The 57,529-nt window shown below is 61.4% G+C and carries 50 protein-coding genes and 2 pseudogenes (2 of these 52 only partly in view); 31 read left to right on the forward strand and 21 right to left on the reverse strand.

Features of this window, described 5'->3' with window-relative positions; genetic code table 11:
• Positions 1–638, forward strand: the 3' end of a protein-coding gene (locus FX984_RS13085; protein ID WP_027605533.1) for an OprD family porin. It extends 655 nt beyond the left edge of the window; only the last 638 of its 1,293 coding nucleotides appear in the window; its start codon lies off the left edge, out of view; the stop codon is at positions 636–638.
• A gap of 190 nt (positions 639–828) precedes the next feature.
• Here the strand turns inward: FX984_RS13085 and FX984_RS13090 are convergent, their stop codons facing one another.
• Entirely contained in the window at positions 829–1,671 is an 843-nt protein-coding gene (locus FX984_RS13090; protein ID WP_027605532.1) for a mechanosensitive ion channel family protein, read from the reverse strand.
• Between the two features lie 135 nt (positions 1,672–1,806).
• Complete coding sequence (locus tag FX984_RS13095; RefSeq protein WP_003175814.1) at positions 1,807–2,292, reverse strand: YajQ family cyclic di-GMP-binding protein; 486 nt, start codon at positions 2,290–2,292, stop codon at positions 1,807–1,809.
• Positions 2,293–2,415: 123 nt separating this feature from the next.
• Here FX984_RS13095 and FX984_RS13100 point away from each other — a divergent pair, with 123 nt between their 5' ends.
• From FX984_RS13100 to FX984_RS13110, 3 genes are read left to right on the forward strand one after another with little or no spacing between them, the layout of a single operon-like run.
• On the forward strand, positions 2,416–3,333 hold the full coding sequence (locus FX984_RS13100; protein ID WP_108574755.1) for a putative 2-dehydropantoate 2-reductase: 918 nt from the start codon (positions 2,416–2,418) through the stop codon (positions 3,331–3,333).
• Positions 3,334–3,379: 46 nt separating this feature from the next.
• Positions 3,380–5,413 carry a sensor histidine kinase gene (locus FX984_RS13105; protein WP_027605530.1) on the forward strand — a complete coding sequence of 678 codons (2,034 nt, stop codon included), beginning with the start codon at positions 3,380–3,382 and terminating at the stop codon, positions 5,411–5,413.
• Positions 5,414–5,415: 2 nt separating this feature from the next.
• Positions 5,416–5,994: a cob(I)yrinic acid a,c-diamide adenosyltransferase gene (locus FX984_RS13110; RefSeq protein WP_027605529.1), complete on the forward strand. Its 579-nt coding sequence runs from the start codon at positions 5,416–5,418 to the stop codon at positions 5,992–5,994.
• A gap of 129 nt (positions 5,995–6,123) precedes the next feature.
• Here FX984_RS13110 and FX984_RS13115 read toward each other — a convergent pair whose 3' ends face one another.
• The 3 genes from FX984_RS13115 to secA all read right to left on the reverse strand — a co-directional run bounded on the left by FX984_RS13115 (position 6,124) and on the right by secA (position 11,163).
• Positions 6,124–7,068, reverse strand: a complete 945-nt coding sequence (locus tag FX984_RS13115) for a Nudix family hydrolase (protein WP_027605528.1) — start codon at positions 7,066–7,068, stop codon at positions 6,124–6,126.
• Positions 7,069–7,086: 18 nt separating this feature from the next.
• Complete coding sequence (gene argJ / locus FX984_RS13120; protein ID WP_027605527.1) at positions 7,087–8,304, reverse strand: bifunctional glutamate N-acetyltransferase/amino-acid acetyltransferase ArgJ; 1,218 nt, start codon at positions 8,302–8,304, stop codon at positions 7,087–7,089.
• A gap of 123 nt (positions 8,305–8,427) precedes the next feature.
• A complete protein-coding gene (gene secA, locus FX984_RS13125; RefSeq protein ID WP_027605526.1) occupies positions 8,428–11,163 on the reverse strand; it encodes a preprotein translocase subunit SecA in 2,736 nt (911 codons plus the stop codon).
• A gap of 294 nt (positions 11,164–11,457) precedes the next feature.
• Between secA and FX984_RS13130 the strand changes: the two genes are divergently transcribed.
• Positions 11,458–11,913, forward strand: coding sequence for a DUF721 domain-containing protein (locus FX984_RS13130; protein ID WP_027605525.1), 456 nt, complete (start codon positions 11,458–11,460; stop codon positions 11,911–11,913).
• 4 nt (positions 11,914–11,917) lie between these two features.
• Here the strand turns inward: FX984_RS13130 and FX984_RS13135 are convergent, their stop codons facing one another.
• Positions 11,918–13,396: a helicase HerA-like domain-containing protein gene (locus FX984_RS13135; protein WP_051429346.1), complete on the reverse strand. Its 1,479-nt coding sequence runs from the start codon at positions 13,394–13,396 to the stop codon at positions 11,918–11,920.
• A gap of 191 nt (positions 13,397–13,587) precedes the next feature.
• On the opposite strand from FX984_RS13135, the pseudogene FX984_RS33180 reads away from it, so the two are divergent.
• The 4 genes and pseudogenes from FX984_RS33180 to gpgD form a co-directional block, all read left to right on the forward strand.
• A pseudogene (locus tag FX984_RS33180) lies at positions 13,588–14,619 on the forward strand (HAMP domain-containing protein); the annotation flags it as partial.
• A gap of 93 nt (positions 14,620–14,712) precedes the next feature.
• On the forward strand, positions 14,713–15,477 hold the full coding sequence (locus FX984_RS33185) for a methyl-accepting chemotaxis protein (RefSeq protein WP_370671262.1): 765 nt from the start codon (positions 14,713–14,715) through the stop codon (positions 15,475–15,477).
• Between the two features lie 106 nt (positions 15,478–15,583).
• Positions 15,584–16,705: an N-acetylglucosaminyl phosphatidylglycerol synthase gene (gene gpgS, locus FX984_RS13145; protein WP_146477303.1), complete on the forward strand. Its 1,122-nt coding sequence runs from the start codon at positions 15,584–15,586 to the stop codon at positions 16,703–16,705.
• Positions 16,698–17,435: pseudogene (gene gpgD, locus FX984_RS13150) on the forward strand (N-acetylglucosaminyl phosphatidylglycerol deacetylase); the annotation flags it as partial. The gene gpgS and the pseudogene gpgD, both read left to right, overlap by 8 nt.
• 8 nt (positions 17,436–17,443) lie before the next feature.
• On the opposite strand, the gene FX984_RS32730 reads toward gpgD, so the two are convergent.
• Both FX984_RS32730 and purU read right to left on the reverse strand, forming a co-directional pair.
• The gene (locus tag FX984_RS32730; protein WP_081744424.1) at positions 17,444–17,629 is read right to left on the reverse strand and encodes a hypothetical protein; all 186 of its coding nucleotides are present in this window, start codon (positions 17,627–17,629) and stop codon (positions 17,444–17,446) included.
• An 88-nt stretch (positions 17,630–17,717) separates the two neighbouring features.
• Positions 17,718–18,566, reverse strand: a complete 849-nt coding sequence (gene purU, locus FX984_RS13160) for a formyltetrahydrofolate deformylase (protein ID WP_027605521.1) — start codon at positions 18,564–18,566, stop codon at positions 17,718–17,720.
• Positions 18,567–18,914: 348 nt separating this feature from the next.
• Here purU and mvaT point away from each other — a divergent pair, with 348 nt between their 5' ends.
• Positions 18,915–19,289 (forward strand): histone-like nucleoid-structuring protein MvaT, encoded by a 375-nt coding sequence (mvaT, locus tag FX984_RS13165; protein WP_003175830.1) that lies wholly within the window; start codon positions 18,915–18,917, stop codon positions 19,287–19,289.
• 89 nt (positions 19,290–19,378) lie between these two features.
• Here the strand turns inward: mvaT and sbcB are convergent, their stop codons facing one another.
• On the reverse strand, positions 19,379–20,806 hold the full coding sequence (sbcB, locus tag FX984_RS13170) for an exodeoxyribonuclease I (protein ID WP_146477301.1): 1,428 nt from the start codon (positions 20,804–20,806) through the stop codon (positions 19,379–19,381).
• A gap of 166 nt (positions 20,807–20,972) precedes the next feature.
• Between sbcB and FX984_RS13175 the strand changes: the two genes are divergently transcribed.
• From FX984_RS13175 to FX984_RS13200, 6 genes are read left to right on the forward strand one after another with little or no spacing between them, the layout of a single operon-like run.
• On the forward strand, positions 20,973–21,665 hold the full coding sequence (locus FX984_RS13175) for an RDD family protein (RefSeq protein WP_027605519.1): 693 nt from the start codon (positions 20,973–20,975) through the stop codon (positions 21,663–21,665).
• On the forward strand, positions 21,662–22,642 hold the full coding sequence (locus tag FX984_RS13180) for a stage II sporulation protein M (protein WP_027605518.1): 981 nt from the start codon (positions 21,662–21,664) through the stop codon (positions 22,640–22,642). Before FX984_RS13175 ends, FX984_RS13180 begins: the two co-directional genes overlap by 4 nt.
• Complete coding sequence (locus tag FX984_RS13185; protein ID WP_146477299.1) at positions 22,629–24,149, forward strand: DUF4129 domain-containing protein; 1,521 nt, start codon at positions 22,629–22,631, stop codon at positions 24,147–24,149. The genes FX984_RS13180 and FX984_RS13185 overlap by 14 nt, the downstream gene beginning before the upstream one ends.
• Positions 24,146–25,303, forward strand: a complete 1,158-nt coding sequence (locus FX984_RS13190) for a DUF4350 domain-containing protein (protein WP_027605516.1) — start codon at positions 24,146–24,148, stop codon at positions 25,301–25,303. The genes FX984_RS13185 and FX984_RS13190 overlap by 4 nt, the downstream gene beginning before the upstream one ends.
• Positions 25,300–26,295 carry an AAA family ATPase gene (locus FX984_RS13195; RefSeq protein ID WP_027605515.1) on the forward strand — a complete coding sequence of 332 codons (996 nt, stop codon included), beginning with the start codon at positions 25,300–25,302 and terminating at the stop codon, positions 26,293–26,295. The genes FX984_RS13190 and FX984_RS13195 overlap by 4 nt, the downstream gene beginning before the upstream one ends.
• 7 nt (positions 26,296–26,302) lie before the next feature.
• On the forward strand, positions 26,303–27,634 hold the full coding sequence (locus FX984_RS13200; protein ID WP_027605514.1) for a DUF58 domain-containing protein: 1,332 nt from the start codon (positions 26,303–26,305) through the stop codon (positions 27,632–27,634).
• Positions 27,635–27,694: 60 nt separating this feature from the next.
• Here the strand turns inward: FX984_RS13200 and FX984_RS13205 are convergent, their stop codons facing one another.
• Positions 27,695–28,054, reverse strand: coding sequence for a PilZ domain-containing protein (locus tag FX984_RS13205; protein ID WP_098478843.1), 360 nt, complete (start codon positions 28,052–28,054; stop codon positions 27,695–27,697).
• A gap of 225 nt (positions 28,055–28,279) precedes the next feature.
• Positions 28,280–28,654: a tol-pal system YbgF family protein gene (locus tag FX984_RS13210; RefSeq protein WP_146477297.1), complete on the reverse strand. Its 375-nt coding sequence runs from the start codon at positions 28,652–28,654 to the stop codon at positions 28,280–28,282.
• 175 nt (positions 28,655–28,829) lie between these two features.
• On the opposite strand from FX984_RS13210, the gene pyk reads away from it, so the two are divergent.
• A complete protein-coding gene (gene pyk / locus FX984_RS13215) occupies positions 28,830–30,281 on the forward strand; it encodes a pyruvate kinase (protein ID WP_027605512.1) in 1,452 nt (483 codons plus the stop codon).
• A 98-nt stretch (positions 30,282–30,379) separates the two neighbouring features.
• On the opposite strand, the gene FX984_RS13220 is transcribed toward pyk, so the two are convergent.
• Complete coding sequence (locus FX984_RS13220; RefSeq protein WP_092358372.1) at positions 30,380–31,129, reverse strand: enoyl-CoA hydratase-related protein; 750 nt, start codon at positions 31,127–31,129, stop codon at positions 30,380–30,382.
• 30 nt (positions 31,130–31,159) lie between these two features.
• Complete coding sequence (locus FX984_RS13225) at positions 31,160–32,092, reverse strand: iron-sulfur-binding ferredoxin reductase (RefSeq protein ID WP_146477295.1); 933 nt, start codon at positions 32,090–32,092, stop codon at positions 31,160–31,162.
• A gap of 217 nt (positions 32,093–32,309) precedes the next feature.
• Here FX984_RS13225 and FX984_RS13230 point away from each other — a divergent pair, with 217 nt between their 5' ends.
• The 4 genes from FX984_RS13230 (at position 32,310) to FX984_RS13245 (ending at position 38,634) form a co-directional block, all read left to right on the forward strand.
• On the forward strand, positions 32,310–33,833 hold the full coding sequence (locus tag FX984_RS13230; RefSeq protein WP_027605509.1) for a fumarate hydratase: 1,524 nt from the start codon (positions 32,310–32,312) through the stop codon (positions 33,831–33,833).
• Between the two features lie 219 nt (positions 33,834–34,052).
• A complete protein-coding gene (locus FX984_RS13235; RefSeq protein WP_027605508.1) occupies positions 34,053–35,819 on the forward strand; it encodes an ATP-binding protein in 1,767 nt (588 codons plus the stop codon).
• A complete protein-coding gene (locus FX984_RS13240; protein ID WP_027605507.1) occupies positions 35,813–37,147 on the forward strand; it encodes a sigma-54-dependent transcriptional regulator in 1,335 nt (444 codons plus the stop codon). Before FX984_RS13235 ends, FX984_RS13240 begins: the two co-directional genes overlap by 7 nt.
• A gap of 167 nt (positions 37,148–37,314) precedes the next feature.
• A complete protein-coding gene (locus FX984_RS13245) occupies positions 37,315–38,634 on the forward strand; it encodes an MFS transporter (RefSeq protein ID WP_065939189.1) in 1,320 nt (439 codons plus the stop codon).
• A gap of 55 nt (positions 38,635–38,689) precedes the next feature.
• Here the strand turns inward: FX984_RS13245 and FX984_RS13250 are convergent, their stop codons facing one another.
• Positions 38,690–39,445, reverse strand: coding sequence for a COG4705 family protein (locus tag FX984_RS13250; RefSeq protein ID WP_065939190.1), 756 nt, complete (start codon positions 39,443–39,445; stop codon positions 38,690–38,692).
• A 177-nt stretch (positions 39,446–39,622) separates the two neighbouring features.
• On the opposite strand from FX984_RS13250, the gene FX984_RS13255 reads away from it, so the two are divergent.
• On the forward strand, positions 39,623–40,255 hold the full coding sequence (locus tag FX984_RS13255; protein ID WP_092358366.1) for a flavin reductase family protein: 633 nt from the start codon (positions 39,623–39,625) through the stop codon (positions 40,253–40,255).
• A gap of 125 nt (positions 40,256–40,380) precedes the next feature.
• On the opposite strand, the gene FX984_RS13260 is transcribed toward FX984_RS13255, so the two are convergent.
• Positions 40,381–40,626: a hypothetical protein gene (locus FX984_RS13260; RefSeq protein WP_027605503.1), complete on the reverse strand. Its 246-nt coding sequence runs from the start codon at positions 40,624–40,626 to the stop codon at positions 40,381–40,383.
• 42 nt (positions 40,627–40,668) lie between these two features.
• The gene (locus FX984_RS13265; RefSeq protein WP_065925866.1) at positions 40,669–41,010 is read right to left on the reverse strand and encodes an antibiotic biosynthesis monooxygenase family protein; all 342 of its coding nucleotides are present in this window, start codon (positions 41,008–41,010) and stop codon (positions 40,669–40,671) included.
• Positions 41,011–41,338: 328 nt separating this feature from the next.
• On the opposite strand from FX984_RS13265, the gene FX984_RS13270 reads away from it, so the two are divergent.
• Positions 41,339–42,268, forward strand: a complete 930-nt coding sequence (locus tag FX984_RS13270) for an AraC family transcriptional regulator (RefSeq protein WP_027605501.1) — start codon at positions 41,339–41,341, stop codon at positions 42,266–42,268.
• Positions 42,269–42,330: 62 nt separating this feature from the next.
• Here FX984_RS13270 and FX984_RS13275 read toward each other — a convergent pair whose 3' ends face one another.
• The 4 genes from FX984_RS13275 to edd are packed head-to-tail and all read right to left on the reverse strand — an operon-like array spanning position 42,331 to position 47,337.
• Positions 42,331–43,800: an ATP-binding protein gene (locus FX984_RS13275; protein WP_027605500.1), complete on the reverse strand. Its 1,470-nt coding sequence runs from the start codon at positions 43,798–43,800 to the stop codon at positions 42,331–42,333.
• A complete protein-coding gene (locus tag FX984_RS13280) occupies positions 43,790–44,524 on the reverse strand; it encodes a response regulator (RefSeq protein WP_024077192.1) in 735 nt (244 codons plus the stop codon). The genes FX984_RS13275 and FX984_RS13280 overlap by 11 nt, the downstream gene beginning before the upstream one ends.
• A 33-nt stretch (positions 44,525–44,557) precedes the next feature.
• Positions 44,558–45,514, reverse strand: a complete 957-nt coding sequence (locus FX984_RS13285) for a glucokinase (RefSeq protein WP_027605499.1) — start codon at positions 45,512–45,514, stop codon at positions 44,558–44,560.
• The gene (gene edd, locus FX984_RS13290) at positions 45,511–47,337 is read right to left on the reverse strand and encodes a phosphogluconate dehydratase (RefSeq protein ID WP_027605498.1); all 1,827 of its coding nucleotides are present in this window, start codon (positions 47,335–47,337) and stop codon (positions 45,511–45,513) included. The genes FX984_RS13285 and edd overlap by 4 nt, the downstream gene beginning before the upstream one ends.
• Positions 47,338–47,558: 221 nt before the next feature.
• Between edd and gap the strand changes: the two genes are divergently transcribed.
• The 7 genes from gap (at position 47,559) to FX984_RS13325 (ending at position 56,536) form a co-directional block, all read left to right on the forward strand.
• On the forward strand, positions 47,559–48,560 hold the full coding sequence (gene gap / locus FX984_RS13295; RefSeq protein WP_065925864.1) for a type I glyceraldehyde-3-phosphate dehydrogenase: 1,002 nt from the start codon (positions 47,559–47,561) through the stop codon (positions 48,558–48,560).
• Between the two features lie 139 nt (positions 48,561–48,699).
• Complete coding sequence (locus FX984_RS13300) at positions 48,700–49,218, forward strand: RNA polymerase sigma factor (RefSeq protein WP_098478838.1); 519 nt, start codon at positions 48,700–48,702, stop codon at positions 49,216–49,218.
• A gap of 74 nt (positions 49,219–49,292) precedes the next feature.
• A complete protein-coding gene (locus tag FX984_RS13305; RefSeq protein WP_098478837.1) occupies positions 49,293–50,261 on the forward strand; it encodes a FecR family protein in 969 nt (322 codons plus the stop codon).
• 117 nt (positions 50,262–50,378) lie between these two features.
• Positions 50,379–52,943: a TonB-dependent receptor gene (locus FX984_RS13310; protein WP_146477293.1), complete on the forward strand. Its 2,565-nt coding sequence runs from the start codon at positions 50,379–50,381 to the stop codon at positions 52,941–52,943.
• A 136-nt stretch (positions 52,944–53,079) separates the two neighbouring features.
• Entirely contained in the window at positions 53,080–53,688 is a 609-nt protein-coding gene (locus FX984_RS13315; protein WP_146477291.1) for a biliverdin-producing heme oxygenase, read from the forward strand.
• A 168-nt stretch (positions 53,689–53,856) separates the two neighbouring features.
• Positions 53,857–54,258 (forward strand): YbaN family protein, encoded by a 402-nt coding sequence (locus tag FX984_RS13320; RefSeq protein WP_027605492.1) that lies wholly within the window; start codon positions 53,857–53,859, stop codon positions 54,256–54,258.
• A gap of 139 nt (positions 54,259–54,397) precedes the next feature.
• The gene (locus FX984_RS13325; RefSeq protein WP_146477288.1) at positions 54,398–56,536 is read left to right on the forward strand and encodes a methyl-accepting chemotaxis protein; all 2,139 of its coding nucleotides are present in this window, start codon (positions 54,398–54,400) and stop codon (positions 56,534–56,536) included.
• Positions 56,537–56,599: 63 nt separating this feature from the next.
• Here the strand turns inward: FX984_RS13325 and FX984_RS13330 are convergent, their stop codons facing one another.
• On the reverse strand, positions 56,600–57,163 hold the full coding sequence (locus tag FX984_RS13330; protein WP_146477286.1) for an NAD(P)H nitroreductase: 564 nt from the start codon (positions 57,161–57,163) through the stop codon (positions 56,600–56,602).
• A gap of 140 nt (positions 57,164–57,303) precedes the next feature.
• Between FX984_RS13330 and FX984_RS13335 the strand changes: the two genes are divergently transcribed.
• Positions 57,304–57,529, forward strand: the beginning of a protein-coding gene (locus FX984_RS13335; protein ID WP_146477284.1) for a di-heme oxidoreductase family protein. The gene runs 1,214 nt beyond the window's last position; 226 of the gene's 1,440 nt are visible here — the first part of the coding sequence; its start codon is at positions 57,304–57,306; its stop codon lies off the right edge, out of view.

The raw sequence follows: 57,529 nt of genomic DNA on the forward strand, positions 1-57,529 counted from the left end.
AGTTCACCACCAGCCTCTACTACTCGAAAGTGGAAGACTACTGGAAGAAGATCTACGCCAACGTCAACTGGACCCACGCGCTCAGCGATGACCAGTCCGTGGCTGTCGACTTCAACATCTACGACACCAAGAGCGACGGCGCCGGCCTGGTACGTGCTGACAAAGACAGCACCACCAAGCTCGACAACCGTGCGTTCAGCCTGCAAGGCGCGTACACCATTGGCGCTCACACCTTCACCCTGGCAGCACAGAAGGTCAGCGGCGACGGCCAGTACGGCTACGGCGTAGACGGTGGCGGCACGATTTTCCTGGCCAACTCCATCGCCCGTTCCGACTTCAACGCTGAAGACGAGAAGTCCTACCAGGCTCGCTATGACCTGAACATGGCGACCTTTGGTATCCCAGGCCTGAGCTTCATGACTCGTTATGTGAAAGGTACTGGCGCCAACACCTCGACCACTAACAATGGTAAAGAGTGGGAACGCGATATCGAAGCCAAATACGTGATCCAGAGCGGTCCAGCCAAAGACCTGAGCCTGCGCGTACGTCAAGCGACCTATCGCTCGTCTGATCAGGTTTACTCGGGTTCCCTCGACGAACTGCGTCTGATCGCGCAATACCCGCTGAACATCTTGTAATTGCCGGTTCAATTACAACGATGACTTAAGGCCCCGGCCTTAAACAAAAAAGCCGCTCCCCTGTTTACAAGGGAGCGGCTTTTTTATTGCAGTTTTATTTCAGCGAATAAATAACTAGCAAGCTAACTAACGAGATTCAGATGACACGTTTAACCTGACCTTTCGGCCAAGTTAAACGCGCTTCTTTCACTTACTTCGGAGCTGCTTCCTGCATCACTCGAATAACGCGCTGCGGAAATGGAATATCAATCCCCGCTGCCTTTAAACGATCACGCGCCAGTTCATTCAGCATGAACACTACATCCCAATAATCCGGGGTATTGGTCCAGCAGCGCAGGGAAACCGTGATCGAGCTATCGCCCAAGGTCGACACCACGGCCACCGCAGCAGGATCCGTCAGTACGCGCGGATCTTTTGCCAGGTCCAGCAGTACTTCACGGGCCTTTTGCAGATCCGCCTCGTAGTCCACACCCACGTCAAACACCACCTTGCGGGTCGGCTGACGGTTGGTGTTGGTGATGATGCCGTTGGACAGGATGCCGTTGGGTACGATGACAGTCTTGTTGTCGCCGGTGCGCAGCACGGTGTGGAAGATCTGGATACTGTCGACGGTCCCGGAAGTGCCCTGGGCTTCGATCCAGTCACCAATGCGGAACGGGCGGAACAACAGGATCAGCACCCCACCGGCAAAGTTGGCCAGGCTGCCTTGCAACGCCAGGCCGATGGCCAGGGTAGCGGCACCGATGGCGGCGACGAACGAGGTGGTCGCCACGCCGATCATCGAGGCCACGCTGACAATCAGCATGACTTTCAGCGCAATGTTCGCCAGGCTGGTGATGAAGTGCTGCAGCGCCAGGTCCGCGTTACGCATGGCCAGCAGACGGCCCACACGATGGGTCAATACGTTGATCAGCCACCAGCCAATGGCCAGGGTGATTACCGCCAGCAACACCCGGCTGCCGTATTCCATGATCATCGGGATCCATGACTGCGAGGTCTTGATCAAGTGATCCATTTCAGCGTTTAAATCCATGTAGCTTCTCCTGTGTGGCAGATGTGCGGCTTACTGACTGCCTGAAAACGCAAATGAGCCCCGTAGGGCTCAAGTGCAGGCGCTGGCTCTGGGGCGTGGGACGCCGAAAACGTCCACAGGTTCCCCACTGTGCCATCAGTCGCGGAAGTTATTGAACTGCAGCGGCATGTCGAAAGTCTTGGCGCGCAGGGCGGCAATGGCCTCCTGCAGGTCATCACGCTTCTTGCCGGTGACACGAACCTGCTCACCCTGGATGGCAGCCTGGACTTTCAGCTTGGCATCCTTGATATGGGCGACGATCTTCTTCGCCAGCTCCTTGTCGATACCTTCCTTGAGTACGGCTTCCTGCTTCATCAGCTTGCCGGAGGCGTAGGCGTCCTTGATTTCAAGGCACTGCGCGTCGATCTTGCGCTTGACCAGCGACAACTTGAGTATCTCGATCATCGCTTCCAGCTGGAAATCGGCTTCAGCGGTCAGGTTGACGGTCAGTTCCTTTTCCTTGAATTCGAAGCTGCCCTTGCCTTTCAAGTCATAGCGGCGGTCCAGCTCCTTGACGGCGTTCTCGACGGCGTTGGTGACTTCGTGTTTGTCCAGTTCAGATACCACGTCGAACGAAGGCATGTGATTTCTCCAATATAAGGGGCGGGTTCAGTAGAGATGGAGCGCGCCCGAGCTAAAATGCCGGGGCATTATAGCGGTTCTTTCGTCCCGTTCACTGTGAGCGACCCTACGGAGCAAAAACTGATGTCGACCACCTGGCATATTCTCGGCGCGGGCAGCCTGGGCACACTGTGGGCCACCCGCCTGGCTCGTGCCGGCTTGCCCGTCAGGTTGATCCTGCGCGATGCCAGGCGCCTGGCCAGCTACCGGGCTTCACCCGGCTTGACCCTCGTGGAACACGGCGTCGCCCATACCCACCCGGTGTTCGCTGAAACGCCCGACAGCCCCGAGCCGATTCATCGCCTGCTGGTAGCGTGCAAGGCCTACGACGCCCAGGGCGCTGTCGCACAGCTGCAACACCGCCTGGCATCGGACGCCGAGCTGATCCTGCTGCAGAACGGCCTCGGCAGCCAAGACGCGGTGGCCGCGCAACTGCCCCAGGCGCGCTGCATTTTTGCCTCCAGCACCGAAGGCGCGTTTCGCGACGGTGACTGGCGCGTGGTGTTCGCCGGCCATGGCTACACCTGGCTGGGGGACGCGAGCCACCCTACTCCGCCGCTGTGGCTGGATGACTTGCACGCTGCGGGCATCCCCCACGAATGGAGTACCGACATCCTGACGCGCCTGTGGCGCAAACTGGCGCTCAATTGCGCGATCAACCCGCTGACGGTGCTTTACCAGTGCCGCAACGGCGAACTGCAGAACCATCAATGTGAAGTCGCGACCCTGTGTGCCGAGCTTGGCGAACTGCTGGAATGCTGCGGCCAACCCACCGCCGCGCTGGATCTGCACCAGGAAGTGGAACGGGTCATCCAGGCCACGGCCGCCAATTATTCCTCCATGTACCAGGACGTGGCCAACGCCCGCCGCACCGAGATCAGCTACTTGTTGGGCTATGCTTGCCAGGCGGCCGCCCGTCACCAATTGAGCCTGCCCCATGTGCAACAGCTGCAAGTGCGCCTGGTCGAGCAGTTACTTGCACGCGGATTGCCCCGCGACTGAACCACGCGCTACCCTGCCCGCCTGTCTATCACCTGGGAAAACCCTGATGCCGCTGCGCCAGCGTCTAGAAAACCTACCGGTCGGGCAGAAACTGCTGGCCGCCCTGCTGGTGCTGCTGACCACCGTCCTGCTGGTGGCTAACCTGACCTTTATCAGCGCCGCCTACTGGATCTCCCAGGAAAGCATGGCGCCCCAGGCCTTGCAGGCCATCGGCCGGCTGGTGTCCAACCCGGCCCTGGCCGCCGAAGCCCTTGAATCCCCAGCCAAGGCCGATGCGCTGCTCAATGAACTGACCAGCTATTCTCCCCTGCGCGCCGCCGCCCTGTACGACGGCGAAGGCAATCGCCTGGCGCAGATGCAACACGGCGATCGCCTGCACCTCCCGGACAACTACCGGCATATCGAAGCCTGGCGAGTGACCGAATTTCGCAGTAACCAGGTCATCACCCTGCCCCGCCCCGGCCAACCGTCCGGCCACCTGCTGCTGGTGGCCAGCAGTGAGCTGCCGGTGGCCTTCTATACCGGCACATTGACGGCGAGCCTGGGCATCCTGATTTTCAGTGTGCTGCTGTGGTTGATCATCGCCCGGCAAATCAAACGCCTGATCACCCGGCCGATCCATGAGCTCGAAGAGCTGTCACGCCAGGTCACCCGCGAAGAGAACTACGCCCTGCGCGCCGGCCCAGGCAACCACGACGAAATCGGCAGCCTGGCCGAAGCCTTCAACACCATGCTGTCGCGCATCGAAGCCCGGGAGCAGCAGCTCAAGCGCGCGCGGGACGACTCCCAGGCGGCCTACGACCAGGCACAAGGCCTGGCCGAAGAGACGCGCCACACCAACCGCAAGCTGGAGCTGGAAGTCCAGGTACGCAGCAAGATCGAGAAAAAGCTCACCGGTTTCCAGAACTACCTGAACAGCATCATCGACTCGATGCCTTCGGCACTGATCGCCCTGGACGAACAGCTCTACGTCACCCAATGGAATCAGGAAGCCACGGCTCTGTCCGGCACGCGCCTGGATGAAGCGCTGAATCAACCGATCTACCTCGCCTTCCAGCCGCTCAAGCCGTACCTGCCGCAGATCAAGGCCACGGTGGAGCAACACACGGTGGAACGCATCGAGCGCGTCACCTGGGTCAAGGACGACGAACCCAAGCATTACGCCCTGACCTTCTACCCGCTGATGGGCGGTGCCGGGCGCGGCGTAGTGATCCGTATCGACGACATCACCCAGCGCCTGTCACTGGAAGAGATGATGGTGCAGTCGGAAAAAATGCTTTCCGTCGGCGGACTTGCCGCCGGCATGGCCCACGAGATCAACAACCCGCTGGGGGCGATCCTGCATAACGTGCAGAACATTCGCCGGCGCCTGTCCCCTGACCTGCCCAAGAACCTGGAACACGCCGAGCAGGTGGGGGTTGAGCTGGACACCGTCAACCGCTACCTGCAAAGCCGCGAAGTGCCGCAACTGCTCGACGGTATCCAGCAGGCGGGGGCACGGGCGGCGAAAATCGTCACCCATATGCTCAGCTTCAGCCGCCGCAGCAACCGGCAGATGGCGCCTTGCGACCTGCCGGCGCTGATCGACCAGGCGGTAGAAATCGCCGGTAACGACTTTGACCTGGCCATTGGCTTCGACTTCAAGGGCCAGGCGATCATCCGCCAGTTCGACCCGCAACTGGGCCCCGTGCCCGGCACGGCCAACGAACTGGAACAGGTGCTGCTCAACCTGCTGAAAAACGCCGCCCAGGCCATTCATCTGCGCGAAGACGACAGCGAACCGGGGCGCATCATCCTGCGCACGCGCCTTAACCCGCCGTGGGCGGAAATCCAGGTGGAAGACAATGGCATCGGCATGAGCGAAAACGTGCGCAAACGCACCTTCGAGCCGTTCTTTACCACCAAGGAAATCGGCCAGGGCACCGGGCTTGGGCTGTCGGTGTCGTACTTCATCATCACCAACAACCACAAGGGCCAGATGGAGGTGCATTCCACCCTCGGCCAAGGCACCTGCTTCACCTTGCGCCTGCCCCTCGCGGGCCAACTGCCACCTTACGAACTCACCCAACTGGAGCACTGACCATGGGCTTTCGCCTGTCGAAGATTTACACCCGCACTGGCGATAAAGGCGAAACAGGCCTCGGCGACGGCCGCCGCGTGCCCAAGGACCATCCCCGGGTGGAGGCCATCGGCGAGGTCGATACGCTCAATAGCCAGTTGGGGTTACTGCTGGCGTATCTCGAAGCCCTCGGCGGACAGCATCCAGGCTTACAGGACGTGATCGAGGTGCTTACGCCTTGCCAGCATCGATTGTTCGATCTGGGTGGGGAGTTGGCAATGCCGGAGTACAAGGCATTGAACGCGGCGGAAGTGGATCGGCTGGAAGCGGCGATCGATCGCTGGAACGAAGAGCTCGGGCCCCTGGAGAATTTCATCTTGCCCGGTGGTTCAGCGCTGATTGCCCAGGCCCATGTGTGCCGCAGCCTGGCGCGCAGTGCCGAACGGCGCTGTCAGCATTTGAATGCTGTCGAGCCGTTGGAAGGGGTGGGGTTGGCGTATATCAATCGGCTGTCGGATTTGCTGTTTGTGGCGGCAAGGGTGATTGCCAGGCGCCAGGGTGTTGCAGAAGTGTTGTGGCAGGCGGCGGCGAAGCCGCACTGATGATGATTCGGTGACTGATAGGGCCTCATCGGGGGCAAGCCCCCTCCCACACTTTGATCACATTCCAAAGTTGGAACCCGGTCGAATGTGGGAGGGGGCTTGCTCCCGATAGGGCCCTTCAGAACAGCATCAAACCTCAGGCCAGAACGCCCGAATCCCTGCGATACCTTGAGCGCCGGCTTCCCAAGCCTGTTCCCGCTCAGCAGGCCCTACCCCACCCAATAGAAACACCGGTTTGCTGAACCCACGGATCAACTCTGCCGCCTGCTCCCAGCCCAACGGCTGCGCATCGGGATGGGTCTGGGTCGGCTGCACCGGCGACAGCGTGACAAAATCCACGTCCATCAACTCCGCCAACGCCAGTTCTTCCGCGTTATGGCATGACGCCGCCAACCAGCGGTCCTTCGGCAACGGCCGGCCCTTGCTCGCATACTTGCGCAGTTGGGCCGAAGTCATATGCCAGCCGGCCGCCGGGAAGTCCCCGAGCCATTCAAACGGACCCTTGAGCATCAACTGCGCCTTACCGGCGCACAGGCCCACCGCATCTACCGCAAGATCGCGGTATTTGGGGTCGTAACCGTTGGGCGCCCGCAACTGAATCAGCTTGATGCCACCGGCGATAGCCTTCTGGATCCCGCGCAGGAGCGTGGGCGTTTCCAGCTCGCCCGGCGTGATCAAGTAGTCGGCCGGCAAGCGCGCAGCCGCCACGATTGGCGCATTGGCGGCCGGGAACTCATAGTGGGGCAGATCGCGCGGGGTCACCCATTCCAGCGGTTGTCCCTCGGCGCCGTGGGGCTCGCCGGTAAAGGCCGAGACTTCCCAGACATCCAGCAACACCTGCTTGTCCGGGTAGTCATGTTGCACCTTGATCAGCGGTCGCGCCGTGGAGACCTGAATACCCAGCTCTTCCTGCAACTCACGGGACAGGGCCGTGGCGACCGACTCATCGGCCTCCACCTTGCCACCGGGAAACTCCCACAGGCCGCCCTGATGCTGGGTATCGGCACGGCGCGCCAGCAGGATCCTGCCGTCGACACCGCGGATCACCGCTGCTGCTACATGCACTCGTTTCACCGCGCTTATCCTCTTCTATCAGGTGCGGTATTCCGCATTGATCTTCACGTACTCGTGGGACAGGTCGGTGGTCCAGATGGTTTCGCTGCACTCACCGCGACCGAGCTCGATGCGGATAGTGATTTCTTCCTGCTGCATCACCGCCGAACCCTGGGCTTCGGTGTAGGTCTCGGCACGGGCGCCACGGCTGGCGATGCATACGTCACCCAGGAACACGTCGATCTTGCTCACGTCCAGGTCCGGCACGCCGGCACGGCCGACGGCAGCCAGAATGCGGCCCCAGTTCGGGTCGGAGGCGAACAGCGCGGTCTTGATCAGCGGCGAGTGGGCCACGGTGTAGCCGACATCCAGGCATTCCTGGTGGTTGCCGCCGCCGTTGACTTCAACGGTCACGAACTTGGTCGCGCCTTCACCGTCACGCACGATGGCCTGGGCCACGTCCATGCACACCTCGAACACCGCCTGCTTCAACGCCGCGAACAGCGGGCCGCTGGCTTCGGTGATTTCCGGCAGGTTGGCCTGGCCGGTGGCGATCAGCATGCAGCAGTCATTGGTGGACGTATCGCCATCAATGGTGATGCGGTTGAACGACTTGTTGGCGCCGTCCAGGATCAGGCTGTGCAACACATCGCGGGAAACCTTGGCGTCGGTGGCGATATAGCCAAGCATGGTGGCCATGTTCGGGCGAATCATGCCCGCGCCCTTGCTGATGCCAGTCACGGTAACCGTCACACCGTCGTGCACGAACTGGCGGCTCGCGCCTTTTGGCAGGGTGTCGGTGGTCATGATGCCGGTGGCGGCTGCCGCCCAGTTATCCACAGACAGGTCGTCCAGCGCGGCTTGCAGGGCGCCTTCGATTTTTTCGACCGGCAGCGGCTCACCGATGACGCCGGTGGAGTATGGCAGCACTTGGCTGGCGTCCACGCCGGCCAGTTGGGCCAGCTTGGCACAGGTACGTGCGGCGGCGACCAGCCCAGGCTCACCGGTACCGGCGTTGGCATTGCCGGTGTTGGTCAGCAGGTAACGAATCGAGCCGGCAACACGCTGCTTGGCCAGGATCACCGGCGCGGCGCAGAAGGCGTTGAGGGTGAACACGCCCGCAACGGTCGAGCCTTCGGCACAGCGCATCACCACCACATCCTTGCGCCCTGGACGCTTGATGCCGGCCGAAGCGATACCGAGCTCAAAACCGGCAACCGGGTGCAATGTGGGCAAAGGACCAAGACCAACAGCCATGAATGCGCTCCTTAAAAATAGGTGATGTCTGTGCCGTCGTGATCGACGGTGAAGTTAATGGCAAAACGCCGCGACGGCAGGGGCCGGTCGCGGCGCGGGGTGTAGCAGCGTCAGGCAAAAATCTTAGTTGATTTCGCCGTGGCAGTGTTTGTACTTCTTGCCCGAACCGCACCAGCACAGTTCGTTGCGGCCCAGCTTCTGCTCGTTGCGAACCGGGGTCTGGGCCAGGGCCACATCGACCTCTTCACCCAATACTTCAGGCGCTTCCAGACCGGGTGCCTCGTCGTGCTGGAACTGCATGCGCGCAGCCAGTGCCTCGGCCTCCTGGCGCAGGCGCGCTTCTTCCTCGATCGGGTCTTCGCGACGCACCTGAACGTGGGACAGCACGCGAATCGAATCGCGCTTGATCGAATCCAGCAACTCGGAGAACAGCGTGAACGACTCGCGCTTGTACTCCTGCTTCGGGTTCTTCTGGGCATAGCCACGCAGGTGGATGCCGTGACGCAGGTGGTCCATGGTCGACAGGTGGTCTTTCCACAGGTCGTCCAGCACACGCAGTACGATTTGCTTCTCGAAGGTGCGCAGTGCTTCGGCACTCGCCTGCTCTTCTTTCTCGTTGTACGCGGCCAGCAGCTCGGTCATGAGCTTCTCGCGCAGGGTTTCTTCGTACAGGTGGTCGTCTTCGTCGAGCCATTGCTGGACCGGCAAGTCGACACCGAAGTCGCTCTTCAACGCCGCTTCCAGGCCAGCGACATCCCACTGCTCAGGCAGCGATTGTGGCGGGATATGTGCGCTGACAGTGGCGTTGAGCACGTCCTGACGGAAATCGGCGATGGTTTCGCCAATGTTGTCGGCGGCCAGCAACGTGTTACGCATGTGATAAATCACTTTACGCTGTTCGTTGTTGACGTCATCGAACTCGAGCAGTTGCTTACGAATGTCGAAGTTACGGCCTTCTACCTTGCGCTGGGCCTTCTCGATGGCGTTGGTCACCATGCGGTGCTCGATCGCTTCACCGGACTGCATGCCCAGGGCCTTCATGAAGTTCTTCACCCGATCCGAGGCGAAGATACGCATCAGGCTGTCTTCCAGGGACAGGTAGAAACGGCTGGAACCGGCGTCACCCTGGCGGCCGGCACGACCGCGCAGCTGGTTGTCGATACGACGGGATTCGTGGCGCTCGGATGCGATCACCTGCAAGCCACCGGATTCCAGCACGGCCTGGTGGCGTTTCTGCCAGTCTGCCTTGATCTGGGCGATCTGCTCAGGGGTCGGATCGTCCAGCGAAGCCACTTCCACTTCCCAGTTGCCGCCCAGCAGGATGTCGGTACCACGACCGGCCATGTTGGTGGCGATGGTCAGCGCACCCGGGCGACCGGCCTGGGCGATGATCTCGGCTTCTTTTTCGTGGAACTTGGCGTTGAGGACCTTGTGCTCGATGCCTTCCTTGTTGAGCAGGTTGGACACGTGCTCGGAAGTCTCGATGGTGGCGGTACCTACCAGGATCGGACGGCCCTGGGCCATGCCGTCCTTGATGTCGTTGATGATCGCCGCGTATTTCTCTTCGGCGGTCAGGAACACCAGGTCGTTGAAGTCTTTACGGGCCAGCGGCTTGTTCGGCGGGATGACCACCACCGACAGGCCATAGATCTGGTGGAATTCGAACGCTTCGGTGTCGGCGGTACCGGTCATGCCGGACAGCTTGTTGTACAGGCGGAAGTAGTTCTGGAAGGTGGTGGACGCCAACGTCTGGCTTTCGGCCTGGATGTTGAGCATTTCCTTGGCTTCGATGGCCTGGTGCAGGCCTTCGGACAGACGACGGCCCGGCATGGTACGCCCGGTGTGTTCGTCGACCAGTACGACCTGGCCATCCTGCACAATGTATTCGACATTGCGATGGAACAGCTTGTGGGCACGCAGGCCGGCATACACGTGGGTCAGCAGGCCCAGGTTGTGGGCCGAGTACAGGCTCTCGCCTTCGGCCAGCAGGCCGATCTGGGTCAGCATGTCTTCGACGAACTGGTGACCGGCTTCGTTGAGTTCGACCTGGCGGGTCTTCTCGTCGATGGTGAAGTGACCTTCTTTGGTCACCACGCCTTCCACTTCCTCGATGTGCTGCTCAAGGCGCGGGATCAACTTGTTGATCTCGGTGTACAGGCGCGAGCTGTCTTCGGCCTGGCCGGAGATGATCAGCGGGGTACGGGCTTCGTCGATGAGGATGGAGTCGACTTCGTCGATCACGGCAAAGTTGAGTTCGCGCTGGAATTTTTCTTCCATGCTGAACGCCATGTTGTCGCGCAGGTAGTCGAAACCGAATTCGTTGTTGGTACCGTAGGTGATGTCGGCGGCGTAGGCGGCGCGCTTCTCTTCCGGCGGCTGGAACGGCGTTACCACGCCGACGGTCAGGCCGAGGAATTCATACAGCGGGCGCATCCAGTTGGCGTCCCGACGAGCCAGGTAGTCGTTCACCGTCACAACGTGCACGCCCTTGCCGGACAGTGCGTTGAGGTAAACACCCAGGGTTGCTACCAGGGTCTTGCCTTCACCGGTACGCATTTCGGCAATCATGCCTTCATGCAAGGTCATGCCGCCGATCAACTGCACGTCGAAGTGGCGCATGCCCATGACACGCTTACCGGCTTCACGGGCAACCGCAAAGGCTTCGGGAAGCAGCTTGTCGAGGGTTTCACCTTTGGCTATGCGGGCCTTGAACTCTTCGGTCTTGGCGCGCAATTGCTCGTCCGAAAGGGCAACCATCTGCTCTTCGAAGGCATTGACCAGCTGCACCGTCTTGAGCATGCGTTTGACTTCGCGCTCATTCTTGCTTCCAAAAAGTTTCTTTAACAAAGGCGCAAACATATCGGCAGGTTCTTCCACACATAGGGATGGAGGGCGCACCGTGAGTGGCCCGAGCAGCCCTCACGGCCGCATGCGAACGCGCATTCTACCCGGAATCGTGGGTGAGGAAAGTGGCGTTGTTCCCCGAGGCGGGCAAGGGGCTGTGAGAGGGCTTGTTTAAAATAAGGGCTTTTGCGCGAACTTCAACCCGTGGAGCTCATTGATTTTGTGGATAAAGCCCCGGCAATGCATTGCCCGGGGCCGCGTAGACGCTTTCTGCTAAGATGGCCGCTCTGTTACTTAAGGTGTCCAATCATGGCATTTCGCCCTCTTACAGCCCGCGCGCCCAGCGTGTTGCTTCGCGAAGCCAAGCCGTTGAAAGCCATCTTTGGCCATGCGCAACGCTTGGGCCATTTGCAACGCCTGCTCGAAAGCCAACTGCAACCGGCGGCCCGTGAGCACTGCCACGTGGCGTCCTGGCGTGAAGGCAACCTGCTGCTGATTGTCACAGATGGCCACTGGGCGACCCGCCTGCGCTATCAGCAAAAACGCCTGCAGCGTCAATTGATGGCGTTCGATGAGTTCGCCAGCTTGACGCGCATCCAGTTCAAGGTGCAGCCGCCGACCGTGCAGCAAGGCGCGGCGGGCCACACGATGGACTTGTCGGAGACGGCGGCCGAGACGATTCAGGCCACGGCCGACGGGATCAGCGATCCGGGCCTGCGCGCGGCACTTGAGCGGCTGGCCGCCCATGGCAAGCCCAAGCCCTGAACCGCTACTTGCGCTTACTGCCGCCCAGCAAAGACCCCAGCAAACCACGCACGAGTTGGCGCCCCATCTGATTGGCGGCCTGCTGCATCGCGGACTTCAGCGCCTTGCCTGCGGTGGTTCCCAGAAACGCCCCGGCCTTGTCGGTGAAGCTGGGCTCCTCGTCGGCCTGCCTGGCCTCTTCGGTCGGTCCAAGCGCCTTGCGCGCCATCAATACTTCATAGGCCGACTCGCGATCAATCGGCTTGTCATAGCGCCCCTGCAAGGGCGAACCGGCCACCAATGCAGCGCGTTCAGCGACGCTGAGCGGCCCGATTCGCGATTGCGGCGGCGCGACCAGTACGCGCTGGACCACTTCAGGCGTACCTTTTTCCTGCAAGGTGCCCACCAATGCCTCACCCGTGCCCAACTCGGTCAACACCGATAACGCATCAAACGCCGGGTTCGGCCGGAACCCGTCTGCGACCGCCCGCAAGGATTTCTGTTCTTTCGTGGTGAACGCCCGCAGGCCATGCTGGATGCGCAAACCCAGTTGCGCCAGCACGGAGTCCGGCAGGTCGCCCGGCGATTGGGTGACGAAATACACCCCCACGCCCTTGGAACGGATCAGCCGCACCACTTGCTCCAAGCGCTCCTGCAAAGCCTTGGGCGTGTCGGCAAACAACAAATGCGCCTCGTCGAAAAACAGCGCCAGCAACGGTTTGTCGGCATCGCCGCGCTCGGGCAGCTGCTCGAACAATTCCGCCAACAGCCACAACAGGAAGGTCGCGTACACCTTCGGCGCTTCATGCACCAGGCGGCTGGCATCCAGCAGATGGATACGCCCGCGTCCCTCGCGGGTGGGCTGCAAGATGTCTTCAAGCTGCAGGGCCGGCTCGCCAAACAACGCCTCGGCGCCCTGCTGCTCCAATACTGCCAGACGCCGCAACAGCGCCTGGCTGGAGCCGGTGGTCATCAGCGCCGCATCCTCGCCGAGCAACTCCGGGTGATAACGCAGGTGGTTGAGCAGGGCCTTGAGGTCCTTGAGGTCCAGCAGCAACAGGCCTTCGCGATCCGCCACCTTGAACGCCGCGTAAAGGGCCGACTGCTGGCTGTCCGTGAGTTCCAGCAAACTGCCGAGCAACAAAGGCCCCATTTCGCTGATGGTGGTGCGCAATGGATGACCGGACTGCCCGTGGATGTCCCATAGCGTGACCGGATACGCCTTGGCCGTGTAATTAAGGAACGGCATGCCGGCGATGCGCTCTGCGACTTTGCCCTGAGGGTTGGCGGCGGCACCCAGGCCACAGAGGTCACCTTTGATATCCGCGGCAAATACCGCGACGCCCGCATCACTGAACGCTTCTGCCAGACGTTGCAACGTGACCGTCTTGCCTGTGCCCGTGGCGCCGGCGATCAAGCCGTGACGGTTGGCCAGGCGCATGGCCTGGGCAATGGGCTGGCCGTCAAGACCGGCACCGATAAGGAGTTGCGTGGAGTCAGGCATTTCGTCACCCATGGTTAATCTTTAATGTCGCCAGGTCGATAAGACAGATGTGAGACCCACAAAGTCTAAAAAACGCTCAGATAGTTCCTACAGGGACCAACGGAAATATCAAACTTTTTTTGACGCTACCCTCCCGCGTGTTCCACAAGGACGCGCTTCGGATATTAAGACCTTAGCGGACCCTTCAAGCTATGAATAAAAATCTGCGTTTCAGCCATAAAATCCTGCTTGCAGCCTCCCTTATCGTCATCGCGGCATTTACGCTGTTCACCCTTTATAACGACTATTTGCAACGTAACGCGATACGCGAAGACCTCAATAGCTACCTGCACGAGATGGGCGACGTCACCGCCAACAGTATCCAGACCTGGCTGACCGGACGTATCGCATTGGTGGAAAACGCCGCACAGAACATCGCCATCAACCCTGAACCCGCTGCGGTTGCAAGCCTGCTGGAGCAGAAAACCCTGACGTCATCGTTCATGGCCACCTACGTGGGTGACAGTCAGGGCGCCTTCACCATCCGTCCCGACACCAAGATGCCGGACGGCTTCGATCCACGCGTTCGCCCCTGGTACAAAGGTGCCCAGAGCAGCAACGGTTCGACCCTGACCGAGCCCTACATCGACGCAGCCACCGGGCAATTGATCATCTCCATCGCCACCCCCAGCGCCAAGGGCAGCCAGAGCATCAGCGTGGTCGGCGGCGACCTGAGCCTGCAGACCCTGGTGGACAACATCGGTGCACTGAACTTCGGTGGCATGGGCTATGCGTTCCTGGTCAGTGCCGACGGCAAGGTGCTGGTACACCCGGACAAAAGCCTGGTGATGAAGTCCCTCTCCGATGTCTACCCAAAACACACGCCCACCATCAGCGGCGACTTCAGCGAAGTCGAAGCCAACGGCAAGGACAACATCGTTACTTTCACACGGATCAAGGGGCTGCCCTCGGTGAACTGGTACCTCGGGGTATCGGTGGACAAGGACGAAGCCTACGCAATGCTCAGCAAATTCCGCACCTCCGCCGTAATCGCCACCGTGATTGCCGTGGTGATCATCATCGCCCTGCTCGGCATGCTGATACGCGTGCTGCTGCAGCCGCTGCACGTGATGACTCGCGCGATGCAGGACATCGCCGACGGCGAAGGTGACCTGACTCGCCGCCTGGCCATCCAGAATCACGATGAGTTCGGCACCCTGGGTAACGCATTCAACAGCTTCGTAGAGCGCATTCATACATCGATCCGCGAAGTGTCCTCAGCCACCCAACAGGTGAATGAAGTCGCACTGCGGGTTGTCAGTGCGTCCAACTCGTCGATGGTCAATTCCGACGAACAGGCCAACCGCACCAACAGCGTTGCCGCCGCGATCAACGAACTGGGCGCCGCCGCACAGGAAATCGCGCGTAACGCCGCACAGGCCTCCAACCAGGCCAGTGATGCACGGCAATTGGCCGAAGACGGTCAACAGGTGGTCGAACGCAATATCAAGGCGATGACTCAGCTGTCTGCAATGATCAGTGCCTCAAGCAGCAATATCGAAGCACTTAACAGCAAGACGGTGAATATCGGCCAGATTCTTGAGGTAATCACCAGTATTTCCCAGCAAACCAACCTGCTGGCACTGAATGCCGCTATCGAAGCCGCACGCGCCGGGGAAGCCGGGCGCGGGTTTGCGGTGGTCGCCGATGAAGTGCGCAACCTGGCCCATCGCACCCAGGAGTCGGCACAGCAGGTACAAAAGATGATCGAGGAACTGCAAATCGGTGCCCGTGACTCGGTCAGCACCATGAGCGACAGCCAGCGCCACAGTCATGACAGCGTGGAAATCGCCAACCTGGCCGGCGAACGCTTGAACAGCGTGACCCAGCGCATTGGCGAGATCGACGGTATGAACCAGTCGGTGGCCACCGCCACTGAAGAGCAGACCTCGGTCGTGGAGTCGATCAACATGGACATCACCGAGATCAACACCCTCAATCAGGAAGGCGTGGAAAACCTGCAATCGACGCTGCGCGCCTGCGCCGACCTGGAACAGCAGGCGGCACGGTTGAAACAGCTGGTGGGCAGCTTCCGGATCTGAACTACCGCAGGAGCCGGTCAGGCTCCTGCACTGTTTTCACGATGAACGCCAACCGAACATCTATCCTTAGCTCAGGTCCACGTTAGGAGAGCAATGGATCGGAGGGATGTTCATCGTGCATATCGCTGACATAACCATGTTCTACGCCCCGACAAGCGGCGGCGTGCGCACTTACCTGGACGCCAAGCACCGACGCCTGAGGCTTAAGCCCGGCATTCGCCATAGCCTGTTGATTCCTGGCGCGCAATGGAGCAACCAGGATGGCATCTTCAAGGTACCGGCTCCCGCGCTGCCCTTCGGCAAAGGCTACCGCTTCCCCCTTCGCCTCGCCCCTTGGCGAAATGTCCTGCACGATTTACAGCCCGATCTGATCGAGGTAGGTGATCCCTATCTCACCGCCTGGGCCGCGCTGGATGCCCGGCGCCAGCTGGATGTGCCGGTGATCGGCTTTTACCACTCCGACTTACCGCTACTGGTGAGCAACCGCATGGGGTCTTGGCTTGCCCCGAACGTTGAAGCCTATGTCAGCAAACTCTATGGAAGTTTCGACCGAGTACTGGCGCCCAGCCAGGTAATGGCCGACAAGCTCATGGGGCTCGGCGTGAAGAATGTGTTCGTCCAACCACTGGGCGTGGACCTGCAAACCTTTACCCCTGACGCCCGCGACCCAGGCCTGCGCGCCGAGTTGGGGATCGGCGAAGACACCCGCCTGCTGATCTTTGCCGGGCGCGGCTCCAAGGAAAAAAACCTGCCGATCCTGCTTCGCTGCATGAAACGCCTGGGGGACGGCTATCACTTGGTGCTGGTGGGCTCCGGCATGCCGACCAGCGTGCCGGCCAATGTCACCGTCATCGAGGGGTTTCGCCCGGCACAGCATGTCGCCCGGCTGATGGCCAGTGCCGATGCCTTGCTGCATGGCGGCGACCAGGAAACCTTTGGCCTGGTCATCCTCGAAGCCATGGCTTGCGGCATACCGGTAATCGCGGTGGCGGCTGGCGCGTTCACGGAGATAGTCGACGAACGCTGCGGCCTGCTGTGCGCACCGAACAACCCAAGGGCGATGGCCGATACGGTGCGCGAGCTGTTCAACCTCGGCAGCAGGCGCCTGGGCGCGCAGGCTCGGCGTCATGTAGAACAACATTACGCCTGGTATACGGTGGTCGACAGCCTGCTCGGCCACTACCACGCGGTACTGGGCAGTCACAAGCCGATGCCTTCCCATGCATGAGCGCTCGGTATTACTGGTGCTGCACGATGTGGCGCCGCACAACTGGGCCGATTATCGGCCCTTTGTCGAAGCCGTCGATGCCCTGGGCGCCGTGCCAATCACATGGTTGGTGGTGCCGGACTTCCATCATCGCGACGCCTTGACTGCCCACGGCGATTTTCAACGCCTGCTGGATCGCCGCGTGACCAAGGGCGATGAACTTGCCTTGCACGGTTACTACCATTGCGATGACCAACCGGCACCGCGCACACCCAAAGACTGGTTCATGCGCCGCCTCTACACCCATGAGGCTGAGTTCTATCAACTGTCTCAAGCCCAGGCCCTTGATCGTCTTCAGGATGGCATTGAAGTATTCCGGCGTCATGACTGGCCGTTGCACGGCTTCGTCGCACCCGCCTGGTTAATGAGCCAAGGCACTCGCGAGGCCCTGCGCCAACTACCGCTGAGCTACACCAGCAGCCCGCAGCATCTGTATCGACTGCCCGATTTCACGCCGATCGAAGCCCCGGGCCTGACCTGGAGTGCGCGCAGTGCATGGCGCCGAGGGGTGTCCAGAGTCATCAGCGATCGTCGCGAACAGCGCTGGCACGCCGCCCCGGTGATTCGCCTGGGCGTGCACCCGGTAGACATGCGCCACGCATTCTCTCGCGGCTATTGGCTTGAAACCGTACAACGCCTACTCGACGCAGGGCGAACACCGCAGACCAAGGCTGCCTGGCTGGCTGAACAGGTGGTCGCTCAAGCACCTCGGCCAGGGGCTCCGGGCAATTCATCGGCCTCCTGCAATTGCTCCCACAGCTCGGCGGCTCCCGGAAAGTCCGTACCGTCTTCCGGCTCCAGCGCATCCGGGTCGTAACGACTCAGGCAGCCCTCACCCAACGTCGCAGGCGCCTTGGACGTGGCTTTATCAAGTGGGTCGGTCATGGCCTGGTCCTGAAAAGTACGGGGAATGAAAAAGGGCCTGCAGCGATTTAACGCCCAGGCCCTTCTTTGTTCAACCAAGACGCTTGAATCAGAATACGACCGTCTTGTTGCCGTGCACCAGCACGCGGTCTTCCAGGTGATAGCGCAGGCCACGGGCCAGCACCATCTTCTCGACATCACGGCCAAACCGCACCATGTCCTCAATGCTGTCACTGTGGCTGACACGCACCACGTCCTGCTCGATGATCGGACCGGCATCCAGCTCTTCGGTGACGTAATGGCAGGTTGCGCCAATCAACTTCACGCCACGCAGGGAAGCCTGGTGGTAAGGCTTGGCCCCCACGAACGACGGCAGGAAGCTGTGGTGAATGTTGATCACCTTGCCTGCGTATTCGCGGCACAGCTCAGGCGGCAGGATCTGCATGTAGCGCGCCAGCACGACCACATCGGCCTCATGCTGCTTGACCAGGCGAGAGACCTCGGCGAACGCCGGCTCCTTGTCCTGCGGGTTGACCGGCACGTGGTAGTAAGGGATGCCATGCCACTCGACCATGCTGCGCAGGTCGTCATGGTTGGAGATCACGCACGCAATCTCGCAGTCCAGCTCGTCGCTGTGCCAGCGGTGCAACAAATCGGCCAGGCAGTGGGATTCGCGGCTGGCCATCAACACCACGCGCTTTTTCTGCTCGGTGTCGGTGATGTGCCAGGTCATCGAAAACTCTTCCGCGATGGGCGAAAATGCCTCGCGGAACGCTTCAAGACCAAAGGGCAGCGTGTCGGCACGGATTTCGTGACGCATGAAGAACCAACCGCTGAGGTTGTCCGAGTGATGGCTCGCCTCGGTGATCCAGCCGTTGTGGGAGGCCAGAAAGTTACTGACTTTGGCAACGATGCCGACCCGGTCCGGGCAAGCAATCACCAGCCGAAAAGTGCGCATTAGGGGGGAACTCCAGAACTTCACAAAGGCCGCCATTCTAGCGATTGTGCAGAAAAACTGCAGTATTCGATGAGCCTTATTCTGATCCGTTGCCCTGGCCACATCCCTTAATAGCGCATGGTTTTACCATTACTATATGAATGAACAGCGCACGCCGCAGCAATTATGCGAATTTCAAGGAGATTATTTTCGGGGTAGCCCCTACTAATTAACTCGATTGCATAGCGTCTTCACAAACATTCAAAGTAATTCACCTGAATACGCGCTTAAATGTTTACTTGGGGAAACCGCCTGACTATTATTGGGCCACTATCCCTGTCAATCAGCGTTCTACATAAGGTAGTCCACATGTCTCTGATCAACGAATACCGTGCCACCGAAGAAGCTATCAAAGAGCTGCAAGCTCGTTTGAAGAACCTGTCCCAAGATGACAAACTGAAAACCGAGCTGGAATTCGAAGGCAAACTGCGCACCCTCATGGGTGAATACTCCAAATCCCTGCGTGACATCATCGCGCTGCTGGATCCAGAGTCGAAAGTTAAAGCACCCCGTGGCGCCGTGAAAACTACCGGTACCAAGCGTGCGCGCAAGGTCAAGCAATACAAAAACCCGCACAACGGTGAAGTGATTGAAACCAAAGGCGGCAACCACAAGACCCTGAAAGAGTGGAAAGCCAAGTGGGGCGGTGACGTGGTTGAAGGCTGGGCTACCCTGCTGGGCTAAGCCTCACCCGGTCTGCGCTTGATACGCAACCCATTAAAAACGCCAGCTTGCTGGCGTTTTTTATTGACCGTCTTTTCTACAAACCGCTATTACCGATTCACACGAGCGGCTAAAGAGTCGGCATATCTCTGCCATTGCTCCAGCACCTGCTGCTGAAACGGCGTCGCACTAACGGCCAACTCCTGCCGAGCGTGATTAAATGCCTCCAGGGTATTCGGCGCGCCGAATTCAGGATTTGCCAAACGTTGCTGACAGAAAAGTTTCCAACGTTGTAGCTCCTCGCCGTTCAGCGTATCGGGGAAGTTACGCGCCCGGTAACGAAACAATAATTCAGGCAAACGGTGATCATCAAAAGGCCACTGCTGGCTGGCTAACTGCGCAGGTTCCGCCGCCCGGACTTGCTCGCATAACCGTCGATCACGATCCCCGATAAAACCTTCGTAAAGCTGCTGTTCCGGGTCTGCGCTCGGGGCAAAATCTTCCTCGGCGTAAATAACCGCCAACTTATCGCGCCAAAGTGCCTGTGCGTCAGTTAGCCGCAGGGCTCGCGCCTGGCAAATATCCATATCCAATTGCAGGCGTTCACGATCCTCGGCCCGCAGTACGTTCAAGGGCGCGACCACGGGGCAACGGTTGATATGCACCAACTTGAGCGGCACCGGCAGTTCACCTTCGGCAAGGTCCTCGCGACGGGTATACAGGCGTTGGCGCAAGGCAGCGGCATCCAGGTCCAGCAGCCCCTGGGGATCGAGCCCAAGGTCGCAGACAATCAGTGCATTGCGGTTGCGCGGGTGCCAGGCCAGGGGCAGCACGACCCCCAGGTAATGACGCTCGGCGGAAAAACGTCCGGAGATATGCACCATGGGTTGCAGCAGGCGCACCTGGTCCATCACCCGTTGCTTGCTGCGCAGTTGAAACAGCCAGTCGTACAGCTTGGGCTGCTTCTCGCGCACCAGGCGCGCCAGGGCGATGGTGGCACGCACGTCGGATAACGCATCGTGGGCCTGGCCATGGTCAATCCCGTTGGCGGCGGTCAGGCGCTCGAGCTTGAGGGTCACGCGCCCATCCTGCTGCGGCCACTCGATGCCTTCCGGGCGCAGGGCGTAGGCAGTGCGAACCACGTCGATCAGGTCCCAGCGGCTGTTACCGCCCTGCCACTCCCGCGCGTAGGGGTCGAAAAAGTTGCGATACAGGCTGTAGCGCGTCATTTCGTCGTCAAACCGCAAGGTGTTGTAACCTGCGCCGCACGTCCCCGGGGCCGCCAGTTCGGCATGTACACGGGTCATGAAATCGGCCTCGGCCAGGCCTTTTTCCGCCAGTATTCCAGGGGTTATACCGGTAATGGCACAGGCGGCGGGATGGGGCAGGATGTCGTCGCTGGGCAGGCAGTAAAGATTGACCGGCGGGCCGACCTCGTTGAGATCGAGGTCCGTACGAATGCCGGCAACCTGCAGTGGGCGATCGCTGCGCGGGTTGATGCCGGTGGTTTCATAGTCGTACCAGAAAATGGTGGTCACGGGCTATTCCTGTGCTGAAGATCGACAAAGTCTAGGCGTTCAGCCGTGTTCGGGGCCAGCACCAATTCCACTGTACAAACATCCAGCAAAACCTTGAGTAGTTGCTTCCATCACGGACACTGTTAGCATCCGTGTCTCCAGCCGCTCTGCACTGCCAAGGATCGCGATGCCATCAGCCCCATTGGACACCCTCTACCAGATCGAGACCCCGGAGGGCATCGACCTGCCGCTGCGCCCAGCCGGCCTGGTGCCACGGGCGCTGGCATTTGCCTTCGACCTCGGCGCACGCGCAGTGATCATGGGCGTGCTGCTGGTGCCATTGGCGTTGCTCGGCAATATCGGTATCGGCCTGGGATCGCTTCTGCTGTTCCTGGTCAGTTGGTGGTACATGGTGCTGTTCGAGGTGCTCAACCAGGGCTGCTCACCGGGCAAACAGGTCATGGGCTTGCGGGTCGTGCAGGACGACGGCACCCCCATAGGCTGGTCGGCGTCGCTGATCCGCAACCTCCTGCGGTTTGTCGACATGCTGCCTTTCGGCTACTTTCTCGGCGCCATCAGTTGCCTGCAGCATCCTCACTTCAAACGCCTTGGCGACCTGGCCGCTGGCGCCCTGGTGGTTTACCGCGAACAGCCGCTGGCACGTCCCCAGGTGCCCCACGCTGCAGCCCTGCGCTTGCCGTTTGCCCTGGACCTGAGTGAACAGCGAGCGATTCTTGGCTTCGCCGAACGCCAGGGCGAACTGTCCCCTGAACGGGTACACGAACTCGCCTCGATCCTTGCGACGCCGCTGCAGGTGTCCCCGGCCCGCGCCGTGGAGCAACTCAACGGTGTGGCCCGCGGCCTGCTGGGGCCGACATGAAGCAGAGTCTTTTCGAAAGCCGTTACCAACACCAATGGCAAGCGTTTGCCGAACAACTGAAGCAGTTGGAACACGGCAAGGCCAAGGCCAGTGATATGGCCGATTTCCCTCATCAATACCGGCGTCTATGCCAGCTCCTGGCCCTCGCCCAGGAGCGCGGCTACAGCAGTTACCTGGTGGATCCCCTGCAACAACTGGCATTGCGCGGCCATCAACAACTGTATCGCCACCGCAGCCAATTGGCCGCGAACGTGCTGAGTTTCGTCCTGGCCGATTTTCCGCGTCTGGTGCGAGAACAGTGGCGTTTCGTGTTGATTGCCAGCCTGCTGTTCTTTGGCAGCCTGCTGGGCATTGCCCTGCTGGTCTACCTGTTTCCCGACCTGATCTACAGCATTGTCAGCCCCCAGCAGGTGGCAGAGATGCAGGGCATGTATGACCCCGAGGCCAGCCGGCTGGGGCGCGCTGCCGAACGTGCTTCGAGCGAAGACTGGATGATGTTTGGCTACTACGTGATGCACAACATCGGTATCGCCTTTCAGACATTTGCCGCCGGCTTGCTGTTCGGCCTGGGCAGTGTGTTTTTCCTGATATTCAATGGGCTGATCATCGGCGCGATTTCCGGGCACCTGACCGAAATCGGCTATGGGCAGACCTTCTGGTCATTTGTCATCGGCCATGGGGCCTTTGAGTTGACGGCCATTGCACTCGCCGGTGCCGCGGGCCTGCAACTGGGCTGGGCGTTGATCGCCCCGGGGCAACTGACCCGTGGCGAATCCCTGCGGCTCGCCGCTCGCAAGAGTGTGCAACTGCTGTGCGGTGTCATGGTGTTCCTGCTGATCGCAGCATTTATCGAGGCCTACTGGTCTTCCACCACCCAGATCGCCCCTTGGATCAAATACCTGGTGGGTGCTGCACTTTGGCTACTGGTGGCGGCTTACCTGACCCTTGCCGGACGGACTCGCCATGCGCCTGAGTAATGCCAGCGTGGCGATTCGCCCGCGTACCGCATGGGAGGCCATGGACCTTGGGGTATTAATGGCCCGGGAGCATCGCCTGCTGTTGATGAGCAGTTGGGCGCTGGTGACCCTGCCGGTTTTTGCCCTGCTTACCGCGTTGCTATGGAAATACCCGTCCACAGCCGTGTTCCTGTTCTGGTGGCTCAAACCGGCGTTCGACCGCTTGCCTTTATATATCCTCTCCAAAGCCCTGTTCGGCGAAACACCCAGCCTTAAGCAGGCCGTGCGCCAATGGCCAAGACTGCTTAACCACCAACTGCTGGCCAGCCTGACCTGGCGCCGACTTAGCCTCAGCCGCAGTTTTATAATGCCGGTCAGCCAGCTCGAAGGCCTGGACGGCCAGGCGCGCCAGAAACGCCTGGGCGTGCTGCAGCAGCGCAATGCCGGTGCAGCGCGCTGGTTGACCACCGTTGGGGTGCACCTGGAAATCGGCTTGTGGTTCGGCTGCATGGCGCTGTTCTATCTATTCATTCCGCAACAGCTTGAACTGGATTGGGATTGGCAACGGTTGGCGCTGGCGACGGGCTCCGAGGGGGTCTGGCTGGAACACTTGAGCAATGCCTTCTACGCCTTGATCCTGGTGTTTTGGGAGCCCATCTATGTCGCCTGTGGTTTCAGCCTTTATCTCAATCGCCGCACCCTGCTGGAGGCGTGGGACCTGGAGCTGGTATTCCGCCGCCTGCGCCAGCGTCTGAGCAGTGTGGCGCCACTGTTAGTGCTGGTGATCGGGCTGACCTTGCTGCCATTCAAGCCGCCCGCCATGGCGGATGACGCCAAGCCACTGCCCCCCCAGAGCGCAAGCCAGTCCATCAAGTCGCTGCTGGACAAGCCGCCCTTCAAAAATCCGGAAACCGTCACCCGCTATCGCTTTGGCGAAGAAAAGTCCGTCGTTAAAAACAAGGCACACAGTGACGGCAAACTTCCGGCGTGGCTGCAGGCACTGCTGGACAACCTCAACAGCAACACGTTCAAGCCTGTCGCCCAAGGCCTGGAAGTGCTGTTATGGAGCCTGCTGATCGGTGGCGTGGCCCTGATGGCCTGGCGTTATCGGGACTGGTTGCGCACCTTTGTCAGCCTGCGCGGGGCACGTACACCCAAAGCAGCGAAACCACCACCCGCGCAATTGTTCGGCCTGGAACTGGGCGCCGAGACCCTGCCCGAGGATATCGCCAGCGCCGCCGAGCAACTCTGGTCTACCCAGCCACGGGAGGCCCTCGGCCTTTTGTATCGTGGCCTGCTGAGCAGGTTGCTGCATGACTTCAACCTGCCCCTTAGAAGCGCTGACACCGAAGGCGAGGTCCTGCAACGGGTTCACCAGTTGCAGCAGCCGCAGTTGCTGGCCTTCAGTGATGAATTGACGCGGCACTGGCAAAACCTCGCCTATGGCCATCACCTGCCCCCGGTCTCAGTCCAGCAGACATTGTGCAACGATTGGCGTGCCCTGTTCAGTGCGGGAGGCGCCCGATGAACCGGCCATTACTGTGGGTGGGGCTGCTGTTGGCGTGCCTGCTTGGAGCGGGCGGTTTTTACGCATGGAGCAAAGCGATCCCCTATGAAGAAGTGGTGGACCGCGGCCCCTCCCCGGAAGCCCTGGCCAATCCTTACCTGGCAGCCGAACACTTTCTGCGCCTGCAAGGCCTGGCCGTTGAGCGCGCCAATGGCCTGGAACGCCTGGCGAGCCTGCCCGCCAAGGGCAACAGCCTGCTGTTGCTGGGCGAACGCGGCAACATGTCGCCACGCCAGGCAGGGCAACTCCTGGACTGGGCCAGGTCCGGCGGCCATCTACTGGTGGTCGCCGAGGCCCTGTGGGACGAAGAAACCGGCAAGAGCGGCGACCTGCTGCTCGATCGCCTGCCTATCCACCAAGTCCTCAGCGATGAACCCGATGCCCCGGCCCCAGCCCGCAAAAATAAAGCACCGGACCTGACCAAACTGTATGTCGACAACGACACAGCCCCGGTCTATTTCAGTTTCGACACCGACTTCAACCTTATCGACCCCAAGCACCTGGCACAATTTTCAGCCAATAGCGCCCGGTCGAGCCACTTGATGCAACTCGACCTCGGGCAAGGCCGCGTAACGGTGATCACCGACAGCGAGCTGTGGAAAACGCCGGACATTGGCAAACACGACAATGCCTGGCTGCTGTGGCATCTGACCCAGGGCACTGCCGTAACCTTGTTGTTCAACGGCGATGTAGATGACCTGTTCACCCTGCTGCTGCGTTATTTCCCCCAGGCGTTGGTGGCGCTTATTGCCCTGATTGCCCTGGCACTCTGGCAGGCAGGTATGCGCCAGGGCCCAATCCAGGCGCCCGCCCCCAAGGCACGCCGGCAATTGCAGGAGCACCTGAAAGCCAGCGCCGACTTCCTGCTGCGTCGCAGCGGCCAAGGCACCCTGTTGCAGGCCTTGCAGCGCGACATCCTGCGCGCCGCACGGCGGCGTCACCCCGGCTTTGAACATCTCGACAACACGGAACAGGGGCGAGTACTTGCCCACCTGACGCGCCAACCCTCCCACGTCATCAGCCAGGCCCTCGGCCCACTCCCGACGAAACGGCTTTCCAGTGCCGATTTCAGCCGGCAGGTGGCGTGCCTGCAAACTCTCAGGAATGCCCTATGAGCGAATTTCCCAGCGCTACCACCCTGCCCGGCGACTCTCTGCAACGCGCCAGCCAGCAGGCCCAGGCCCTGCGCATTGAACTGCGCAAGGCAGTGATCGGGCAGGATCAGGTAATCGATGATGTACTCACCGCGCTGATCGCCGGCGGCCACGTATTGCTCGAGGGTGTCCCCGGGCTGGGCAAGACCTTGCTGGTACGTGCCCTGGCCCGTTGCTTTGACGGCGAATTCGCGCGGATCCAGTTCACCCCGGACCTGATGCCCAGCGATGTCACCGGCCACGCGGTGTACGACCTGCACACCGAACAGTTCAAGCTGCGCAAGGGGCCAGTATTCACCCACTTGTTGCTGGCCGACGAAATCAACCGCGCTCCGGCCAAGACCCAGGCAGCCCTGCTCGAAGCCATGCAGGAACGGCAAGTCACCCTCGAAGGCGAGGCGCTGCCCATTGGCCAGCCGTTCATGGTACTTGCCACGCAAAATCCCATCGAACAGGAAGGCACCTACCCCCTGCCGGAAGCCGAACTGGACCGTTTCATGCTCAAGGTACGCATGGACTACCCCGATGCGCAGCAGGAACTGGATATGGTGCGCGAAGTGACACGCTCATCACGGGCCGACATGCTGGACGTGCACCCGTTGCGCACCGTGCTGAAGGCCGAGGACGTGCTGCAACTGCAGCTGGTCGCCAGTGAACTGGCCCTGGATGAACACGTGCTCGACTATGCCGTGCGCCTGGCGCGAGCAACCCGCAGCTGGCCGGGACTGGCCATAGGCGCCGGCCCGCGAGCCTCCATCGCCCTGGTACGCGGCGCCCGCGCACGGGCCTTGTTACGTGCAGGCGAGTTCGTCACACCGGATGACATCAAGGACTGTGCCCTGGCGGTACTGCGTCATCGGGTACGTCTTGCGCCAGAACTGGATATAGACGGGCTGGAGGTCGACCAGGTGCTCAAGCAGCTGCTGGACCAGATTCCGGCCCCCCGGCAATGACCCGTCCATGAAACCGACCCGTCTGTTATTAGCCTGGCTCAGCGTACTGCTGGGCTTGAGCATCCTGCTGGGCGCTGCGGCCGCCTTGCAGCTCAAGGTACCCGAGACCTTGCACTCAATAACATGGGGCTTGCTCCTGGCGCTGTTGCTGCTGGCCATGCTCGACGCGCTGCGACTGCGCCGCCGACCCTCACCACGCGTGCACCGGCAGATGCCCGGCAGCCTGGCGCTGGGGCGCTGGGGCGAAGTCCGCCTGTCCCTGGAACATGACTACCCACAGGCGCTGACAGTGCAGGTGTTCGATCACGTCCCCGACGGGCTGAGCGTGGAAAACCTGCCCCAGTCCATCGAACTGCACCCTGGTGAACGCAGTGAGCTGGGTTATCGCCTGCGCCCCTTGCGGCGTGGGCATTTCGCGTTCAGTCGCTGCGAAGTCCACCTGCCCAGTCCCTTGGGGCTCTGGTCTGCACGGCGCTTTATCGAAGCCGAGGATGCCACCCGCGTCTACCCGGACTTCGCCCGCCTGTACGGGGCACAACTGCTGGGTGTGGATAACTGGTTGAGCCAACTGGGGGTCCGTCAACGGCAACGACGAGGATTGGGACTGGAGTTTCATCAGCTGCGCGAGTTTCGTGAGGGCGACAGCCTGCGGCAAATCGATTGGAAAGCGACCGCGCGGCAACGTACCCCCATCGCCAGGGAGTATCAGGACGAGCGCGACCAGCAGATCGTGTTCATGCTCGATTGCGGCCGACGCATGCGCAGCCAGGATGACGAGCTGTCCCATTTCGACCACGCCCTCAATGCCTGCCTGCTGCTTAGCTACGTGGCCCTGCGCCAGGGCGATGCGGTGGGGTTGTGCACCTTTGCCACTGACCAGCCACGCTACCTGGCACCGGTCAAGGGCAGCAGCCAATTGAACCTGTTGCTCAATACGGTCTATGACCTGGACACCAGCCGCCGAACCGCCGACTACCAGGCAGCGGCCAGCCAACTGCTGGCCCGGCAAAAACGGCGGGCATTGGTCATTATTGTCAGCAACCTGCGGGATGAGGATGATGAAGCCCTGCTCTCCGCCGTCAAGCGCATCAGTCGTCAACATCGGGTGCTGGTGGCAAGTATGCGTGAGGAAGTACTCGATCGACTGCGCCAATCCCCCGTACAAACCTTGCCCGAAGCCCTGGCCTACAGCGGTACTGTCGACTACCTCAATACTCGGGATGAATTGCATGACCGCATGAACGCCCACGGTCTGTCGGCGTTGGATACGTTGCCATCAGAAATGGGGGCGGCCCTGGTGACACGCTACCTGGGTTGGAAGAAAGCCGGAGTATTCTAAAAAAGCGCACGACTGCGGCAGGGATGGCAGCACCCCGGCCGCGTCGACAGCGCGCTGCTTCTAGGCCGAAGCCTGCAAGGAATCAAAACTGAAGTACTGCAACAGCACGTTGATCAGTTGCCCATATTCCTCGGGGGCTTCAAGCACGCTGAACCCGGAATCATAGTGCTGCGGGTTGATATCTTCATGGCTCCACAGGCAGGTCGCCGTGATGTCAATGACATGGAACGTGTCGTCAGCCCCGGGTATCTTCAAACGCAACTCGAAGTCCACATCGACCATCATGGGTAACTGGCTGACCAACATCAGCCCGTCGTCAGAGACGTTACCCAAAAAACCTATGGGTTTGTCGGTGACACGGTTAAACACTTGCAGGAAATACGGTAGTTGATGCCGCTCGATCCGTCGGTCGGTAAACATGGTGAGATCGCCATCCAGTGGCCATGACTCTGGCCGTGCCAGTGATTCGGAACGAGCGCAATTGCTCGCTCTCCCTGGATCTCGGTGTGACAACGGACAACATTTTGTCACTCGACAGCTGCCGAATCCGGGCCCTGCATCCGTTCGAATAGAAACTTGTACAAACGAACGTTGAAAGAATAGCCCAAGACTGGCAACGGGCCAGTTATTAAATGACGAATGCCATTACAAAGAGGCGGGCCGCGGCTGTGCCACGCTCGCACCGGGGTAATGGCCCAGTTGCTGCAAGGTATCCACCCTCGCGCGGGCACGGTAGGCGTACTCGCTCGACGGGTACTGGTTAATGATGAATTGATAGGTTTGCACGGCGTCGACGAACAGTTTCTGGCGTTCCAGGCATTGCCCGCGCAACATCGAAACTTCCGGCTGAACATAACGCCGGGTACGGCTCTCGCGGTCGACCTGGGATAGTTCCAAAGTGACACGCTCGCAATCACCGACCTTGTACGCACGGTAGGCATTGTTCAAATGGTGGTCCATCGACCAACGGGTGCAGCCGACAACACTGACGGCCAGGGCAGCAATGAGCAAAATTCGCATGAAGGTTCTCCTGTCTTGTGCAGTGTATCGACCCCTCGTCAAAAATCTTCAAGGATGTTCATCTATTCAACCGGCGCGAAAACAAGCGAATCGTCGATAAGTAGTGCAAACGAACAATGACTACAACCAAAGAGCATAGTAGCCTTCCTCAGCGCTTGAACTCAGGAGTCTGTGCATGTCCGTCCGTCGTACCAAAATCGTCGCCACCCTTGGCCCGGCCAGCAACTCGCCGGAAGTCCTCGAACAGCTGATTCTGGCTGGTTTGGACGTTGCCCGTCTGAACTTCTCCCACGGCACCCCGGACGAGCACAAGGCTCGCGCCAAGCTGGTGCGTGACCTGGCCGCCAAGCATGGCCGCTTCGTCGCACTGCTGGGTGACCTGCAAGGCCCGAAAATCCGTATCGCCAAATTCGCCAACAAGCGTATCGAGCTGAAGATCGGTGACAAATTCACCTTCTCCACCAGCCACCCGCTGACCGAAGGCACCCAGGACGTCGTGGGTATCGACTACCCGGACCTGGTCAAGGATTGCGGCGTCGGTGACGAGCTGCTGCTGGACGACGGTCGCGTGGTGATGCGCGTCGACACCGCGACCCCGACTGAATTGAATTGCACTGTGATCATCGGCGGCCCGCTGTCCGATCACAAAGGCATCAACCGTCGCGGCGGTGGCTTGACCGCCCCAGCCCTGACTGAAAAAGACAAGGCCGACATCAAGCTCGCCGCTGAAATGGAAGTGGACTACCTCGCCGTGTCCTTCCCGCGCGACGCTGCCGACATGGAATACGCCCGTAAACTGCGCGACGAAGCCGGCGGTACCGCCTGGCTGGTGGCGAAGATCGAACGCGCCGAAGCCGTGGCCGATGACGAAACCCTCGACGGCCTGATCAAGGCGTCCGACGCGGTGATGGTTGCCCGTGGCGATCTGGGTGTGGAAATCGGCGACGCCGAGCTGATCGGCATCCAGAAAAAGATCATCCTGCACGCGCGCCGCCACAACAAAGCGGTGATCGTCGCGACCCAGATGATGGAGTCGATGATCCAGAACCCGATGCCGACCCGCGCCGAAGTGTCCGACGTGGCCAACGCCGTGCTCGACTACACCGACGCCGTGATGCTCTCGGCCGAAAGTGCCGCCGGCCCGTACCCACTGGAAGCCGTGCAGGCCATGGCGCGTATCTGCGTCGGTGCCGAAAAGCACCCGACCAGCAAGACCTCCAGCCACCGCATCGGCAAAGTGTTCGAAAGCTGCGACCAGAGCATCGCCCTGGCCGCCATGTACACCGCCAACCACTTCCCGGGCGTGAAAGCGATCATTGCCCTGACCGAAAGTGGCTATACGCCGTTGATCATGTCGCGTATCCGTTCTTCGGTACCGATCTACGCGTTCTCCCCGCACCGCGAAACCCAGGCCCGTGCGGCCATGTTCCGTGGCGTATACACCGTGCCGTTCGACCCGGCGTCGTTGCCGCCCCATGAAGTCAGCCAGGCGGCCATCGACGAGCTGATCAAGCGCGGCGTAGTGGAGAAAGGCGACTGGGTCATCCTGACCAAAGGCGACAGCTACCACACCATCGGCGGCACCAACGGCATGAAGATCCTGCACGTTGGCGACCCAATGGTCTGAGTGACAGGCTGAAAACCAAAAGCCCCGCCATGTGAATGGCGGGGCTTTTTGCTTTCCGTGTGGCAGGGAGCATGTCGAATCGTCGCACCCACATCGGGTTAACGCCTGTCCATAAACCCCGACAGCGCCGCAATCGCTTCCGGCGACTTCAAGCGCTGCACAAACAACGCCCCCTCTTCCTCGATCACTTGCCGCAACTGCTCACGGTCCACGCTCTTCATCAACTGCTTGCAGACCTGCACCGCTCCCGGCGCCAGGGTTTCAAAGCGCTCGGCCATCTCCCGCGCCTTGGCCAACGCCGCCTCGCCACTGCCCAACGCTTCGGTAGCAATCCCCCACGCGGCCGCTTGTTCGCCGCTGAAGCCCTCACCCAGCAACAGCAGTTCAGCCGCCTTCGCGTGCCCCAATAAACGCGGGAGGATCAGGCTCGACCCAAACTCCGGGCACAGCCCCAAATTGACGAACGGCATGCGTAACCGTGCATCGCGGCTGATGTACACCAGGTCGCAATGCAGCAGCAGGGTCGTGCCGATCCCCACCGCCGCACCCGCTACGGCTGCGATCACCGGCTTGCGGCAGTTGAGCAGGCTTTTCATAAAGTGAAACGGTGGGCTGTCGAGGTCGCCGGGCGGCTGTTCAAGAAAATCGCCGATGTCGTTGCCAGCGGTAAAACACTCGCTGCTGCCCTGGATCAGCACGGCATTGATCTGCGGGTCCGCATCGGCCTGCTCCAACGCCTCGGCCAATTGGCTGTACATGGCTCGGGTCAGGGCGTTTTTCTTATCCGGGCGATTGAGCTGCAGGGTCAGCAGCCCGCGCTCGCGTTGCAGCAGGATGGCGTCGGTCATGGCGAATCTCACGGCAGTGGAATTCAGCACTCAACCACGGGGCAGGAACACATCGGCCAGCAGTTGATTGCGCGGCAGCCCCGCCAGGAACAGGCGCTTGGAGAAGGCCTCGACGCTGACAGGATGCCCGCAGAGTAAGGCCAGGGTTTGCCGGGAAACAAGCCGCAGTTGCGCCAATGCCTGGGCCAACTGCGCCGCAGTCCACAGCTCCACCGTCAGGTTCGGATGACGCGCAGCCAGTTCGGCCAGGGGCTCGGCCAGGTAATGACCGTCGGCATCATGGGCCAGGTGAATCATACGGATGGCGCCCTGGTGATCCTGGCGCAACGCCTCGCGCAGCACACCCCACAGCGGCCCCAGGCCGGTACCGGAAGCCAGCAGCCACAGCGGCCGGGATTGCCAGTCGGGATCGTATTGCAGTGCTCCGCCACGCAGTTCTCCCAGGCGCAGGCGATCACCCACCGACAACGCGCGCGCGGCATCGCTGAATGCGCCGGGCTGGCGGCAATCGATATGAAACTCCAGGAAGGCATCCTCCTGAGGCAGGCTGGCCAGGGAATAAGGCCGTGCCACCTGCCCGGCCCACAACACCATGTGCTGCCCGGCGCGATACCGCAGTCCACGCTCCGGTTGCAGCCGCAGGCGCAGCACCGAGGTATTCAACCAATCGGCCCCCACCACCTGGGCCGGCAGGCCGTCCCGCAGCGGGTCGAACGCCTCGACCTGCAGATCGCCGATCACCTGGCACTGGCACGCCAGGCGCCAGCCCTCCTGGCGTTGTGCCGGGCTCAAAGCAGCGGGCTGCCGGTCCTCGACCTCGCCCTGGCACCGCACCAGGCAAGCATGGCAGCTGCCGGCACGGCAACTGTAAGGCACGGCCACACCCGCCTGGTTCAAGGCATCCAGCAGGTTGCTGCCGGTGGCTACCGACCAATGGTGTTCGCCGACGTACAGTTCAGGCATAGCAGGACTCGATCACAAGGGGCGCGCACAGGGAATCATGCCTGCGACAGTTTGACCATAGTCGGGTGTATCGGCCACCGTGCCGGGTTATACTGCCGCGCCTTTTTAGCGTCGCGCCTGCACCACTTGGCGTGCCTTGGAAAGGTGGACTCAGCCGACCGATGCACCCCACTGAGCCCACCTTTATTGAATGTTCCCTTATAGAGGAGCGCGACTCATGACCGTGATCAAGCAAGACGACCTGATTCAGAGCGTTGCCGACGCCCTGCAATTCATTTCCTACTACCACCCCGTTGATTTCATCCAGGCGATGCACGAGGCCTACCTGCGCGAAGAATCGCCGGCAGCCCGTGACTCCATCGCGCAGATCCTGATCAACTCGCGCATGTGCGCCACCGGCCATCGCCCGATCTGCCAGGACACCGGTATCGTCACCGTGTTCGTGCGCGTGGGCATGGACGTACGTTGGGATGGCGCCACCATGGGCCTGGACGACATGATCAACGAAGGCGTGCGTCGCGCCTACAACCTGCCGGAAAACGTCCTGCGCGCCTCCATCCTGGCCGACCCGGCCGGTGCGCGTAAAAACACCAAGGACAACACCCCGGCCGTGATCCACTACTCCATCGTTCCGGGTAACACCGTGGAAGTGGATGTGGCGGCCAAGGGCGGCGGTTCCGAGAACAAGTCGAAGATGGCCATGCTCAACCCGTCCGACTCGATCGTCGACTGGGTGCTCAAGACCGTTCCGACCATGGGCGCCGGCTGGTGCCCACCGGGCATGCTCGGCATCGGCATCGGCGGCACCGCCGAGAAAGCCGCGGTGATGGCCAAGGAAGTGTTGATGGAATCCATCGACATCCACGAGCTGAAAAAGCGCGGCCCGCAGAACCGTATCGAAGAGATGCGCCTGGAGTTGTTCGAGAAGGTCAACCAACTGGGCATCGGCGCCCAGGGCCTGGGTGGCCTGACCACCGTGCTCGACGTGAAGATCATGGACTACCCGACCCACGCCGCTTCGCTGCCGGTGTGCATGATCCCCAACTGCGCCGCCACCCGTCACGCGCACTTCGTGCTCGACGGTTCGGGCCCGGCGTCGCTGGAAGCGCCACCGCTGGACGCCTACCCGGAAATCGTCTGGGAAGCCGGCCCATCGGCCCGCCGTGTCAACCTCGACACCCTGACCCCGGAAGAAGTACAGAGCTGGAAGCCGGGCGAAACCGTGCTGCTCAACGGCAAGATGCTCACCGGTCGCGACGCCGCGCACAAGCGCATGGTCGAGATGCTGAACAAGGGCGAAAGCCTGCCGGTGGACCTCAAGGGTCGCTTTATCTACTACGTCGGCCCGGTTGATCCGGTGCGCGAAGAAGTGGTTGGCCCTGCCGGTCCGACCACCGCGACACGGATGGACAAGTTCACCCGTCAGATCCTCGAGCAAACCGGCCTGCTGGGCATGATCGGTAAATCCGAGCGCGGCCCTACCGCGATCGAAGCGATCAAGGACCACAAGGCCGTGTACCTGATGGCCGTGGGCGGCGCCGCTTACCTGGTGGCCCAAGCCATCAAGAAGTCGCGTGTAGTGGCCTTCGCCGAACTGGGCATGGAAGCGATCTACGAGTTCGACGTGAAAGACATGCCGGTCACCGTTGCGGTGGACAGCAAGGGCGAATCCGTCCACATCACCGGTCCTGCCATCTGGCAGAAAAAGATCAGTGAAAGCCTGGCGGTAGAAGTGCAGTAAGCACCCTCCCCCAAGACTGAGGCGACCGCGGCCCATGGCCCGGTCGCTTTTTTATTGCCTGCTGATTCACCTATGGCAAGCGGGTTTATTGTGGTGAGCGGGCTTGCCCCGCTCACCACAAGAAGCCCACTCTCCCTTCAGCCACGACAGCCCCTCACCACAAGACCCAAGCCGCTCATGCTATGGTGCACTCCCCTTACCGTGCCTGCCCATCACCGTATGATCGTGATCCCTCGCCCGCTGCGCCTGACCTTCTACTCCCTGCTGATCATCGCCGGTGCGCTGCTGGCCGCGGCCTTGGCCACGCGCCATGCCGAACGCCAGGCTTTGGTGGACGATGCGGCCCGCGCCAACCAGCAGCTGGCGCTGTACGCCAATTCCCTGCACACCCTGATCGAACGCTACCGCGCCCTGCCCGCCGTGCTGGCGCTGGACTCGGAGATGATCAACGCGCTCAAAGGCCCGTTGGACGCCGGCACCCAGGACCTGCTCAACCGCAAGCTCGAACGCATCAATGGAGCGGCGCAGTCCTCCACCCTGGAGTTAATGGACCGCACCGGCCTGGCCGTGGCCGCCAGCAACTGGAACTTGCCGAGCAGTTATGTCGGGCACAACTACGCGTTTCGGCCGTATTTCAGCCAGACCAAGAGCCAGGGCACCGGGCGCTTTTACGCGGTCGGCGTAACCACCGGGATCCCGGGGTATTTCCTCTCCAGCGCCGTGCTGGATGAACACGAGCAGTTCCTTGGCGCCATGGTGGTGAAACTGGAATTCCCTGAGCTGGAGCGCGAATGGGCCCAGGGCGATGACCTGTTGCTGGTCAGCGACGCACGCGGCATCGTGTTTATCGCCAACCAACCGGGCTGGCGTTATCGCAACCTGCACCCGTTGTCGGCCAGCGATCTGGTCGAACTCAAGGCCACCCGCCAATACGACAAGAAACAACTGCAGCCGCTGGACACCCAGACGTTGCAACGCTTCGACGAAAACAGCCACCTGATGCGCGTCAACGGCCCCGATGGCAACGCCAATTACATCTGGGAGTCCCTGCCGCTGAAGGCCGAGGGCTGGACCCTGCACCTGTTGCGCAAACCCCAGTTCGCTTTTGAAGACCAGCGCAACGCCGGCCTTGCCGCCGCCGGCTCCTGGCTGGCGCTGGTGTTCCTGGTGCTGTTCCTCAGCCAACGCTGGCGCCTGGCCCGTTTGCGCCAGCGCAGCCGCGAAGAACTCGAACAGCTTGTGGAAGAGCGCACCCAGGCCCTGCGCACGGCCCAGGATGGCCTGGTGCAATCGGCGAAATTAGCGGCGTTGGGGCAGATGTCCGCCGCCCTCGCCCATGAGATCAACCAGCCGCTGACCGCCCAGCGCATGCAGTTGGCGACCCTGCGGTTGCTGTTGGACCACGGTCGGGTGGACGACGCCTACAAGGCCCTGACCCCACTGGACGATATGCTCACACGCATGGCCGCGCTGACCGGCCACCTCAAGACCTTTGCGCGCAAAAGCCCCAGCGGCCTGCGCGAACGCCTTGACCTGGCCACCGTGGTCGACCAGTCCCTGCACCTGCTCGACGCGCGCCTGCGTGATGAAGCCATCGGCACCGTGCTGGACCTGACCCGCCCCGCCTGGGTACGCGGCGACGCGATCCGCCTCGAACAGGTGCTGATCAACCTGCTGCGCAACGCCCTCGACGCCATGGCCGACAAACCCCGCAAGCGCCTGGAAATCCGCCTGCATGCCGACCAGCAACTGTGGCAACTCACGGTCAGCGACAGCGGCGGCGGGATTGCCGAAGAGCACCTCAACAGCGTGTTCGACCCGTTCTTTACCACCAAGCCGGTGGGCGACGGGCTCGGCTTGGGCCTGGCGGTTTCCTACGCTATCGTGCACGAATTGGGCGGACGCCTGAGCGCCAGTAACCGTGGCGACGGCGCGGTATTTACCCTGACCTTGCCTATCGCGCTGGAGACACCCGACTTATGTTGAACGCGGTGATTGTGGTCGATGACGAAGCCAGCATTCGGACGGCCGTCGAGCAATGGCTGAGCTTGTCGGGGTTCGAGGTGCAGTTGTTCAGCCGCGCCGAAGCCTGCCTGGCGCAACTGCCCAAGGACTTTCCCGGGGTGATCCTGAGCGACGTGCGCATGCCCGGGCTCAGCGGCCTGGAGCTGCTGGCCGAAGTGCAGCGCCGTGACGCCGACCTGCCCGTCATCCTGCTGACCGGACATGGCGATGTACCGATGGCCGTCGAAGCCATGCGCGACGGCGCCTACGACTTCCTGGAAAAACCCTTCAGCCCCGATGCCTTGCTCAACAGCCTGCGCCGCGCATTGGACAAGCGCGGGCTGATCCTCGAAAACCGCCGCCTGCACCAACAGGCCGATCATCGGGCACAGTTGGAGTCGAGCCTGCTCGGCGTGTCCCGTGGCTTGCAGAACCTGCGCCGACAGGTACTCGACCTGGCGACCTTGCCGGTCAACGTGCTGATCCGTGGCGAGACCGGCAGCGGCAAGGAGCTGGTCGCCCGTTGCCTGCATGACTTCGGCCCCCGTGCGAAAAAACCGTTTGTGGCGCTCAATTGCGCGGCGATTCCCGAGCAACTGTTCGAGGCCGAACTGTTCGGCCACGAAAGCGGCGCCTTCACCGGTGCCCAGGGCAAGCGCATCGGCAAACTGGAGTACGCCCATGGCGGCACGCTGTTCCTCGATGAAATCGAAAGCATGCCCCTGGCCCAGCAAGTGAAGCTGTTGCGGGTGTTGCAGGATCAGAAGCTGGAACGCCTGGGCTCCAATCAAAGCATTCATGTGGATTTACGCATCATTGCCGCCACCAAGCCGGACCTGCTGGAAGAAGCCCGCGCCGGGCGCTTTCGCGAAGACCTGGCCTATCGGCTGAACGTTGCACAACTGCGCCTGCCGCCCCTGCGCGAGCGCCGCGAAGACATCCCGCTGCTGTTCGATCACTTTGCCCAAAGCGCCGCCGAGCGCCTGGGCCGCAGCGCGGAACCGCTGAGCGGCGCGCAGTTGGGCCGCCTGCTCAGCCATGACTGGCCGGGCAACGTGCGTGAGCTGGCCAACGTCGCCGAACGCCAGGTGCTGGGCCTTGGCGAGCCGGAGCCGGAAGGGATCGAAGCCGGGCAATCGCTGGCCGCGCAGCAGGAGGCGTTCGAGGCCCATTGCCTGAAGGCTGCATTGACCCGGTATAAAGGCGATATCAAGGCGGTGCTGGCGGAGTTGCAGTTGCCACGGCGCACCTTCAACGAAAAGATGCAGCGCCATGGGTTGGCCAGGGACATGTTCCTGAAAGACGAATGAGCGGATTTCCGCTCATCACCCTCAAAAACATCAGCGACTTTCCGCCCAAAATAAAACCCAGCCCCTTCTAGACCGGGCCTTCATCTACCTGGCACAGCTCCTGCTATAGCCCCAGCCAGGCTGCGCTCGCGCCGCTCCATAAAAACAACTAGATGAAGGATCCTTCAATGGATAACTCCAACACCTTGCCCCTGGGGTCGGCGGCAGCGCCGGCCAAGGAACGCACCACCACCAGCCGCATCAAATCGATCTTCAGCGGATCGGTCGGCAACATGGTCGAGTGGTACGACTGGTATGTCTACGCCGCGTTCTCGCTGTACTTCGCCAAAGCCTTTTTCCCGAAAGGCGACACCACCGCCCAATTGCTCAACACCGCCGCGATCTTCGCCGTGGGCTTCCTGATGCGCCCCATCGGTGGCTGGCTGATGGGCCTGTACGCCGACCGTGCGGGTCGCAAAGCAGCACTGATGGCGTCGGTCCTGCTGATGTGCTTCGGCTCGTTGATCATCGCCCTGAGCCCCGGTTACGAAACCATCGGCGTCGGCGCACCGATCCTGCTGGTGTTCGCCCGCCTGCTGCAAGGCTTGTCGGTCGGTGGCGAATACGGCACCTCGGCCACCTACCTGAGTGAAATGGCCACCAAGGAACGTCGCGGTTTCTTCTCCAGCTTCCAGTACGTGACCCTGATCTCCGGCCAGCTTATCGCCCTGGCCGTGCTGATCGTGCTGCAGCAGATCCTTACCACCGAGCAACTGTACGACTGGGGCTGGCGTATCCCGTTCGCCATCGGCGCCCTGTGCGCAGTGGTCGCGCTGTACCTGCGTCGCGGCATGGAAGAAACCGAGTCGTTCACCAAGAAGGAAAAAGCCAAGGAAAGCGCCATGCGCACCTTGATGCGCCACCCCAAGGAACTGATGACCGTGGTCGGCCTGACCATGGGCGGCACCCTGGCTTTCTACACCTACACCACCTACATGCAGAAGTACCTGGTGAACACCGTCGGCATGAGCATTTCCGACTCCACCACGATCTCGGCGGCAACGCTGTTCCTGTTCATGTGCCTGCAACCGATCGTCGGTGGGCTGTCGGATAAAGTCGGGCGTCGGCCGATCCTGATCGCCTTCGGCATCCTCGGCACGCTGTTCACCGTACCGATCCTCACCACCCTGCACACTATCCAGACCTGGTGGGGCGCGTTCTTCCTGATCATGGCCGCGCTGATCATCGTCAGCGGCTACACCTCGATCAACGCCGTGGTCAAGGCTGAACTGTTCCCAACCGAAATCCGCGCCCTGGGCGTGGGCCTGCCCTATGCACTGACCGTGTCGATCTTCGGCGGTACCGCTGAATACATCGCGCTGTGGTTCAAGAGCATCGGCATGGAAACCGGTTACTACTGGTATGTGACTGCGTGTATTGCAGTGTCGCTGGCGGTCTATGTGACCATGAAGGACACACGCAAGCATTCGCGCATCACCACGGACTAACGGTTGGATGCAGTAACAAATGTGGGAGCGGGCTTGCCCCCTCCCACCTGTTGAATCAGGACACCTCTGCTACCGGGCTCCGGCCATACCGTCGCTGTGCATACGACGCCCCGACAATCATCACCACCAGCACCGCCGCCAATACCGCCGACGATCCAATGGTGCCGAAATCCAATCCGCCCTTTTCATGGGGCTTGGTCAGGAAGTCGCCCAGGGTTGCACCAAACGGCCGGGTCAGTACAAACGCCACCCAGAACAACAGCACCGACGAGATTTGGGTGAAGTACTTGAGCGCCACTACCGCGGCAATGGTCGAGCCAATCAACAAGGCGCCACCGGCAAAGCCGAGCCCCGAATCGTCCGCCAGGAAGTCGCCCAACGCAGTGCCCAGGGTGTTGGAGAACAGGATCGCCATCCAGTAGAACAGCTCGCCTCGGAAAGTCTGCACCTTGTTCACGTTCAGCGAGTCACCACTGAGGTGCCACAAGGCAAAGATGATCATCAGGATCACGATCAGGATCATCGACCCGGTGGCGTAGCCCAGGCCCAGGGTGCGGTCCATGAAGTCCGACATGGTGGTGCCGGCGGTGCTGGTGGAAAGGATCACGATCCAGTACAGCACCGGGTTGTAGGTTTTCGACCAGAGTTGTGTCACCAGAGTGACCAGGAACACGCTGATAAGGATCATCGAGCTGATGGCGTAACCGACGTTCAGGGTCATCGACAACAAGTCCCCGGCGGTTTCGCCCAGGGTGGTTGCGCAGATTTTCATGACCCAGAACGCCAGGGTGATCTGAGGAAGTTTATTCATGCGGTAGAAGGCTCCGAGGCTCAGTCTTATAGGGGGTATCGACCTTGGGCGCAGACTGAACGGGCCGCTGTGAAAAATAGGTGGCCGCTGAATGAAAATTCCATAGGGCCGATGGAAATTCGTCGCCGTGGATTGCACTATGACGGCCTCCCAGAACCCCGCAGCAGGAACCCGGCCATGCCTGACGATATCCACTTCTACGAACCGGCCAACGGCCACGGCCTGCCACACGACCCGTTCAATGCCATTGTCGGGCCACGGCCGATTGGCTGGATTTCATCCCACGACAATAACGGGCGCCTGAACCTGGCGCCCTACAGTTTTTTCAATGCGTTCAACTACATTCCACCGATCATTGGGTTTTCCAGCGTCGGGCGCAAAGACAGCCTGAACAACATCGAACAGACCGGCGAGTTTGTGTGGAACCTGGCCACCCGCCCGCTGGCCGAGCAGATGAACCAGAGCTGCGCGGCCGTCTCGCCGGAGGTGAATGAGTTCGAGTTGTCCGGCCTGACACCGGTGGCGTCGAAAATCGTCGGCGTGCCGCGAGTGGGCGAGAGCCCGGTGTCGTTCGAGTGCAAGGTGACGCAGATCATCCAGCTGCAGCGCGCCGACCAGCAGTTGGTGCCCAGCTGGCTGGTGCTGGGCGAGGTGGTCGCGGTGCACATTGCCAAGTGGCTGCTCAAGGATGGGGTGTACGACACCGCAGCCGCGGAGCCGATTTTGCGTGGCGGTGGCCCGGCAGACTACTTCCAGCTGGGGCCGGAGGCGTTGTTCAAGATGTATCGCCCAGGCGCCAGCAAACCCTGACTGAAATACACCAAAAAAGTGGGAGGGGGCTTGCCCCCGATGGCAATGGCACATCCAACATCGTTGTTGACTGACACACTGCTATCGGGAGCAAGCCCCCTCCCACATTAGAGGGTCGGCGTTGTTCAGCTGGCGGCGCTCGCCCAGGTCAGTTGACCCTCTTCATCCACACCGATCAACCGTTCAAGCTGCACGGTGGCTGCATCATCGGCATCGGAGGCGGTCTTGAACGTCTGTCCATCCAGGATCTTGTGAAACTGCGGGGCGCCCATGCCATCAAGTGCCTTGACGGCGACGGCGGCGCTGTAGCCCCCTTCACCCGGTACTACGGCGGAAACGGCTTCGTGGTGGGCAAATTGTTTACGTGCCATGTTGCAGGTCCTGGCCAATGGAAAAGTGGGCCATTCTAACCATTAACCGGCCAGTTGCAGGTACTCGCCGTAGGCATTGGCGGCAGAGGCATCGGTGAAGGTCTGGAAGTCCATGCTGCGCACGACCATGTCGTTCAACAGCTCGGTGAAGATCATCAGGGCCGGCGAGTTGAAGTAGGCGCTCATCGCCTGCTCGCTGCTCCAGAAACCCGAGATCAACCAGACATCGGGATCGACCTGGGAATGCTGCAACGAAAATTGCAGGCAACCCTGAGCCTGGCGGCCCGGTTCGATCAAACTGCTCAAGCGTGCACCCAGTTCGGTGCTGCACCCGGTGCGGGCGCGGATAAAGGCCATATGGCTCGCGGGAATGGGGGTGGACATGTTCGACTCTCCCGTTGAGAAGTGATGCTCGGCAAGCACTGTGGGGGCGTGTTGCCACAGGATCAAAGATAACGGCGCGGGTGCGGGCGCGGTTAGTCAATTCCTGCAGGCTTATTGCACAATCCTGCGAGAAGCGTAGGAAGGACGGAGGGACCGCCGACTCGATTCCACAGGCAAACGCCTTGTTTCAGGGACATGACAGCCCGAGAACTTGCCTGATTCGCGACGCGTCGCAGGATCAGGCAAGGATTGTGCAGAATCGACCTAACACTGCTTGAAAAGCCGCCGCTAAGCTGAGCCCATCAAAAAAGCATGCAGAGGACGCCTTATGCCGTCGCCCGAACATCAGTCCATGCCCCTCGACGCCGAGACGGAAAAACAGCGCGCCGAGCTGGCGAGCATCGTGCATCGTCATACCTGGGAAGACGGCTCCTATGGCACGGCGATTACGTCACTGTTCCTGAACCGCCACAACACACCGCGTGACTTCATGCCGGTGCTGGTGGAGCCGGCGTTGTGCATCCTTGCCAACGGCAGCAAGGAAGTGCGCCTGGCCGACGAAATCTTTGCCTACGACCCGCTCAATTACCTGGTGTTCTCGGTGGCGATGCCCGTGGCCGGGCGGATCATCGATGCCACGCCGGAAGATCCAAACCTGTCAGTACGCATCAATATCGACCCGGCGCAGCTCACTGCCTTGATCGCCGAGGCCGGCCCCATGGGCGTGCCCACGCGCCCGACATCGCGCGGGATGTATGTGGACCGCATCGATCCCCAGTTGCTCGACGCCGTGCTGCGCCTGGCGCGCCTGCTGGATACGCCCAAAGACATTGCCATGCTGGCGCCGCTGATCAACCGTGAAATCCTCTACCGCCTGCTGCGCGGTCCCCAGGGTTATCGCCTGTATGAAATTGCCGTGGCCAACAGCCAGAGCCATCGCGTCAGCCAGGCGATCAAGTGGCTCAATGGCAACTACGAACAACCGCTGCGCATCGATGACCTGGCCAAGGAAGTGAACCTCAGCGTCTCGACCCTGCATCACCGTTTCAAGGCAATTACCGCCATGAGTCCGTTGCAGTACCAAAAGCAGCTGCGCTTGCAGGAGGCACGTCGGCTGATGATTGCCGAAGGGCTGGAAGCGTCGGCGGCGGGGTATCGGGTGGGGTATGAAAGCCCGTCGCAGTTCAGCCGGGAGTACAGCCGGTTGTTTGGGGCACCGCCGCTGAGGGATTTGGCACGACTGCGCCAAAGCGTCTGACACACAGACGATCAAAATGTGGGAAGGGGTGTGCCCCCTCCCCTATTTGTCCAATGGTGTTTTCAGTCCAGGGTCCTGGGCAGTTGCAGGGTGACCCGCAAGCCGCCCTCACGCAAATTCTGCAAACTCACTTCACCGCCATGGCTATGGGCAATATTGCGCGCAATACCCAAGCCCAAACCGTAGCCCTGCTGCTGGCCGGCCAGGCGAAAATGCGGTTCGAAGACCTGTTCCAAACGCTGTTCCGGCACGCCAGGGCCTTCGTCGTCGACGTGCAGGATGAACTCCGCGCCATCGTCCTCAATACGCAAATGGGCGTTCTGCCCGTACTTCAAGGCATTGTCGATCAGGTTGCCGATGCAGCGCTTGAGCGCCAGCGGCTTGCCCGGGTACGCCGCCACCGCTGCGCCGTCCAGGGTGACCCGGCCGTTGCCGTTGGGGGCCACATAAGGCTCCACCAGGCATTCGAGCACATGGTTGAGGTCGACCGGCTGGATGTTCTCGTGGATATCGGTGTCTTTCACACATTGCAGCGCGCCTTTGACCAGCAACTCCAACTCATCCAGGTCACGGCCGAACTTGGTTTGCAGGTTCTCGTCTTCGAGCAATTCCACGCGCAGGCGCAGGCGGGTAATCGGTGTGCGCAGGTCGTGGGAAATCGCGCTGAACAACTGGCTGCGCTCCGTGAGGTAACGGCTGATGCGTTCGCGCATGGCATTGAACGCGCGGCCCACTTCCACCACTTCACTGCCGCCGCCTTCGGCCACCGGCTCCACATCGGCCCCCAGGGACATGTCTCGCGCCGCCCGCGCCAGGCGCTTGAGCGGCCGGCTTTGCCAGTGCACCAGCAGGCCGATGAACAGCAGCAAGAAGCCGCTGGTCAGCACGATAAACCACACCTGCTGGGACGGCAGGCCCTGTTCTTCCAGGCTGGTGTAGGGCTCGGGCAACAGCGAAGCGATGTACAGCCATTCGCCGGGGGCGAGTTCGATCTGGGTCACCAATACCGGCGGATTGACCGGTTCCAGGGTCAGCGCGTAATGGGCCCAGGAGCGCGGCAACTCATCCAGTTTCAAGCCGGCGTTGAAGATGCGCAGGTCTTCGGCGCTGACGAACTCCACCGAGATAGGCACGTCGGCGCCCAGGGTCTGGCGCAGGACTTCATCCACGGCCACCAGCACCGCCTGTTTACGCGGGGTTTGCGGCAACACTTGCATGTCGAGGGGCCGATCATTGAGGGTCACGACAAAACGGGTGCCGCCCATACTGCGCAGCTGGTCAAGGACCAACGGCCGATAGGCCACCGGCAACGAACGGAAATAACTCACGCTGGCGGTCATCGAGTGCGCCAGGCTACGGGCGCTGGTGACCAGGCCTTCTAGCTGGGTGGCGCGCAACTGCGAGACCCAGATCACGCTGGACAGCGCCTGGGCGAACAGCACTGCAAGCAAGGTCAGCAACAACATGCGCCCCAGCAGCGAGCGCGGTACCGGGAAGCGCCGGCGGCGTTCGCTCAGCGGCTCAGTGGGCATTGCCGGCAACCACGCTGGCTGCCAGTTGATAGCCGCTGCCGCGCACGGTGCGGATCAGCCTCGGGGGTTTTTCGGTGTCGCGCAGGCGTTGACGCAGGCGGCTGACAGCCATGTCGACGATCCGGTCCAGCGGCATCAGGTCGCGGCCACGGGTGGCATTGCCGATGGTGTCGCGGTCGAGAATCTGCTGCGGGTGATCGAGAAACAGCTTGAGCAGGGCAAAGTCGGCACCGGAGAGGATCACCTCTTCGCCATCCACGTGGAACAGCCGATGACTGATCATATCCAGGCGCCACTCATCGAACACCAGCACATCGCCATTGCCGCTGCGCTCCTGGCCGAACTGGCAGCGGCGCAACAAGGCCTTGATCCGCGCCTGCAACTCACGGGGGCTGAAGGGCTTGCCGATATAGTCGTCGGCCCCCAGTTCCAGGCCGATCACACGGTCGGCTTCGTCGGAACTGGCGGTGAGCATGATGATCGGCACCTGCGCCTGGCGCGGGTGCTGGCGAATCCAGCGGCAAAGGCTGAAACCGTCTTCGTCCGGCAGCATCACATCGAGGATGACCAGATCGCACGGCGCCTCGTTCATCGCCTGGCGGAACCCCGCGCCATCCGGCACGCCACGCACCTGGAAACCGGCGCGACTGAGGTAGGTCTGCAGCAATTCGCGGATTTCCTGGTCGTCGTCGACGAGGAGAATCGATTTACTGATTACGCTCACGGGGTCCTCCTTGTTGTTATTAGGTGGTGCGGGTCAGGCAAACGCCTGCTCCAATGCGACGCCCGCCCCGGTCAACCCGGAATACGGCGCGGTCACCAGCCACACCGGGATGCCCTTGAAGTAGTCGCTCATGCAGCCTTTGTCACTGAAGCTCCTGGCAAAACCGCTGTGGATGAAGAAGTCGGCAAACCGCGGAATCACCCCACCCACGATATACACACCACCGCGTCCACCGGTGGTCAGCACATTGTTGCCGGCCACCCGGCCCAGCCAGATGCTGAATTGATCCAACACTTCCATGGCCACCGGGTCGCCCGCCAGGCCCGCCGCCGTGATGGCTTCGGGGGTGTCGAGCACGGGTGTGTGGCCATCGACCGCGCAAATCGCCCGGTACAGACGCGGCAGACCGCCACCGCTCAAGGCGGTTTCGGCGCTGACGTGGCCGATCTCGGTGTAGATATGCTGCCACAGCTGGGTTTCCCGTGGGCTGCTCAGGGGCAGGTCGACGTGGCCGCCCTCCCCCGGCAACGCCGCGTAACGGCCTGCGCCGAGGTCCAGCAGGGTACCGACGCCCAGGCCGGTACCCGGACCGATCACCACCGCCGGGCGCAACGGTTCCGGCGTGCCAGGGCAGACCACGCGGAATTCGTCGGGTTTAAGACGCGTCATGCCCAGGGCCATGGCCGAGAAGTCATTGACCAGCAGCAGTTCATCCACCTGTAAGGCCTGGCAAAACGCAGTCTTGCTCAAGCGCCAGTGATTGTTGGTGAATTTGAATTCATCCCCGCTCACCGGCCCGGCGACCGACAGGCACACCGCACCGATGTCGCCGATTTGCAGGCCTTCTTCCTTGAGGTAGACCTTGATCGCGTCCTCAGGGCTTTGGTGATCAGCCGTGGCATGCACCCGGATCGAATGCAGTGCCTGATCTCGCCACAACGCAAAACGGGCGTTGGTACCCCCGATGTCACCGACCAGCGCTAGCTTCACTTAAGCGTCTCCAAGGCACAGGTAAAGGCGCTGGCGCCCTGCTCTGCGGAGCTTGCGGCCAAGCGCATAAATGCAAACAGCTCGCGACCGGCCCCCACGTTATTGCCCAACAGGCCCGTGGCAGGCGTGCGCGCTGCAAATTCTTCGGCGTCCACCTTAAGCTCCAAGGTGCCCTTCACGCCATCCACGCGAATGATATCGCCATCTTTGACCCGTGCCAGTGGCCCGCCGCTCTGGGCTTCGGGGTTGACGTGAATCGCGGCGGGGATCTTACCCGACGCGCCGGACATACGCCCGTCTGTCACCAGCGCCACCTTGAAACCACGGTCCTGCAGCACGCCGAGGAACGGCGTCATCTTGTGCAGTTCCGGCATTCCGTTGGAGCGCGGGCCCTGGAAGCGCATCACGGCGACAAAATCCTTTTCCAGCTGGCCGGCCTTGAACGCATCGGCCAGGTCCTGCTGGTCCTGGAACACCACCGCCGGCGCTTCGACGATCTGATGCTCAGGCGCTACGGCAGAGACTTTCATGACACCGCGGCCGAGGTTGCCTTCCATCACACGCAGGCCGCCTTCCGGCGAGAACGCACGCGCCACCGGGCGCAGGATGGTTTCGTCGAGGCTTTCGATCGGGCCGTCGCGCCACACCAGCTCGCCGTCGACCAGGAATGGTTCCTGGACATAACGGCTCAGGCCCTTGCCCGCCACGGTGTTGACGTCGTCGTGAAGCAGGCCGGCTTCAAGCAGCTCGCGGATCAGGAACGACATGCCGCCCGCCGCCTGGAAGTGGTTGATGTCGGCCTTGCCGTTTGGATACACGTGGGACAGGGTCGGCACCACCTCGGAGAGGTCGGCCATGTCATCCCAGGTGAGGATGATGCCCGCCGACATGGCGATGGCCGGCATGTGCAGGGTGTGGTTGGTGGAGCCGCCCGTCGCGTTGAGCGCAACGATGGCGTTGACGATGGATTTCTCATCGACGATCTCGCCGATCGGCGTGAAGTTGCCGTTGGCCTTGGTCAAGCGCGTGACCTGGTGCGCGGCTTCGCGGGTCAGGGCGTCACGCAGCGGCGTGTACGGGTTGACGAACGAGGCACCCGGCAAATGCAGGCCCATCACTTCCATCAGCAGTTGATTGGTGTTGGCGGTGCCGTAGAAGGTGCAGGTGCCGGGGCTGTGGTAGGACTTCATCTCCGATTCCAGCAGCTCTTCGCGAGTGGCCTTGCCTTCGGCGTAGCGCTGGCGCACATCGGCCTTCTGCTTGTTGGAGATGCCCGAAGGCATCGGACCGCCCGGTACGAAGATCATCGGCAGGTGGCCGTAGCGCAGCGCGCCCATCATCAGGCCGGGCACGATCTTGTCGCAGATGCCCAGCATCAGCGCGGCGTCGAACATGTTGTGGGACAGCGCTACCGCCGTGGACATGGCGATGACTTCACGGCTGAGCAGGCTCAGCTCCATGCCGGGCTCGCCCTGGGTCACGCCGTCGCACATGGCCGGGGTGCCGCCAGCGAACTGGCCGACCGAGCCGACTTCGCGCAGGGCTTTCTTGATTTGTTCCGGGAAATGTTCGTACGGCTGGTGCGCCGAGAGCATGTCGTTATATGACGAAACAATTGCCACGTTGGCGGCGTTCATCATGCGCAGGCTGTTTTTATCTTCGGTGCCGCAACCGGCCACGCCATGGGCGAAGTTGGCGCATTGCAGCTTGCCGCGCATCGGACCGTCGCTGGCTGCGCCGCGAATGAGCGCAAGGTAAGCCTCACGAGTGGCGCGGCTGCGGGCGATAAGCCGTTCGGTGACCTCAAGGACGCGGGGATGCATGTGTAGAACTCCAGGCTAACGGATGTGGCGACCTGAGTGTCTATGCTGATCAAACGCCCGCAGCTCATGGGATGGCAGAGAGTCGTTTGGATCATCGGACCAGTTGATTCAGGTCACTCGTTGTAGATTGAACAAAATATTGCCACTAAAAAGGCTTGTTTTCTATTTTTATGCGAATAATCTTGTAATTCTTACAACAAATCGACGACAGGCACTTTCCAATGACTCTTCGTATCGCAATCAATGGTTTTGGCCGTATCGGCCGTAATGTCCTGCGCGCACTGTATACCCAAGGCTATCGCCAGGATTTGCAGATCGTCGCCATCAATGATTTGGGCGACAGCTCGATCAACGCCCACCTGCTCAAATACGACACCGTGCACGGCACTTTCGATGCAGAGGTCGCCCACGATCAGGAAAGCCTGACCGTCAATGGTGACCGGATTGCCGTCAGTGCCATTCGCAACCCGGCCGACCTGCCGTGGGCGGCGCACAAGGTCGACGTGGTGTTCGAATGCACCGGTCTGTTCACCGACCGTGACAAGGCTGCCGCCCATATTACCGCCGGCGCACGCAAGGTGATCATCTCCGCCCCGGCCAAAGGCGCGGACGCGACCGTGGTCTACGGCGTGAACCACGACATCCTGCGTCAATCCCACCAGATCATCTCCAACGCCTCGTGCACCACCAACTGCCTGGCGCCGGTCGCCCAGGTGCTGCATCGCGAATTGGGTATCGAAAGCGGCTTGATGACCACGATTCATGCCTATACCAACGACCAGAACCTGACGGACGTCTACCACACCGACCCGTACCGCGCGCGTTCGGCCACCCAGAACATGATCCCAAGCAAGACCGGCGCCGCCGAAGCGGTGGGCCTGGTGCTGCCGGAGCTGGCAGGCAAGCTGACCGGCATGGCCGTGCGTGTACCGGTGATCAACGTGTCGCTGGTGGACCTCACCGTGCAGTTGAAGAAAGACGCCACTGCCGACGAAGTCAACGCACTGCTCAAGGAAGCCAGCCAACACTCGAAGATCCTCGGCTATAACACCCTGCCGCTGGTCTCCAGTGACTTCAACCATAACCCGCTGTCGTCGATCTTCGATGCCAACCACACCAAGGTCAGCGGCAAGCTGCTGAAAGTGCTGGCCTGGTATGACAACGAGTGGGGCTTCTCGAACCGCATGCTGGATAACTGCCTGGCGTTGTGCAACGCCGAGTAATGCGGTCCTGTGGGAGGGGCAAGTCGAATCGTCGCACCGCCCTTCCCACATTGTTCTATGTAGACACAGAGGAATAGCCACTTGCCATTTGAGTTGATGATAAGCATTATCATTAACTGCAAATCGGTCTGGTATCACTGTGAGCCAATCTCGCTTCAACCAAGTCTTTCTCACCCAACGGGTGATTCTGCTACGCACCTTGCAGCGGATGGTGAATAACCACAGCACCGCCGAGGACCTGTTGCAGGAAACCTACCTGCGCGTCACCCGGGCCCTCAGCGAGCGGCCGATCGATCACCTCGAACCCTTCGTCTACCAGACCGCGCGTAACCTGGCGCTGGATCATTTGCGTTCGCGCAGGGTTCAGGCGCGCACCCTGCAGGAAGATGTACCGCTGGAGATCCTGCAAAGCGTCGCCGCCCCCATCAGCACCCCCGAAGACGCAACCCAGGCCGAGCAATTGCTTGAACACCTGAGCATCAGCCTCGGCCAGTTGAGCGCGCGCCAGCAGCAGATTTTCATCCTCAGCCGCCTGCACGGTTGCAGCTACCAGGAGATCGCCGATCAGTTGGACGTGTCCTTGAGCACCGTGCAAAAGGAACTGAAATTGATCATGGCCATTTGTGTAGGTGTGGCCGAAAGACTGGATCGGCCTTAAGCTTCAGCCGACAGAATTGTCGACCCAAGCTGTAGGAAAGATGAATAGAACGTGGCGAAGACCCGAGGAACACCGTGACGGACCCGAATAAACTGCGCCCCCATGAGCTGGCTCATGAGGTGTTGCAAGATACGGCTATGGACCAGGCCCTCGATTGGCTGATCGCCTTGCAGTGCCCAGCGCCCGGGCAGCAGGCCGAGTTTGAAGCCTGGCTGGCCCAAGACCCCGCCCACGTCCACGCCTTCGGCAAGGCCCAGGCCGCCTGGGGTGGCGCGCCGGTGCACAGCGCCGCCGTCGCCCTGGCCGCGCCGCGCAAGCCCAGGGGCTGGCGCCGGATCAAGCCGCACTGGAAACCGCTGGCCACCGCCGCCGTGCTGTTGATCGGCCTGTTCAGCTTCAGCAACCTGCCGGTACGCCTGCAAGCCGACCATCTCACGGTGGTGGGCGAACGCCAGCGCCTGCAATTGGACGATGGCTCGAAGGTGTTGCTGAACACCAATTCGGCGTTTTCCAGCAGCATCAAGGACCACCAGCGGATCGTTCGCCTGTACCAGGGCGAAGCCTTTTTCGAAATCATGCCCGGCCATGGCCTGCCCCTGGAAATCGACGCCGGCCCCGTGCGAGCCAGCGTGCGTGATACCGCCTTCGCCGTGCGCTACCTCAACGGCGAAGCCCAGGTGCAGGTGCAGCGCGGCGATGTCGACCTGAGCAACACCTTCGACGATGCCCGCGTGCGCCTGAGTGCCGGCGAAAGCATCCGCATCGGGCCCAAGGGCTTTGGCCAACCGGCCCGGCTGGATGCCAGCAAGGACCTGGCCTGGGTGCAAGGCCGGCTGATTTTCGAAAACTGCCCGATGAGCGAAGTGCTCGCCGAACTGCGTCGTTACTACCCCGGCTGGATCGTCAACACCAACGACAAGCTCGCCAGCGTCGCCGTCACCGGCAACTACCGCCTCGACCAACCCCTGGATGTGGTGCGCTCCCTGGCCCACATCACCTCAGCGAAGTTGTCGGAATACCCCGCGCTGGTGATTTTGAACTAAATGAGAATTATTTTTACTCGATAGCCTTCGGCGGTACGTCTCGTCTTAGCCAATGCAACTGATTCCTATTTGGTTCGGTTCGCAACTATAAGATTCGTACCTTCCGGAGCGCTCTCGATGTCCTCTCGTTTCAACCGCCGGTCCTCCTCCCCCGTGCTGTCCTTGCTGACCGCCGCCATCCTGCTGGCCGGTTCGCCAGTGATGGCCGCCACTGCCGCCGAACCTGCCGCCCACAGCCACGGCAACTACAGCTTCAGCATCGAGCAACAGCCACTGGTTTCGGCGCTGAACGCCTTTACCAGCGTGACCGGCTGGCAAGTCGGCCTGCCCGCCGAGCTGGGCCAGGGTGTGTCGTCCCCTGGGGTGCGCGGCGCCCTGTCGCCGGAGAAAGCCCTGGACCGGCTGTTGGTGGGGACCAACCTGAGCTACCGCAAGCTGGGCAACAACAACATCGTCCTGGAAAAGCGCACGGCGGGCAGCACCCTCAACCTGCAACAGGTGACCATCAGCGCCACCCGTAACGCGCAGGATGTGAACAGCGTACCGAGCACCGTCAGCGTGCATGATCGCGAAGAACTGGACCGCCAGAACGTCAACACCATCCGTGAGCTGGTGCGCTACGAGCCCGGCGTCTCGGTCGGCGGCGCAGGCACCCGCGCCGGCAATGCCGGGTTCAACATCCGCGGGATCGACGGCGACCGCATCCTCACCCAGGTGGACGGTGTGGAAGTGCCCGACAACTTCTTCAACGGCCCCTACGCCAAGACCCGCCGCAACTACGTCGACCCGGAAATCGTCAAGCGCGTCGAGATCCTGCGCGGCCCGGCCTCGGCCCTCTACGGCAGCAGCGCCATCGGCGGCGCCGTGAGTTACTTCACCCTCGACCCGGACGACATCATCAAGCCCGGCCAGGACGTCGGCGCACGCCTGAAGACCGGCTACAGTTCCGCCGACGAAAGCTGGCTGACCTCCGGCACCGTCGCCGGCAGCGTGCAGGACTTCGATGGCTTGCTGCACCTGAGCCAGCGCAATGGCCATGAGACCGAATCCTACGACGGCAACAACGCCACCGGCCTGGCCCGTACCGGCGCCAACCCCGAGGACGCGCGCACCACCAATATCCTGGCCAAGCTCGGCTGGAACTATGGCGATGACAACCGCCTGGGCCTGACCTATGAGAAGTACAAGGATGATCGCGACGTCAACCTGAAGAACGCGGTGGGCGGCCCGTTCATCGGCGGCCGAGGCTTCAACCTCTACCGTGATCGCCGTGGTAACGACACCATTACCCGCGAACGTTTCGGCCTGGAAAACAGCTTCGCCCTTGAGTCGCCGATTGCCGACCGGATCAAGACCAGCCTCAACTACCAGATCGCCAAGACCGACCAGACCACTGCCGAGATCTATCAGTCAGGCCGGCGTGTCCTGCGTACCCGCGACACGCTGTACCAGGAAAAACAGTGGATTTTCGATGCCCAGTTGGACAAAGCGTTCAGCCTCGGTGAAACCGATCACCAAGTGACCTACGGCACTACCCTCAAGCAGCAGAAAGTCACCGGCTCGCGCGAGGGCGGCGCGACCTGTGTGGCCGTCGGCAGTGGCTGCACCGCCATCGGCGCCCCCAGCCCGATGGCCTCCGACAGTGTGAAAAAGTCCAGCGACTTCCCCGACCCGACCATCAACACCTACTCGCTGTTCGCACAGGACCAGATCAGTTGGGACAAATGGACCTTCCTGCCCGCCGTGCGCTACGACTACACCCAGCTCAAACCCAAGCTGACCCAGGAGTTCCTCAACACCGTCAACCCGACTGGCGCGGACCCGGTGAGCGATAAGGAAAAAACCTGGCACCGTGTGACGCCCAAGTTCGGCCTGACTTACGCCCTGACGGATCAATACACCTGGTTCGGCCAATATGCCGAAGGTTTCCGTACGCCATCCGCCAAGGCGTTGTACGGCCGCTTTGAAAACCTCAACCTGGGCTACACCGTCGAGCCGAACCCCGACCTCAAGCCAGAAACCAGCAAGGGCATCGAAACCGGGATTCGCGGCAAATTTGACGAGGGATCCTTTGAAATCGCCGTGTTTTACAACAAGTACCGCGACTTTATCGATGAGGACAACGCCGTCGTCGGCGGCACGGTCGAACAGTTCCAGGCCATCAATATCAAGCGCGCCACCATCAAGGGGGCCGAAGCCAAAGGGCGCCTGAACCTGGATGCATTCGGCGCCCCGCAGGGCCTCTACACCCAGGGTTCGGTGTCCTATGCCTACGGTCGTAACGACGATAACGGCGAGCCGCTGAACAGCGTCAACCCGCTCAAGGGCGTATTTGGCCTGGGCTACGATCAGGACAACTACGGTGGTCTGTTGAGCTGGACCCTGGTGAAAAAACAGGATCGCGTCGACAGCAGTACCTTCCACGCGCCGGACGGCGACACCAGCGGCCCCTTCAAGACCCCGGGCTTCGGGGTTGTCGACCTGACCGCCTTCTACAAAGTCACCCAGGACGTGACCATCAACGGCGGCCTCTACAACCTCACCGACAAGAAATACTGGAACTGGGATGACGTACGCAGCTACGACAGTGTCGGCGAAGCCGCGGTGACCGGACCGGCCAACCTCGACCGCCTGACCCAGCCGGGCCGCAACGTTGCGATCAACCTGATCTGGGACATCTGACGACACCCGACTCACCTCGTCGAAATTTCAGCGGCGAGGTGAGGATTTTTTACTGTGCCGCGTCTTCTTGTTCGTCTAGTTGATAACAGCTCTCTTTAAGGGCCATAAGGCGCTCCCCCTTCTCAAGGACTTTTTCATGACCGCTTCTTCTACCGCAGAACGCCCAAGCCTGCGCTCCCAGCGCCTGAACCAGATTACCCACGAGCCACACACCAAGCTGGACGCGTTGGTGAAGGCCCACGCGCCGTTTGAAACCCAGGCCAACTTCGCGCGTTTCGTAGTGGCGCAGTACCTGTTCCAGTCGGAACTGGTGGCCCTGTACAACGATGCCGAACTGATCAAGATCGTGCCTGACCTGGCCGAACGCTGCCGCGCCGAAGCCGCCAGGCTGGACCTGGCTGACCTGGATACCGAAGTGCCTGCCCCGGTCGCGGGTGCACTGAAGAACCCGAGCAAGGCCGAAGCTCTGGGCTGGTTGTTCGTGTCCGAAGGTTCCAAGCTGGGCGCGGCGTTCCTGATCAAGCGCGCCGTAGGCCTGGGCCTGAGCGAAACCTTCGGTGCCCGCCACCTGGGTGAGCCGGCCGGTGGTCGCGCCGAAGGCTGGAAAAGCTTCACTCGCACCCTGGATGCGTTGCAATTGAGCGCCGAGGAAGAAGCCGCAGCGGAAAAAGGCGCGGTGGATGCATTTGTGCGCTTCACCGTGCTGCTGGAACAGGCGTACGCTAGCGCCCCTGAACTGGCCTGATCGCCCACATTGAAATGCGGTTTAAATGTGGGAGGGGGCTTGCTCCCGATAGCGGTGCATCAGTCAACAAATAGGTACCTGACCCTCCGCCATCGGGGGCAAGCCCCCTCCCACAGTTGATTGCATTTCAATGCCGACTCTTTTGTTATCCCCTACTTTGCACACACCATGACCCGCAAACCCCAATCCACCTCGAAAATCGCACAGATCCTCTTCGGCCTGCTGGCCTACGTCAGCCTGGGCATCGGGCTGGTGGCGATTGTGGTGCCGGGTTTGCCCACCACCGAGTTCATCCTCCTGGCCGCCTGGGCCGCGACCAAAAGCTCACCGCGCCTCAGTGCCTGGCTGGAAAACCACCGCCTGTTCGGACCGATCCTGTTCAACTGGCGCAACGGCAGGATCATCGCGCGCCGGGCCAAAGTCAGTGCCACCGTGAGCATGCTGCTGTGCGCGATCCTGATGCTGGTGATGCTCGACCACGGCTGGCCGATCTACCTGGCGATTGCCGGGATGAGCCTGGGCAACCTATGGATCTGGTCACGCCCGGAACGGCTCGCACAGCCCGTGTGACGCCGGCTGTAGCCGTTCTCCTACCGCTCATCGCCTGCCTCTCATGAATTAATTTGTTACGCCGATGTTTCAGACATAGCGCTGAATGGACTTGGCCTGCACTGCGAGCCCTCCAACATGCCCATTCGTGAGTGAACCTATGTTCGACACCCTCTCTATCCGCTTGAAAATCGTGCTGCTGTCCGGGCTCTGCCTGTTGGGGGTGATTGCGCTGGTGGTCGGCATCAACATCTACAACACCAACCAGAACGATCAGTTGGTCAGCGACTCAAGCTCGCGCATGCTTACCGACGGCGTGGAACAACTGCTGCAAGCCAGGGCGGCCGAACAGGCAGTGCAACTGCAGAAAACCTTCGGCGACAGCCTGCTGGCGCTGACCGCACTGGCCGACCAGGTCAAGGACCTGCGCACCATGGCCAGCAAGCGTGGCCTGGACGCCGGCGCGCTGCGCGAAGAAATCAACCAGAGCCTGAAAACCACGTTCGATCGCAACAGCAAGGTGCTGGGTTTCTGGCTGTCGTTCGAACCCAACAGCCTGGATGGCAAGGACAGCGAATTCGTCGATGACAAAGCGCGCGCCTCCAACGAAAAAGGGCGCTTCTCCAGCTATTGGAGCCGTGCCGGCGGCGAAGGCTTGAACACCGTCATGGTCGAAGAGGACCTGAACAAGACCACCCTCACCCTCAACGGTACGCCCTACAACATCTGGTACACCTGCCCCCGGGACACCCGCACTACCTGCCTGCTGGACCCATATGAAGATACGGTGGGCGGCAAAAAGGTGCTGATGACCACCATCGCTTCGCCGCTGATCGTCGACGGCAAACTCATCGGCGTCATCGGTGTGGACATTGCCCTCACCGCCCTGCAAGCCACCACCGACGCCGCACAGAAAGACCTGTTCAACGGCGCGGCGCACCTGGAGATTCTTTCCAGTACCGGCCTGATTGCCGCCTACAGCGGCGAACCGGACAAGGTCGGCAAGAACCTGATCGACACCCTTGGCGCCGAAGGCAAGGAAATCGTGCAATTGCTGGCCAGTGACAACCGCATGATCCGTGAACAGGGCGACACTATTCGCGCCGTGTACCCGGTCAAGCCACTCGCCGATGCCAAGCCATGGGGCGTGGTGATCAAACTGCCCAAAAGCGTGATGCTGGCCGATAACGTCAAGCTGCAGGCGGTACTCGACGACGCCCAGGCCAGCGGCACGCTCAAGGCCTTGCTGGTCGGCGCCGCCGCCGGCCTGCTCGGCTTGCTGCTGATCTGGCTCACCGCCACCGGCGTGACCCGCCCGATCAACAGCGTCGCCGCCATGCTCAAGGACATCGCCAGCGGCGACGGCGATCTCACCCAGCGCCTGGCCTATGCCAAGAAAGATGAACTGGGCGAGTTGGTGAACTGGTTCAACCGCTTCCTCGATAAACTGCAACCGACCATCGCGCAGATCAAGCAGAGCATCACCGAAGCCCGTGGCACGGCTGACCAGTCCTCGGCCATCGCACGCCAGACCAGCGAAGGCATGCAGGTGCAGTTCCGCGAAATCGACCAGGTGGCCACGGCGTCCAACGAAATGAGCGCCACCGCCCATGACGTCGCCAACAGCGCCTCCAATGCCGCCAGCGCGGCACGCGGCGCCGACCAGTCGGCCCGTGAAGGCATGTCGATCATCGAGCAGAGCACCCGCGACATCACCACCCTCGCCGAAGAAGTCAGCAAGGCGGTGGGCGAAGTCGAAGCCCTGGCGGTCAACAGCGAACAGATCGGTTCAGTCCTGGAAGTGATCCGCAGCATTGCCGAGCAAACCAACCTGCTGGCGCTCAACGCGGCGATCGAAGCCGCACGCGCCGGGGAAAGCGGCCGGGGGTTTGCGGTGGTGGCCGACGAAGTGCGCAACCTGGCCAAGCGCACCCAGGATTCGGTGGAGGAAATCCGCCAGGTGATCGAACGTATCCAGAGCGGCACCCGTGGCGTGGTGGCAACCATGCACTCGAGCCAGAGCCAGGCCCAGAGTAACGCAGGGCAGATCCATCAAGCCGCGCAGGCCCTGGGCAAGATCAGTGATGCCGTGACGGTGATCAGCGACATGAACCTGCAAATCGCCAGCGCCGCCGAGCAGCAAAGCGCCGTGGCCGAAGAGGTCAACCGCAACGTCTCGGCGATCCGCACCGTGACCGAAACCCTCACCGGCCAGGCCACCGAGTCGGCGGCCATCAGCAGCCAGCTCAATGCGTTGGCCAGCCAGCAGATGAAACTCATGGATCAGTTCAAGGTGTAAGACACACCAACGGTCAAATGTGGGAGGGGGCTTGCCCCCTCCCACATTTTGACCGCCTACTGCTTAGAGACCCGTCCAGGCCTGCACAAACGCCGCCACATCTTCCTTCGGCACCGTACGCGGCGGGTTCTGCGGTGTACCCAAATAAAGGAAGCCAATCACCTCCTCATCCGCCGTCAGCCCCAGGCCTTTGGCGACATGAGCCGAGTAGGACAGTTCACCCGTGCGCCACACCGCACCAATCCCCTGGGCATAGGCCGCCAGCAGAATACCGTGGGCCGCGCAGGCGGCTGCCAACAGTTGTTCAGACTTGGGCACCTTGAAGTGTTCCTGCAGGCGGGCAATCACCACCACCACCAGCGGCGCCCGCAGCGGGCCGTTCTGGGCCTTGTCGATGACAGCCTGGGGAGCATCGGCGTCCTGCAGGCGAGCGGCTTCGGCCAACAGCGTGCCCATCTGCTCACGGGCGGCACCTTCCACGGTGAGGAAACGCCAAGGGCGCAGTTGGCCGTGGTCGGGCGCACGCATGGCTGCGGCGAACAGCACATCGCACTGCTCCTGGGTCGGTGCCGGTTCCAGCAAACGCGGCACGGAAACACGGTTGAGCAAAGCGTCGAGAGCCTGCATTGGCCACCTCCAGAAAAAAATGTGCGGTCATTCTAGCGGGAATGAATCGGGATGCCACCAAACGATAATTGCTCTTATTCAATCCGCCCCGCCCTGTTAGACTTTGCGACCTTATTTTCAGCCTTGGTCCGGGAAACTCGATGTTTCGTTCGCTTTTTCGCCTGTGCGCAGCGTTGATGGCCTTGAGCCTGGCCGCCTGCGACGACGCCCCACGCTTCACCAAGGCCGAGCCGGGTGAAGCGCGAGCGGGCGGCGCGACGACGGTGAACAAGCGCGACCAGAATGCGTTTTCCCTGCCCTCGGCCAACCTGTCGCCCACGCGCCGCCTGGATTTCAGCGTGGGCAACAGCTTCTTTCGCAGCCCCT

This window comes from Pseudomonas marginalis (assembly GCF_008692035.1).
In the GTDB taxonomy this organism is placed as follows: domain Bacteria; phylum Pseudomonadota; class Gammaproteobacteria; order Pseudomonadales; family Pseudomonadaceae; genus Aquipseudomonas; species Aquipseudomonas marginalis.

What these genes read in the sequence shown, in the direction of transcription:
- FX984_RS13090 (WP_027605532.1), bottom strand. Translation starts at nt 1,671, where the DNA reads ATGGATTTAAACGCTGAAATGGATCACTTGATCAAGACCTCGCAGTCA.
- FX984_RS13095 (WP_003175814.1), bottom strand. Translation starts at nt 2,292, where the DNA reads ATGCCTTCGTTCGACGTGGTATCTGAACTGGACAAACACGAAGTCACC.
- FX984_RS13100 (WP_108574755.1), top strand. Translation starts at nt 2,416, where the DNA reads ATGTCGACCACCTGGCATATTCTCGGCGCGGGCAGCCTGGGCACACTG.
- FX984_RS13105 (WP_027605530.1), top strand. Translation starts at nt 3,380, where the DNA reads ATGCCGCTGCGCCAGCGTCTAGAAAACCTACCGGTCGGGCAGAAACTG.
- FX984_RS13110 (WP_027605529.1), top strand. Translation starts at nt 5,416, where the DNA reads ATGGGCTTTCGCCTGTCGAAGATTTACACCCGCACTGGCGATAAAGGC.
- argJ (WP_027605527.1), bottom strand. Translation starts at nt 8,304, where the DNA reads ATGGCTGTTGGTCTTGGTCCTTTGCCCACATTGCACCCGGTTGCCGGT.
- secA (WP_027605526.1), bottom strand. Translation starts at nt 11,163, where the DNA reads ATGTTTGCGCCTTTGTTAAAGAAACTTTTTGGAAGCAAGAATGAGCGC.
- FX984_RS13130 (WP_027605525.1), top strand. Translation starts at nt 11,458, where the DNA reads ATGGCATTTCGCCCTCTTACAGCCCGCGCGCCCAGCGTGTTGCTTCGC.
- FX984_RS13135 (WP_051429346.1), bottom strand. Translation starts at nt 13,396, where the DNA reads ATGCCTGACTCCACGCAACTCCTTATCGGTGCCGGTCTTGACGGCCAG.
- FX984_RS33185 (WP_370671262.1), top strand. Translation starts at nt 14,713, where the DNA reads ATGGTCAATTCCGACGAACAGGCCAACCGCACCAACAGCGTTGCCGCC.
- gpgS (WP_146477303.1), top strand. Translation starts at nt 15,584, where the DNA reads ATGTTCATCGTGCATATCGCTGACATAACCATGTTCTACGCCCCGACA.
- FX984_RS32730 (WP_081744424.1), bottom strand. Translation starts at nt 17,629, where the DNA reads ATGACCGACCCACTTGATAAAGCCACGTCCAAGGCGCCTGCGACGTTG.
- purU (WP_027605521.1), bottom strand. Translation starts at nt 18,566, where the DNA reads ATGCGCACTTTTCGGCTGGTGATTGCTTGCCCGGACCGGGTCGGCATC.
- mvaT (WP_003175830.1), top strand. Translation starts at nt 18,915, where the DNA reads ATGTCTCTGATCAACGAATACCGTGCCACCGAAGAAGCTATCAAAGAG.
- FX984_RS13175 (WP_027605519.1), top strand. Translation starts at nt 20,973, where the DNA reads ATGCCATCAGCCCCATTGGACACCCTCTACCAGATCGAGACCCCGGAG.
- FX984_RS13180 (WP_027605518.1), top strand. Translation starts at nt 21,662, where the DNA reads ATGAAGCAGAGTCTTTTCGAAAGCCGTTACCAACACCAATGGCAAGCG.
- FX984_RS13185 (WP_146477299.1), top strand. Translation starts at nt 22,629, where the DNA reads ATGCGCCTGAGTAATGCCAGCGTGGCGATTCGCCCGCGTACCGCATGG.
- FX984_RS13190 (WP_027605516.1), top strand. Translation starts at nt 24,146, where the DNA reads ATGAACCGGCCATTACTGTGGGTGGGGCTGCTGTTGGCGTGCCTGCTT.
- FX984_RS13195 (WP_027605515.1), top strand. Translation starts at nt 25,300, where the DNA reads ATGAGCGAATTTCCCAGCGCTACCACCCTGCCCGGCGACTCTCTGCAA.
- FX984_RS13200 (WP_027605514.1), top strand. Translation starts at nt 26,303, where the DNA reads ATGAAACCGACCCGTCTGTTATTAGCCTGGCTCAGCGTACTGCTGGGC.
- FX984_RS13205 (WP_098478843.1), bottom strand. Translation starts at nt 28,054, where the DNA reads ATGTTTACCGACCGACGGATCGAGCGGCATCAACTACCGTATTTCCTG.
- FX984_RS13210 (WP_146477297.1), bottom strand. Translation starts at nt 28,654, where the DNA reads ATGCGAATTTTGCTCATTGCTGCCCTGGCCGTCAGTGTTGTCGGCTGC.
- pyk (WP_027605512.1), top strand. Translation starts at nt 28,830, where the DNA reads ATGTCCGTCCGTCGTACCAAAATCGTCGCCACCCTTGGCCCGGCCAGC.
- FX984_RS13220 (WP_092358372.1), bottom strand. Translation starts at nt 31,129, where the DNA reads ATGACCGACGCCATCCTGCTGCAACGCGAGCGCGGGCTGCTGACCCTG.
- FX984_RS13225 (WP_146477295.1), bottom strand. Translation starts at nt 32,092, where the DNA reads ATGCCTGAACTGTACGTCGGCGAACACCATTGGTCGGTAGCCACCGGC.
- FX984_RS13230 (WP_027605509.1), top strand. Translation starts at nt 32,310, where the DNA reads ATGACCGTGATCAAGCAAGACGACCTGATTCAGAGCGTTGCCGACGCC.
- FX984_RS13235 (WP_027605508.1), top strand. Translation starts at nt 34,053, where the DNA reads ATGATCGTGATCCCTCGCCCGCTGCGCCTGACCTTCTACTCCCTGCTG.
- FX984_RS13240 (WP_027605507.1), top strand. Translation starts at nt 35,813, where the DNA reads ATGTTGAACGCGGTGATTGTGGTCGATGACGAAGCCAGCATTCGGACG.
- FX984_RS13245 (WP_065939189.1), top strand. Translation starts at nt 37,315, where the DNA reads ATGGATAACTCCAACACCTTGCCCCTGGGGTCGGCGGCAGCGCCGGCC.
- FX984_RS13250 (WP_065939190.1), bottom strand. Translation starts at nt 39,445, where the DNA reads ATGAATAAACTTCCTCAGATCACCCTGGCGTTCTGGGTCATGAAAATC.
- FX984_RS13255 (WP_092358366.1), top strand. Translation starts at nt 39,623, where the DNA reads ATGCCTGACGATATCCACTTCTACGAACCGGCCAACGGCCACGGCCTG.
- FX984_RS13260 (WP_027605503.1), bottom strand. Translation starts at nt 40,626, where the DNA reads ATGGCACGTAAACAATTTGCCCACCACGAAGCCGTTTCCGCCGTAGTA.
- FX984_RS13265 (WP_065925866.1), bottom strand. Translation starts at nt 41,010, where the DNA reads ATGTCCACCCCCATTCCCGCGAGCCATATGGCCTTTATCCGCGCCCGC.
- FX984_RS13270 (WP_027605501.1), top strand. Translation starts at nt 41,339, where the DNA reads ATGCCGTCGCCCGAACATCAGTCCATGCCCCTCGACGCCGAGACGGAA.
- FX984_RS13275 (WP_027605500.1), bottom strand. Translation starts at nt 43,800, where the DNA reads ATGCCCACTGAGCCGCTGAGCGAACGCCGCCGGCGCTTCCCGGTACCG.
- edd (WP_027605498.1), bottom strand. Translation starts at nt 47,337, where the DNA reads ATGCATCCCCGCGTCCTTGAGGTCACCGAACGGCTTATCGCCCGCAGC.
- gap (WP_065925864.1), top strand. Translation starts at nt 47,559, where the DNA reads ATGACTCTTCGTATCGCAATCAATGGTTTTGGCCGTATCGGCCGTAAT.
- FX984_RS13310 (WP_146477293.1), top strand. Translation starts at nt 50,379, where the DNA reads ATGTCCTCTCGTTTCAACCGCCGGTCCTCCTCCCCCGTGCTGTCCTTG.
- FX984_RS13315 (WP_146477291.1), top strand. Translation starts at nt 53,080, where the DNA reads ATGACCGCTTCTTCTACCGCAGAACGCCCAAGCCTGCGCTCCCAGCGC.
- FX984_RS13320 (WP_027605492.1), top strand. Translation starts at nt 53,857, where the DNA reads ATGACCCGCAAACCCCAATCCACCTCGAAAATCGCACAGATCCTCTTC.
- FX984_RS13325 (WP_146477288.1), top strand. Translation starts at nt 54,398, where the DNA reads ATGTTCGACACCCTCTCTATCCGCTTGAAAATCGTGCTGCTGTCCGGG.
- FX984_RS13330 (WP_146477286.1), bottom strand. Translation starts at nt 57,163, where the DNA reads ATGCAGGCTCTCGACGCTTTGCTCAACCGTGTTTCCGTGCCGCGTTTG.